General features: G+C 68.8%; 59 protein-coding genes and 1 tRNA gene (2 of these 60 only partly in view). 32 read left to right on the forward strand and 28 right to left on the reverse strand.

Annotated elements, in window-relative coordinates:
• Positions 1 to 696, forward strand: the 3' portion of a protein-coding gene (locus tag AC1DVU_RS03015) for a glycosyltransferase family 4 protein (RefSeq protein ID WP_476920942.1). The gene continues 522 nt to the left of window position 1, outside the view; only the last 696 of its 1,218 coding nucleotides appear in the window; its start codon lies beyond the left edge, outside the window; the stop codon is at positions 694 to 696.
• Here the strand turns inward: AC1DVU_RS03015 and AC1DVU_RS03020 are convergent.
• Positions 684 to 1,721 carry a GDP-mannose 4,6-dehydratase gene (locus AC1DVU_RS03020; RefSeq protein WP_476920943.1) on the reverse strand — a complete coding sequence of 346 codons (1,038 nt, stop codon included), beginning with the start codon at positions 1,719 to 1,721 and terminating at the stop codon, positions 684 to 686. The genes AC1DVU_RS03015 and AC1DVU_RS03020 overlap by 13 nt on opposite strands.
• A 110-nt stretch (positions 1,722 to 1,831) precedes the next feature.
• On the opposite strand from AC1DVU_RS03020, the gene AC1DVU_RS03025 reads away from it, so the two are divergent.
• Complete coding sequence (locus tag AC1DVU_RS03025; protein WP_476920944.1) at positions 1,832 to 2,716, forward strand: SGNH/GDSL hydrolase family protein; 885 nt, start codon at positions 1,832 to 1,834, stop codon at positions 2,714 to 2,716.
• Between the two features lie 5 nt (positions 2,717 to 2,721).
• Here AC1DVU_RS03025 and AC1DVU_RS03030 read toward each other — a convergent pair whose 3' ends face one another.
• On the reverse strand, positions 2,722 to 3,438 hold the full coding sequence (locus tag AC1DVU_RS03030) for a Fic family protein (RefSeq protein ID WP_476920945.1): 717 nt from the start codon (positions 3,436 to 3,438) through the stop codon (positions 2,722 to 2,724).
• Between the two features lie 50 nt (positions 3,439 to 3,488).
• Between AC1DVU_RS03030 and AC1DVU_RS03035 the strand changes: the two genes are divergently transcribed.
• The 3 genes from AC1DVU_RS03035 to AC1DVU_RS03045 all read left to right on the forward strand — a co-directional run bounded on the left by AC1DVU_RS03035 (position 3,489) and on the right by AC1DVU_RS03045 (position 5,898).
• The gene (locus AC1DVU_RS03035; protein ID WP_476920946.1) at positions 3,489 to 4,169 is read left to right on the forward strand and encodes a class I SAM-dependent methyltransferase; all 681 of its coding nucleotides are present in this window, start codon (positions 3,489 to 3,491) and stop codon (positions 4,167 to 4,169) included.
• A gap of 70 nt (positions 4,170 to 4,239) precedes the next feature.
• The gene (locus tag AC1DVU_RS03040; RefSeq protein ID WP_476920947.1) at positions 4,240 to 4,413 is read left to right on the forward strand and encodes a hypothetical protein; all 174 of its coding nucleotides are present in this window, start codon (positions 4,240 to 4,242) and stop codon (positions 4,411 to 4,413) included.
• A 27-nt stretch (positions 4,414 to 4,440) separates the two neighbouring features.
• On the forward strand, positions 4,441 to 5,898 hold the full coding sequence (locus AC1DVU_RS03045) for a GuaB1 family IMP dehydrogenase-related protein (protein WP_476920948.1): 1,458 nt from the start codon (positions 4,441 to 4,443) through the stop codon (positions 5,896 to 5,898).
• Between the two features lies 1 nt (position 5,899).
• On the opposite strand, the gene AC1DVU_RS03050 is transcribed toward AC1DVU_RS03045, so the two are convergent.
• The 3 genes from AC1DVU_RS03050 to AC1DVU_RS03060 form a co-directional block, all read right to left on the reverse strand.
• Positions 5,900 to 6,898: a GDP-mannose 4,6-dehydratase gene (locus AC1DVU_RS03050; RefSeq protein WP_476920949.1), complete on the reverse strand. Its 999-nt coding sequence runs from the start codon at positions 6,896 to 6,898 to the stop codon at positions 5,900 to 5,902.
• On the reverse strand, positions 6,895 to 7,884 hold the full coding sequence (gene gmd / locus AC1DVU_RS03055) for a GDP-mannose 4,6-dehydratase (protein WP_476920950.1): 990 nt from the start codon (positions 7,882 to 7,884) through the stop codon (positions 6,895 to 6,897). The genes AC1DVU_RS03050 and gmd overlap by 4 nt, the downstream gene beginning before the upstream one ends.
• Before the next feature lie 124 nt (positions 7,885 to 8,008).
• A complete protein-coding gene (locus AC1DVU_RS03060; protein WP_476920951.1) occupies positions 8,009 to 8,587 on the reverse strand; it encodes a TetR/AcrR family transcriptional regulator C-terminal domain-containing protein in 579 nt (192 codons plus the stop codon).
• Positions 8,588 to 8,683: 96 nt separating this feature from the next.
• Between AC1DVU_RS03060 and AC1DVU_RS03065 the strand changes: the two genes are divergently transcribed.
• From AC1DVU_RS03065 to AC1DVU_RS03080, 4 genes are all read left to right on the forward strand, one after another.
• Positions 8,684 to 9,274, forward strand: a complete 591-nt coding sequence (locus tag AC1DVU_RS03065; RefSeq protein WP_476920952.1) for a biotin transporter BioY — start codon at positions 8,684 to 8,686, stop codon at positions 9,272 to 9,274.
• A gap of 2 nt (positions 9,275 to 9,276) precedes the next feature.
• Positions 9,277 to 9,966, forward strand: a complete 690-nt coding sequence (locus AC1DVU_RS03070) for an energy-coupling factor ABC transporter ATP-binding protein (protein WP_476920953.1) — start codon at positions 9,277 to 9,279, stop codon at positions 9,964 to 9,966.
• Positions 9,963 to 10,574: an energy-coupling factor transporter transmembrane component T family protein gene (locus tag AC1DVU_RS03075; protein ID WP_476920954.1), complete on the forward strand. Its 612-nt coding sequence runs from the start codon at positions 9,963 to 9,965 to the stop codon at positions 10,572 to 10,574. The genes AC1DVU_RS03070 and AC1DVU_RS03075 overlap by 4 nt, the downstream gene beginning before the upstream one ends.
• A gap of 61 nt (positions 10,575 to 10,635) precedes the next feature.
• The gene (locus AC1DVU_RS03080) at positions 10,636 to 11,088 is read left to right on the forward strand and encodes a carboxymuconolactone decarboxylase family protein (RefSeq protein WP_476920955.1); all 453 of its coding nucleotides are present in this window, start codon (positions 10,636 to 10,638) and stop codon (positions 11,086 to 11,088) included.
• Here the strand turns inward: AC1DVU_RS03080 and bsaP are convergent.
• Both bsaP and bioB read right to left on the reverse strand, forming a co-directional pair.
• Complete coding sequence (bsaP, locus tag AC1DVU_RS03085) at positions 11,085 to 11,264, reverse strand: biotin synthase auxiliary protein BsaP (RefSeq protein ID WP_476920956.1); 180 nt, start codon at positions 11,262 to 11,264, stop codon at positions 11,085 to 11,087. The two genes, AC1DVU_RS03080 and bsaP, sit on opposite strands and share 4 nt — an antisense overlap.
• A gap of 1 nt (position 11,265) precedes the next feature.
• On the reverse strand, positions 11,266 to 12,261 hold the full coding sequence (gene bioB / locus AC1DVU_RS03090) for a biotin synthase BioB (RefSeq protein WP_476920957.1): 996 nt from the start codon (positions 12,259 to 12,261) through the stop codon (positions 11,266 to 11,268).
• Positions 12,262 to 12,327: 66 nt separating this feature from the next.
• Here bioB and AC1DVU_RS03095 point away from each other — a divergent pair, with 66 nt between their 5' ends.
• From AC1DVU_RS03095 to bioD, 3 genes are read left to right on the forward strand one after another with little or no spacing between them, the layout of a single operon-like run.
• Positions 12,328 to 13,602 carry an adenosylmethionine--8-amino-7-oxononanoate transaminase gene (locus AC1DVU_RS03095; RefSeq protein ID WP_476920958.1) on the forward strand — a complete coding sequence of 425 codons (1,275 nt, stop codon included), beginning with the start codon at positions 12,328 to 12,330 and terminating at the stop codon, positions 13,600 to 13,602.
• The gene (locus AC1DVU_RS03100; RefSeq protein ID WP_476920959.1) at positions 13,599 to 14,714 is read left to right on the forward strand and encodes an 8-amino-7-oxononanoate synthase; all 1,116 of its coding nucleotides are present in this window, start codon (positions 13,599 to 13,601) and stop codon (positions 14,712 to 14,714) included. Before AC1DVU_RS03095 ends, AC1DVU_RS03100 begins: the two co-directional genes overlap by 4 nt.
• Positions 14,711 to 15,382 (forward strand): dethiobiotin synthase, encoded by a 672-nt coding sequence (gene bioD, locus AC1DVU_RS03105; protein WP_476920960.1) that lies wholly within the window; start codon positions 14,711 to 14,713, stop codon positions 15,380 to 15,382. Before AC1DVU_RS03100 ends, bioD begins: the two co-directional genes overlap by 4 nt.
• Positions 15,383 to 15,384: 2 nt before the next feature.
• Here bioD and AC1DVU_RS03110 read toward each other — a convergent pair whose 3' ends face one another.
• Positions 15,385 to 16,041 (reverse strand): response regulator, encoded by a 657-nt coding sequence (locus tag AC1DVU_RS03110; RefSeq protein ID WP_476920961.1) that lies wholly within the window; start codon positions 16,039 to 16,041, stop codon positions 15,385 to 15,387.
• Complete coding sequence (locus tag AC1DVU_RS03115) at positions 16,029 to 18,032, reverse strand: sensor histidine kinase (protein ID WP_476920962.1); 2,004 nt, start codon at positions 18,030 to 18,032, stop codon at positions 16,029 to 16,031. Before AC1DVU_RS03115 ends, AC1DVU_RS03110 begins: the two co-directional genes overlap by 13 nt.
• A 147-nt stretch (positions 18,033 to 18,179) precedes the next feature.
• Here AC1DVU_RS03115 and AC1DVU_RS03120 point away from each other — a divergent pair, with 147 nt between their 5' ends.
• From AC1DVU_RS03120 to AC1DVU_RS03165, 10 genes are all read left to right on the forward strand, one after another.
• Positions 18,180 to 18,824: a hypothetical protein gene (locus tag AC1DVU_RS03120; protein WP_476920963.1), complete on the forward strand. Its 645-nt coding sequence runs from the start codon at positions 18,180 to 18,182 to the stop codon at positions 18,822 to 18,824.
• A gap of 67 nt (positions 18,825 to 18,891) precedes the next feature.
• Complete coding sequence (locus AC1DVU_RS03125) at positions 18,892 to 20,016, forward strand: sensor histidine kinase (protein WP_476920964.1); 1,125 nt, start codon at positions 18,892 to 18,894, stop codon at positions 20,014 to 20,016.
• Between the two features lie 47 nt (positions 20,017 to 20,063).
• Complete coding sequence (locus tag AC1DVU_RS03130; RefSeq protein WP_476920965.1) at positions 20,064 to 20,798, forward strand: LytR/AlgR family response regulator transcription factor; 735 nt, start codon at positions 20,064 to 20,066, stop codon at positions 20,796 to 20,798.
• Positions 20,795 to 21,184, forward strand: a complete 390-nt coding sequence (locus tag AC1DVU_RS03135; RefSeq protein WP_476920966.1) for a hypothetical protein — start codon at positions 20,795 to 20,797, stop codon at positions 21,182 to 21,184. The genes AC1DVU_RS03130 and AC1DVU_RS03135 overlap by 4 nt, the downstream gene beginning before the upstream one ends.
• Positions 21,181 to 22,662, forward strand: a complete 1,482-nt coding sequence (locus AC1DVU_RS03140) for a sodium/solute symporter (protein ID WP_476920967.1) — start codon at positions 21,181 to 21,183, stop codon at positions 22,660 to 22,662. The genes AC1DVU_RS03135 and AC1DVU_RS03140 overlap by 4 nt, the downstream gene beginning before the upstream one ends.
• Positions 22,663 to 22,844: 182 nt before the next feature.
• Positions 22,845 to 23,183, forward strand: a complete 339-nt coding sequence (locus tag AC1DVU_RS03145) for a DUF485 domain-containing protein (RefSeq protein WP_476920968.1) — start codon at positions 22,845 to 22,847, stop codon at positions 23,181 to 23,183.
• Positions 23,180 to 24,838 (forward strand): solute symporter family protein, encoded by a 1,659-nt coding sequence (locus tag AC1DVU_RS03150; protein ID WP_476920969.1) that lies wholly within the window; start codon positions 23,180 to 23,182, stop codon positions 24,836 to 24,838. The genes AC1DVU_RS03145 and AC1DVU_RS03150 overlap by 4 nt, the downstream gene beginning before the upstream one ends.
• A gap of 226 nt (positions 24,839 to 25,064) precedes the next feature.
• Entirely contained in the window at positions 25,065 to 27,023 is a 1,959-nt protein-coding gene (gene acs, locus AC1DVU_RS03155) for an acetate--CoA ligase (RefSeq protein ID WP_476920970.1), read from the forward strand.
• A gap of 90 nt (positions 27,024 to 27,113) precedes the next feature.
• Positions 27,114 to 27,281 carry a hypothetical protein gene (locus AC1DVU_RS03160; protein ID WP_476920971.1) on the forward strand — a complete coding sequence of 56 codons (168 nt, stop codon included), beginning with the start codon at positions 27,114 to 27,116 and terminating at the stop codon, positions 27,279 to 27,281.
• A gap of 38 nt (positions 27,282 to 27,319) precedes the next feature.
• Positions 27,320 to 27,709 carry a phage holin family protein gene (locus AC1DVU_RS03165; protein WP_476920972.1) on the forward strand — a complete coding sequence of 130 codons (390 nt, stop codon included), beginning with the start codon at positions 27,320 to 27,322 and terminating at the stop codon, positions 27,707 to 27,709.
• A gap of 7 nt (positions 27,710 to 27,716) precedes the next feature.
• Here the strand turns inward: AC1DVU_RS03165 and AC1DVU_RS03170 are convergent, their stop codons facing one another.
• Entirely contained in the window at positions 27,717 to 28,097 is a 381-nt protein-coding gene (locus tag AC1DVU_RS03170; protein ID WP_476920973.1) for a winged helix-turn-helix transcriptional regulator, read from the reverse strand.
• Positions 28,098 to 28,217: 120 nt separating this feature from the next.
• Between AC1DVU_RS03170 and AC1DVU_RS03175 the strand changes: the two genes are divergently transcribed.
• Positions 28,218 to 28,625, forward strand: coding sequence for a RidA family protein (locus AC1DVU_RS03175; protein WP_476920974.1), 408 nt, complete (start codon positions 28,218 to 28,220; stop codon positions 28,623 to 28,625).
• Positions 28,626 to 28,631: 6 nt separating this feature from the next.
• Here AC1DVU_RS03175 and AC1DVU_RS03180 read toward each other — a convergent pair whose 3' ends face one another.
• From AC1DVU_RS03180 to nth, 5 genes are all read right to left on the reverse strand, one after another.
• Entirely contained in the window at positions 28,632 to 29,459 is an 828-nt protein-coding gene (locus AC1DVU_RS03180; RefSeq protein WP_476920975.1) for a hypothetical protein, read from the reverse strand.
• Complete coding sequence (locus AC1DVU_RS03185) at positions 29,459 to 30,631, reverse strand: MarP family serine protease (protein WP_476920976.1); 1,173 nt, start codon at positions 30,629 to 30,631, stop codon at positions 29,459 to 29,461. Before AC1DVU_RS03185 ends, AC1DVU_RS03180 begins: the two co-directional genes overlap by 1 nt.
• On the reverse strand, positions 30,628 to 31,272 hold the full coding sequence (locus tag AC1DVU_RS03190; RefSeq protein WP_476920977.1) for an NUDIX hydrolase: 645 nt from the start codon (positions 31,270 to 31,272) through the stop codon (positions 30,628 to 30,630). The genes AC1DVU_RS03185 and AC1DVU_RS03190 overlap by 4 nt, the downstream gene beginning before the upstream one ends.
• A 79-nt stretch (positions 31,273 to 31,351) precedes the next feature.
• Positions 31,352 to 31,966 carry a TlpA family protein disulfide reductase gene (locus AC1DVU_RS03195; RefSeq protein ID WP_476920978.1) on the reverse strand — a complete coding sequence of 205 codons (615 nt, stop codon included), beginning with the start codon at positions 31,964 to 31,966 and terminating at the stop codon, positions 31,352 to 31,354.
• Positions 31,963 to 32,682: an endonuclease III gene (nth, locus tag AC1DVU_RS03200; protein ID WP_476920979.1), complete on the reverse strand. Its 720-nt coding sequence runs from the start codon at positions 32,680 to 32,682 to the stop codon at positions 31,963 to 31,965. The genes AC1DVU_RS03195 and nth overlap by 4 nt, the downstream gene beginning before the upstream one ends.
• Before the next feature lie 179 nt (positions 32,683 to 32,861).
• Here nth and AC1DVU_RS03205 point away from each other — a divergent pair, with 179 nt between their 5' ends.
• A complete protein-coding gene (locus AC1DVU_RS03205) occupies positions 32,862 to 33,539 on the forward strand; it encodes a Crp/Fnr family transcriptional regulator (protein ID WP_476920980.1) in 678 nt (225 codons plus the stop codon).
• Between the two features lie 70 nt (positions 33,540 to 33,609).
• Here the strand turns inward: AC1DVU_RS03205 and AC1DVU_RS03210 are convergent, their stop codons facing one another.
• The 5 genes from AC1DVU_RS03210 to AC1DVU_RS03230 form a co-directional block, all read right to left on the reverse strand.
• Complete coding sequence (locus AC1DVU_RS03210; protein ID WP_476920981.1) at positions 33,610 to 34,428, reverse strand: DUF559 domain-containing protein; 819 nt, start codon at positions 34,426 to 34,428, stop codon at positions 33,610 to 33,612.
• Between the two features lie 264 nt (positions 34,429 to 34,692).
• Positions 34,693 to 35,460, reverse strand: coding sequence for an MBL fold metallo-hydrolase (locus AC1DVU_RS03215; RefSeq protein ID WP_476920982.1), 768 nt, complete (start codon positions 35,458 to 35,460; stop codon positions 34,693 to 34,695).
• A complete protein-coding gene (locus tag AC1DVU_RS03220; protein ID WP_476920983.1) occupies positions 35,457 to 36,275 on the reverse strand; it encodes an NUDIX hydrolase in 819 nt (272 codons plus the stop codon). Before AC1DVU_RS03220 ends, AC1DVU_RS03215 begins: the two co-directional genes overlap by 4 nt.
• 5 nt (positions 36,276 to 36,280) lie before the next feature.
• The gene (locus AC1DVU_RS03225) at positions 36,281 to 36,739 is read right to left on the reverse strand and encodes a RidA family protein (RefSeq protein WP_476920984.1); all 459 of its coding nucleotides are present in this window, start codon (positions 36,737 to 36,739) and stop codon (positions 36,281 to 36,283) included.
• A gap of 79 nt (positions 36,740 to 36,818) precedes the next feature.
• Entirely contained in the window at positions 36,819 to 36,974 is a 156-nt protein-coding gene (locus AC1DVU_RS03230; protein ID WP_118397113.1) for a DUF4177 domain-containing protein, read from the reverse strand.
• A gap of 55 nt (positions 36,975 to 37,029) precedes the next feature.
• Between AC1DVU_RS03230 and bagA the strand changes: the two genes are divergently transcribed.
• Positions 37,030 to 37,989, forward strand: coding sequence for an ATPase BagA (gene bagA, locus AC1DVU_RS03235; protein WP_476920985.1), 960 nt, complete (start codon positions 37,030 to 37,032; stop codon positions 37,987 to 37,989).
• A complete protein-coding gene (gene bagB / locus AC1DVU_RS03240; RefSeq protein ID WP_476920986.1) occupies positions 37,986 to 39,206 on the forward strand; it encodes an ATPase BagB in 1,221 nt (406 codons plus the stop codon). Before bagA ends, bagB begins: the two co-directional genes overlap by 4 nt.
• Here bagB and AC1DVU_RS03245 read toward each other — a convergent pair.
• Positions 39,203 to 39,460 carry a WhiB family transcriptional regulator gene (locus AC1DVU_RS03245; RefSeq protein ID WP_056210166.1) on the reverse strand — a complete coding sequence of 86 codons (258 nt, stop codon included), beginning with the start codon at positions 39,458 to 39,460 and terminating at the stop codon, positions 39,203 to 39,205. The genes bagB and AC1DVU_RS03245 overlap by 4 nt on opposite strands.
• Before the next feature lie 175 nt (positions 39,461 to 39,635).
• On the opposite strand from AC1DVU_RS03245, the gene AC1DVU_RS03250 reads away from it, so the two are divergent.
• Entirely contained in the window at positions 39,636 to 41,828 is a 2,193-nt protein-coding gene (locus AC1DVU_RS03250; protein WP_476920987.1) for a transglycosylase domain-containing protein, read from the forward strand.
• 3 nt (positions 41,829 to 41,831) lie between these two features.
• On the opposite strand, the gene AC1DVU_RS03255 is transcribed toward AC1DVU_RS03250, so the two are convergent.
• Entirely contained in the window at positions 41,832 to 42,293 is a 462-nt protein-coding gene (locus AC1DVU_RS03255) for a GatB/YqeY domain-containing protein (protein WP_476920988.1), read from the reverse strand.
• Positions 42,294 to 42,332: 39 nt separating this feature from the next.
• Here AC1DVU_RS03255 and AC1DVU_RS03260 point away from each other — a divergent pair, with 39 nt between their 5' ends.
• Entirely contained in the window at positions 42,333 to 43,238 is a 906-nt protein-coding gene (locus AC1DVU_RS03260; protein WP_476920989.1) for a metallophosphoesterase, read from the forward strand.
• An 8-nt stretch (positions 43,239 to 43,246) separates the two neighbouring features.
• Positions 43,247 to 43,320: transfer RNA gene (locus AC1DVU_RS03265), tRNA-Pro, on the forward strand.
• A 107-nt stretch (positions 43,321 to 43,427) separates the two neighbouring features.
• Here the strand turns inward: AC1DVU_RS03265 and AC1DVU_RS03270 are convergent.
• On the reverse strand, positions 43,428 to 44,804 hold the full coding sequence (locus AC1DVU_RS03270; RefSeq protein WP_476920990.1) for an MFS transporter: 1,377 nt from the start codon (positions 44,802 to 44,804) through the stop codon (positions 43,428 to 43,430).
• A 497-nt stretch (positions 44,805 to 45,301) separates the two neighbouring features.
• On the opposite strand from AC1DVU_RS03270, the gene AC1DVU_RS03275 reads away from it, so the two are divergent.
• The 3 genes from AC1DVU_RS03275 to AC1DVU_RS03285 are packed head-to-tail and all read left to right on the forward strand — an operon-like array spanning position 45,302 to position 49,109.
• Positions 45,302 to 46,039, forward strand: a complete 738-nt coding sequence (locus tag AC1DVU_RS03275) for a hypothetical protein (RefSeq protein WP_476920991.1) — start codon at positions 45,302 to 45,304, stop codon at positions 46,037 to 46,039.
• A gap of 4 nt (positions 46,040 to 46,043) precedes the next feature.
• A complete protein-coding gene (locus tag AC1DVU_RS03280; protein ID WP_476920992.1) occupies positions 46,044 to 47,984 on the forward strand; it encodes an acetoacetate--CoA ligase in 1,941 nt (646 codons plus the stop codon).
• A 57-nt stretch (positions 47,985 to 48,041) separates the two neighbouring features.
• A complete protein-coding gene (locus AC1DVU_RS03285) occupies positions 48,042 to 49,109 on the forward strand; it encodes a hypothetical protein (protein WP_476920993.1) in 1,068 nt (355 codons plus the stop codon).
• Here AC1DVU_RS03285 and AC1DVU_RS03290 read toward each other — a convergent pair.
• The 5 genes from AC1DVU_RS03290 to AC1DVU_RS03310 all read right to left on the reverse strand — a co-directional run.
• Complete coding sequence (locus AC1DVU_RS03290; protein ID WP_476920994.1) at positions 49,096 to 51,096, reverse strand: hypothetical protein; 2,001 nt, start codon at positions 51,094 to 51,096, stop codon at positions 49,096 to 49,098. The two genes, AC1DVU_RS03285 and AC1DVU_RS03290, sit on opposite strands and share 14 nt — an antisense overlap.
• Before the next feature lie 140 nt (positions 51,097 to 51,236).
• Positions 51,237 to 52,259, reverse strand: a complete 1,023-nt coding sequence (locus AC1DVU_RS03295) for an aspartate-semialdehyde dehydrogenase (RefSeq protein ID WP_476920995.1) — start codon at positions 52,257 to 52,259, stop codon at positions 51,237 to 51,239.
• Positions 52,256 to 53,536: an aspartate kinase gene (locus AC1DVU_RS03300; protein ID WP_476920996.1), complete on the reverse strand. Its 1,281-nt coding sequence runs from the start codon at positions 53,534 to 53,536 to the stop codon at positions 52,256 to 52,258. The genes AC1DVU_RS03295 and AC1DVU_RS03300 overlap by 4 nt, the downstream gene beginning before the upstream one ends.
• Positions 53,537 to 53,734: 198 nt before the next feature.
• Positions 53,735 to 54,352: a recombination mediator RecR gene (gene recR / locus AC1DVU_RS03305; RefSeq protein ID WP_476920997.1), complete on the reverse strand. Its 618-nt coding sequence runs from the start codon at positions 54,350 to 54,352 to the stop codon at positions 53,735 to 53,737.
• 6 nt (positions 54,353 to 54,358) lie between these two features.
• A protein-coding gene (locus tag AC1DVU_RS03310; RefSeq protein WP_476920998.1) for an aminodeoxychorismate synthase component I crosses the window boundary here: on the reverse strand, positions 54,359 to 55,165 show its 3' end. Its footprint extends 1,920 nt past the window's final position; the window shows 807 of its 2,727 coding nt (coding positions 1,921–2,727); the start codon falls outside the window, past its right edge; the stop codon is at positions 54,359 to 54,361.

Consider the following 55,165-nt stretch of genomic DNA (forward strand, 5'->3'; position numbering starts at 1 on the left):
GTCTACCCGGGCTGGAAGGTCGCACCGGAGAACGTCTCGGTGATTCCCAACTGGGCACCGCTCGACAAGGTCTTCCCCGTCGACCGCACCAACCGTCGCTCGGGCGAGCTGTTCCCCGACGAGGCCTCACTGCGCCTGGTCTATGCCGGCACGATCGGTCGCAAGCACAACCCCAAGCTGCTCGTCGACCTGGTGCGCAACGCACTCGACAACGACATCGCGGCGTCGATGGTCGTGATCTCGCAGGGCGAAGCTGCCGATGACCTGACCGAGATCGCCGCGACGCAGCAGATCCCGGTCACGGTCCTGCCGTTCCAGCCTGCCGACGACCTCCCGTACGTCCTCGGCTCGGCCGACGTGCTCGTCGCGCTGCTCGAGCCGGACGCGACGAAGTTCTCGATCCCCAGCAAGGTGCTCTCCTACATGGCGGCCGGACGTCCGATCCTGGGCCTCATGCCAGGTGACAACCCCGCCGCGATCGACATCAAGGACAGTGGCGGCTTCGTCGCCGACCCGAGCGACGTGGGCGCCAAGTCGGCGACGGCGTGGCTGTCCGAGCTCGCGGCTGACCGGGCACTCGTCGAGCAGATCGGCCACCGCACCCGCGCGATCGCTGAGCAGAAGTTCGACGTCGACGGAGTCGCGCGCCAGTTCGACGCGATCCTCAACGACGCCGTGACGGCTCAGCGCACGTAGTCGGCGGACTCGTCGACGCCGGACTTGATCCGGCGGACATCGACGTCGACCATGTCGGCGATCAGCGCCTCGAACGACGTCGCCGCCGTCCACCCGAGCTGCTTGTTGGCCCGCGACGCGTCACCCCGCAATGCGGAGGCCTGCGTGGAGCTCCACAGGTGACGGTCGAGCTCGACGTACGGCAAGGGGTCGCCGAGGCCCACCGACTCGAACGCGGTGACGAGCATCTCCCGCAGCGTGTGGCTCGTGCCCGTGGCGATGACGTAGTCGTCCGCGTCGTCGTGCTGCAGCGCCGCCATCATCGCGACGACGTAGTCGGCGGCAGCGCCCCAGTCGCGCTCGATGTCGATGTCACCGAGATGGACGCGTGCCCGGTTGCCACACGCGACCTCAGCGGCAGCACGGGTGATCTTGCCAGCGACGAACTGCTGGCCGCGGAACGGGCTCTCGTGATTGAACAGCACGCCGTTGCAGGCGAACAGGTCGTACTTCTCCCGGAAGCTGATGACCGAGTGGTGCGCGGCGCTCTTGGCGATCGCGTAGGGCGTGCGCGGCCGGTGCGGCGTCTCCTCGTCGAGGGAGCCCTCGACCTCACCCCCGAAGACCTCCGCACTGGAGGCCTGGAAGAAGCGCACGTCGCGCGCGTTCTTGTCGCGATAGCGCAGCAGGCTCTGGAGCATCTCGACGACCGCGGTGGCGTTGGTACGAGTGACCAGCTCGGGATCCGCCCAGCTCCGGCCGACCGAGCTGAACGCCGCGAGGTTGTAGACCGCCTCCGGCGCGTACCGGCTCAGCAGGTCGTCGAACCGCAGGCTGTCGGTGAGCTCGTGGTCGACGATCTCGACACCCTCGAGGTAGGGCGCCATCCGCGCGATCGAGGAGATGCCGGGCCGGACGGTGCCGACGACGCGCCAGCCGTTCGCTCGCAGGAGTCGAGCGAGATACATCCCGTCCTGTCCGGCGACTCCCGTGATCAACGCGGTCGGCGTGGGCAGCGCGTGGTTCGCCCCGGGCGTCGAGCTCATGCGGGTTCCTCCACGGTCATGACGAGTAGCGGCGCGGTCGACCGCAGGCGGGACACAGCATATCCGCGGCGACGCGACGGGGTCGCCAATCTCCTCAGTACGCTGGCCGGATGACGTCCCTCCAACGCGCCGTCGGCGCGCTGCTGGCCACTGTCCTCTCCTTCGCCACTTTGTCCGCCTGCTCCAGCTCGACACCGGACCCCCGCCCGTCAGAGCCGAGCGGTCCTCGCTATGTCGCGCTGGGCGACTCGATGACCGCAGGCGCCGGCATCGGCAGTACGTCCGCCCCGTGCTATCGCTCGCGAGCCAACTTCCCCTCGTTGATCGCCGACGAGCTCGGCGTGAAGAACTTCGTCGACGCGAGCTGCATCGGCGCGACGACCGCAGACGTACGCGAAGGGCACGTGGCCGACGACGGAGAGTTCGTGCCTGCCCAGATGGAGGACCTCACGGCCGACACCGACGTCGTCTCGATCACGATCGGCGGCAACGACAGCGAGTTTCTCGCCTCGTTGTACGTCGCTTGCTACGTCCCGCCGGGAAGCTCGGCGAAGGCGTGCAGCTCAGCCGTGGAGCGCTTGCCTGCCCAGCTGGACAAAATTCAGCAGAACATCGCCGCGACGCTCGCGGCGATCCGCAAGAAGGCACCGCGCGCACTCGTGGTGCTGGTGGGCTATCCGCGCATCATGCCCGACTCGGGCAGTTGCGATCCCAGCGTCGTGCCGATCTCGGAACCTCACCTCGGCGCCGCTGCGAAGGTCGAGGGACAGCTCGAGGCCACGATGCGCGCGGCCGCCAAGCAGGGCGGGGCCGAGTACGTCGACATGCGCAAGCGCTCGGTGGGACACGATGCCTGTGCGGGCAAGGACGACGCCTGGGTCAGCGGCAACTCTCCCGAACCGGGTGACGGAACCTTCCTGCACCCACGGGCCAAGGGCGCCAAGGCCATGGCGCGTGCGGTCCTGCCGGTCGTGAAGGCGCGGCTCGGCGAGTGAGCCGGTCAGCGTGCGAGAGGTGAGACCTCCGCGCCACGGGTGAACGCCTGGGAGGCGTACATCAGCCACTGGCGCACACCCGTCGCCTCGCCGCCGGCGTATGCCCCGAGGGCCGCGCGATAGCCGTCGGGCTCGGCGGCGTGGCCGGCCTCCGGCACCGTGACCGATGCGGGGTCGACGCCCTTCGCGACGAGCACGAGGCGCTCAGCGGCCCGACCCACCACGGCGTTGTGCGTGGCGAACGCTCCGGCAGCGGCGATCTCGGCATGCACCAGCGCTGCCACGACGAGCCCCGGCGCCTCGGTCGGCTGGCTCAGCATCGCGGCGAGCGCAGTCAGGCGGGCGACACCGTCAGGGTTGACCGGACGGCCGAGGTCCGCGTCGTCGACCGAGCCCGCGGCGGCCAGCGCGTGCATCCGGGCGAGCACCTGGACGGGCGAGTGCTGCCACACCGGGAGCAGGCCGAGCAGCTCCGTGGACAGCCGGACGGCTCCGCGGGCCACCTCGTCGCCGCCTCCTGACGCGAGCACCTCCACGTCATACGCGCTGCCCTCGAGCGACGCGGTCGCCGCGGCGCCGAGCAGCAGGGACCGTGCGGTGTCGTCAGGGGTGCTGCGACGCAGGCCGCGGTCGCGGAGCATCGAGTCGATGCCGTCGCGGGTGCCGGCGTACGTCGAAGGTATGCCCTCGAGCAGGGCGGCCGAGATGAACGGATCGGACACGCCCCGAAGCGTACCGGCCGCCCCTCGCACCGACCGGTAGCCTGAGGAAGATGAACGACTCCCCCGAAGATCGCACGGCCAAGTGGCTGGTCGGGGACCGTTTGGCATGCGTCCTGCACCTCGGCGACACGTCGCTGGCCTATCAGCTCGCCGAGCAGGGCCACGAGGTCGTCATCGCGGGCGACGACGTCACCGCGAGCCGGCACGAGGACATCCAGTACGTCCGCAGCCGCGGCGAGCGCCTGCCGTTCCTGGCCGACGCGTTCGACGTCGTGATCGCGCCCGAGATGCGCGAGGCACCGACCGCCCTGGCCGAGTACGCCCGCGTGCTGCGGCCCGACGGCCTGCTCTCGACGATCTCGCAGCGCTACGACGACTCGATCCCCTGGATGCGCAAGCTCCGGGAGATCACCGGCGATCGCGGCGGGCCGGCGACTCCGGTCGACACGTTCACTGCCTCTGGCCTGTTCCACGAGCCCGAGACCCACGAGCTCGGCACGTGGGAGAAGCTCGACCTGCCCGGCCTGATGCGCTTCGCGGAGGCGACGCGTCACCCGTCGGTCGCCGAGTCCGCGCTGTCACAGGTGCGGGACCTCTTCATGAGCTACGGCGCGCAGACCGGTTTCCTACGCCTGCGCCACGAGACGTTCTGCGTACGAGCGAAAGTCGACAAGTCCGGCATGGAGCACGACACCCCGCCGCCCGACACGCTGCTGCTCGACTTCCGCTGACGAAACGCCCGTAGGTCACCGGATTTGTCCGCCCTGCTTCTTATCGTGGAAGTGAGGGAAGGAGATCGGCATGAGACATTCACTGGCGCTCATCGGGCTCGCGATGGTGTGCGAGACCTGCGAGGGCGAGATCGACCTGCCCGAGGACCTCGAGTCGGGCACCGGCATCTGCCGCCAGTGCGGCATCGCCTTCCTGGTCGACGCTCCCTACGAGACCGAGCGCGGTTCCCGACGCAGCGCCTGACTGGGCCAGCGGGCCTAGACTTGTGCGGTGAAGTTCCTCAACGACCTGCAGCCCTCGTACGACCTGACCTACAACGACGTCTTCATGGTCCCGGGGCGTTCCGACGTGACGAGCCGGTTCGACGTCGACCTGTCGACGGCTGACGGCATCGGCACGACGTTGCCACTCGTTGTCGCCAACATGACCGCGATCTCCGGCAAGCGCATGGCCGAGACCATCGCGCGCCGCGGCGGCATCGCGATCATCCCGCAGGACATCCCGCTCGACATCGTTGCCGCGACGGTGCAGCGCGTGAAAGCCGCGCACACGGTCTACGACACCCCCGTGACGGTCAGCTCGTCGACGACGGTCGGCGAGGCCATGAGCCTGATCCCCAAGCGTGCCCACGGGGCGGTCGTCGTGGTCGAGGACGGCAAGGTGCTCGGCATCGTCACCGAGCGCGACGGAGCCGAGATCGACCGCTTCGCGCAGGTCCGCGAGGTCATGTCGACCGACATCCTGACGTTCGACGCCGGCACCGACCCCAAGACCTGCTTCAACGAGATGTCGGCCCGCCACCTCGACTTCGCGCCGGTGCTCGACGGCGGGCAGCTCGTCGGCGTGCTGACCCGCAAGGGCGCACTCCGTTCGACGATCTACCAGCCCGCGGTCGATGCCGCCGGCTCCCTCGTGGTTGGCGCCGCGGTCGGCATCAACGGTGACGTCGCCGGCAAGGCAGCCGACCTGCTCGGCATGGGCCTCGACGTGCTCGTGGTCGACACGGCACACGGTCACCAGGAGAAGATGCTCGAGGCGCTGCCCGTCGTCGTCGCGGCCCGCGATGCGTACGAGGCGAGCTCGGGCCATCGCGTCCCGATCGCGGCCGGCAACGTCGTGTCGGCCGACGGCGTACGCGACCTGGTCGCCGCCGGCGCCGACATCGTCAAGGTCGGGGTGGGCCCCGGTGCGATGTGCACGACCCGCATGATGACCGGCGTCGGCCGGCCGCAATTCTCCGCCGTCCTCGAGTGCGCCACGGCCGCCGGCGAGCTCGGTGCGCACGTGTGGGCTGACGGCGGCGTCCGCTATCCCCGTGACGTCGCGCTGGCCCTGGCAGCCGGTGCGGCGAGCGTCATGATCGGCTCGTGGTTCGCCGGCACGCTCGAGAGCCCCGGCGACCTCAAGGTCGGCCCCGACGGACGGCCCTACAAGGAGTCGTTCGGCATGGCGTCAGCTCGCGCGGTGTCCAACCGTACGCGCGACGCCGCCGGGTTCGAGCGGGCCCGCATGGCGCTGTTCGAGGAGGGCATCTCGTCGTCGCGCATGTTCCTCGACCCCGATCGTCCCGGCGTCGAGGACCTCGTCGACGCGATCACCGCGGGCGTACGCTCGAGCGCGACCTATGCCGGAGCGCGCTCGCTCGCGGAGTTTCACGAGCGCGCGATCGTCGGCCTGCAGAGCTCGGCCGGCTACGACGAGGGCCGCCCGCTGCACGCCTCCTGGTGAGCTACACGTAGTCCGGGGACTCCTCGACGCCTGAGCTCAGGCGCTCACGGTCGACCCGGACCATCTCGGCGACCAGGTCCTCGAACGAGGTGACCGCGGTCCAGCCCAGCTCGCGCTGCGCCTTGCCGGCGTCGCCGATCAACCCCGGCGCGTCGGCTGCCCGAAGCAGTGACTCGTCCTGCTGGACGTACGTCCACGGGTCGGGCACGCCTGCTGCCGCGAAGGCCAGCTCCAGCAGCTCCTTGAGGGAGTGCAGCCGGCCGGTGGCGATGATGAAGTCGCCCGGCTCGTGGTGCTGCAGCACTGCCTGCATCGCCACGACGTAGTCCTGGGCCGCACCCCAGTCCCGGGAGACATCGAGGTTGCCGAGCGTGAGCGAATCGCGCCGGCCCGCGGCGATCTCCGCTGCCGCCCTGGTGATCTTGCGCGTCACGAAGCGGCTCTCACGCAGCGGGCTCTCGTGGTTGTAGAGGATGCCGACGGATGCGAACAGCCCGTGCTGCTCGCGGGCCCGGACCGTCAGCGCATGGGCTCTGCTCTTGGACTCGGCATAGGGGTTCTGCGGGGCGTGCGCAGTGTCCTCGCGCTGCGGGTTCACCGCGGCTGGTCCGAAGACCTCAGAGCTCGACGCCTGGAAGAAGCGCGGCTCCCGCCCAGTGCGGTCGCGCCAGGCAATCAAGGCGTCCAGCATCTGCTCGACGGCTGTGGCGTTCACCTGCTCGACGAGCTCCCGGTTGTCCCAGCTCGCGCCCACCGAGGTGAATCCGGCGAGGTTGTAGATCTCGTCGGGCTCCTCGGCGACCAGCAGGCGTTCGAAGCCCGCGGCGTCGCGGATGTCGTGCTCACGCAGCTCGACGCCCTCGATGTAGGGCGCCAGCTGTGGGAGGGGACCCGGCAGCCTGGTGCCGACGACGCGATGGCCGGCGGCGAGCAGACGCCGTGCCAACAGCACGCCGTCCTGGCCCGCCACACCAGTGACGAGCGCCGTCGTGCTGGTCACTGTTCGCGCGAACCCTCGAAGAGCGCGATGTCGGCGTCGACCATGAGCTGGGCCAGCTCCTGGGTCCCGGTCTCCGCCTTCCAACCGAGCAGCCGGTTGGCCTTGGACGGATCTCCGAGCAGGGCGTCGACCTCGGTGGGCCGCTCGTAGCGCTCGTCGTGAGTGACGTAGTCCTGCCAGTCGAGGCCCACGTGCGAGAACGCCATCTCGCAGAACTCCCGCACCGTCGTGCCGGTGCCGGTCGCGAGGACGAAGTCGGTCGGCTCATCGTGCTGGAGCATCCGCCACATGCCTTCGACGTACTCCTTGGCGTAGCCCCAGTCGCGGACGGAGTCGATGTTGCCCAGCACCAGCTCGTTCTGGACGCCGGCCTTGATGCGCGCGACGGCCCGGGTGATCTTGCGCGTCACGAACGTCTCGCCACGACGCGGCGACTCGTGGTTGAACAAGATGCCCGAGACCGTGAACATGTCATAGGCCTCGCGGTAGTTGACCGTGACCCAGTGGGCGTAGAGCTTGGCCGCACCGTAGGGCGAACGCGGGTAGAACGCCGTGCCCTCGTCCTGCGGCGGCGGGGTGGCGCCGAACATCTCGGACGTGGACGCCTGGTAGAAGCGCGTCTCGAGGCGCGCCGACCGAATGGCCTCGAGGAGCCGGATCGTGCCGATGCCGTCGGCCGACGCGGTGTACTCCGGCATCTCGAACGACACCTTGACGTGGCTCTGTGCGGCCAGGTTGTAGACCTCGTCGGGGCGGATCTCGCGGATCAGGTTGACCAGGCTGACGCCGTCGGTCATGTCGCCGTAGTGCAGGTGCAGCCGCTTGCTCGCCTCGGGATCGTTGTCCCGGATCGGGTCGATGCGGCCACGGTTGAACGAGGAGGAACGTCGGACGAGTCCATGGACCTCGTATCCCTTCGAGAGCAGGAGCTCAGCGAGATAGGAGCCGTCCTGGCCGGTGATCCCGGTGACGAATGCGCGCTTCATGACCTGCCTTTGTCGAAGTTCGGGCCGCGGGCCTCTTCAGGCGTGCCGGCGGTCCCCGCACAGCGTAACGAGACGCCGGCACAGAGGTGACGGAACGGACCGGAGCCAGTCAGGCTCAGACCCGTCAGCCTGCAGCTCGGGCCGGGTGGTGGAGGCGGATGCCGTCCAGGATCAGGGTGAGGCCGAGCTCGAACGACTCGGCGCCGGCCCGGTCGAGTGGCTCGTCGTCGATCGCGCCGACGCTGTTGGCCTGCAGGTGCGTCTGCTCGTCCGAGACGTGCCCGAACACGAAGTAGAGGATCGTCGTGGCGGCCGATCGGGCGAACGCGTCGTCGAAACCGCCGGTCGCGATCGCGCCCGCGAGCCGGCTGTTGAGCGACACCGCACCGAGGCCGAATGCGTGGACCGTCGCGATCAGCTCGGCACCGTCGCGGTACGCGAGCATCGCGTCGCGCAGCTCGCGGCTCACCGCGACGACCTGCACGTCCCAGGGCTCACCCGTCGGCAACGGACGCGCGCCACGCTCGAGCAGCTCGTCGGCGACGGCGGCGAGCAGGACCTGCTTGTTGGCGAAGTGGTGATAAAGCGCGCTCGGCTGGAGCCCCAACTCAGAGGCGATCCGGCGCATCGACATGTCCGGCAGTCCGTACATGTCGAGGATCCCCACGGCTCGCTCGACGATGTCGGAACGGTGGTAACGCACGCGGGCCTCCGGCTCGAATTGACGGTCCGTCCAGCCTATAGGCTAGCCTGAACGCCGTTCACCTGAGCACCGTTCAGGTACGTCCTCAGGAGTCCCATGCCCAGCACTGTCTCGTCGCGCAGCAAGTCGCTGTCCACGACCGATCTCGCCCTCGTCGCCACGTTCGCCGCCCTCATCGCCGTGTGCTCGATCATCAGCGGTTTCCACGTCAGCGGCATCGGCGTGCCGTTCACGCTCCAGATGTTCGCGGTCTTCTTGGCCGGGGCGGTCCTCGGTGCAACGCGAGGATTCCTCGCGGTCCTGCTCTACCTCGCCGTCGGCACAGCAGGCGTGCCGGTCTTCGCCGAGGGACACGGCGGCCCGTCTGTATGGGTCGGTGTCACCGGTGGCTACCTGCTCGCCTTCCCCATCGCGGCATTCATCGTCGGCCTCGCCGCGAGCCGCGTGGCCCGGACCAAGCCGGCTTCCTTCGCCGTCGTGGTCTCGATTGTCGCGGCGATCGTGACGGTTGCCGTCGTCGGCACGCTCGGCACGATCGGCATGGCCCTCAAGCTCGACGTCAGCCTCAGCGTGGCCTGGGGCTACGCGACCCCGTTCTTCGTCGCTGACATCATCAAGGGCGTCCTCGCCGCGATCGTCGCTGCGGCGGTGCACCGCGCGTTCCCGCAGCTGGTAGCCAAGCGCTGAACGTGATCCGCCTCGACGAGGTCGCCGTCTCGGTATCCACACCGGGCGGCGACCTCGCGCTGCTCCGCCCGACGACCCTCACTCTCGACGAGGATCGCATCGCCCTGATCGGCAGCAACGGCTCGGGAAAGTCGACGTTCGCGCGGCTCCTCAACGGGCTGGTCGAACCGAGCAGCGGCAGCGTCACCGTCAACGGCCTCGACACGATGCGTGACGGCGCGGCCGTACGTCGACGGGTCGGCTTCGTCTTCACCGACCCGGGCGCGCAGCTGGTGATGCCGACGTGCGTCGAGGACATCGCCCTCTCGCTGCGCCGGACGATCAAGGACAAGAAGCAGCGGCTCACCAAGGCGCGGGAGATCCTCGCGGAGATCGACCTTGCCGACAAGGCCGACAGCAGCGTGCACACGCTGTCCGGCGGCCAGAAGCAGCTGCTCGCACTGGCCGGCGTCCTCGCTACTGATCCCGACGTCCTCGTGGCGGACGAGCCGACGACACTGCTCGACCTGCGGAACACCCGCGTGATCGCCGACCGGTTGTTCGCCCTGCGCCAGCAGCTCGTCCTCGTGACGCACGACCTCGACCTGGCACTGCGATGCGAGCGTGCACTCGTCATCGACGACGCCCGCGTCGCTTTCGACGGCCCGCCCTCCGACGCCGTCGCCTTCTATCGCGACCAGGTGGTTCGGTGAGCCAGTTCCTTGTCGGCAACTATCGGCCTGGCACGACTCTTCTTCACCGCATCCCGGCCGGTCCGAAGCTCGGCCTTCTTGCGCTGTTCAGCATCGCCACGGTCATCGTGCCTGGCGTGTGGACGGCACTGGGATTCCTCGCCGCTGCCAGCGGACTGGCGGTGTGGGCACGCATGCCGCTGCGCAGCACCGTTCGTGCCCTGCGGCCACTGCTGCTCGTGATCGTGCTGGTCACCGCCTTCCAGGTCTGGCAGCGCGGCTGGCCGACCGCGATCCACGTCGTCGCCGGCCTGCTGGCTGTCGTCATCGCCGCCCTGGTCTTCACCGCTACGACGTCGATCGACACGATGCTCGATGCCATCACGCGAGGACTCGGGCCGTTCCGCCGCGTCGGCGTGAACCCGGAGAAGGTCGCGCTCGCGTTCTCGCTCATGATTCGCGCGATCCCCGGGATCCTCGAGATCGCGCACGAGACGAGGGCAGCGGCCAAGGCTCGGGGCCTCGAGCGCAATCCGCGTGCACTCCTGACACCGATGGTGATCCGAACCGTCGCGCATGCGTACGACACGGGTGCCGCCCTGCATGCCCGCGGCATCGGCGATGACTAGCTGTTGCTGGCCGCGACGCACGGGTTGACTTGGAGCGCGCTCCAACTTCTAGCCTTCTTGCATGGCAGAGGACGAGGCGCGGCTGACGGTCGCGCAGATGACTGAGACGACCGAACGACAGCAGCGATTCGAGCACGGCAGGGCGGTGCTCGAGGCGGTCGACGGGGAGGCCGGCACGAACGTCATCAACGCGCTCGGGGACATCTCCCCGGAACTCGCTCATCAGGTCGTCGCCTGGGGCTTCGGCGAGATCTACTCGCGCCCTGATCTGGAACCCCGCGATCGTCAGCTCGTCACCCTCGGAATGCTCACTGCGCTTGGCGGATGTGAGCCGCAGCTCGATGTCCACATCAACGCGGCGCTGAACGTCGGCCTCACCCCACAGCAGATCATCGAGGCCTTCCTGCACTCGGCCGTCTACTGCGGGTTCCCGCGAGCCCTGAACGCGACCTTCACGGCGAAGAAGGTCTTCGCCGAGCGTGGGCTGCTGCCAGTCCCCACCTCCGACAGCTAGCTTCTGAGCTCGCCGTGCTCGACGCAACGGGCCGACCAGCCCGCCGGCGTCACCTGCACGACCATGCGCCGACGACACTCGGCACAGAAGCGCGGCGGCTCCATCTGCAGGAGCTCGTTGCACCGCGAGTGGTCGCGCACGTCGACCGCCTCCCCGCAGTGGCCGCAGTACGTCATGTCAGAGCGTCTTCTGGAGTTCCTTGATCGGCATGCCGAGCTCGGCCAGCAGGTCGATGTCCTCGTTGGCGTCGCGGCCCAGCGTCGTCAGGTAGTTGCCGACGATGACGGCATTGACGCCGCCGAGCAGGCCCTCGCGGGTGCCGAGGTCACCGAGGGTCAGCTCGCGCCCACCGGCGTACCGCAGGATCGTGTGCGGCATCGCGAGCCGGAACGCGGCGATCGTACGCAGGGCGTCCTGCGAGCTCATGAGCTCCTGGTCGCCGAACGGCGTGCCGGGACGCGGGTTGAGGAAGTTGAGCGGCACCTCGTGCGGCCGCAGCTCTGCCAGCTGGACCGCAAGCTCCGCGCGCTGCTCGAGCGTCTCCCCCATCCCGACGAGACCGCCGCAGCACAGCTCCATGCCGGCCTCGCGGACCATGAGGCAGGTGTCCCAGCGCTCTTCGTACGAGTGCGTCGAGACGACCTGCGGGAAGTACGACTTCGCGGCCTCGAGGTTGTGGTTGTAGCGGTGGACGCCCATCTCGACGAACTCGTCGACCTGCGCCTGGGTCAGCATGCCGAGCGAGCAGGCGATGTTGATGTCGACCTCGGCCTGGATCGCCTTGATGCCCTCGCGGACCTGGTCCATGAGGCGCTGGTCCGGGCCGCGGACGGCGGCGACGATGCAGAACTCGGACGCGCCGGTCTTGGCAGTCTCCTTGGCGGCCTCGACGAGCTCGGGGATGTTGAGCCAGACCGCGCGAACGGGCGACTGGAACTGGCCCGACTGGCTGCAGAAGTGGCAGTCCTCGGGACAACCGCCGGTCTTGAGCGACACGATCCCCTCGACCTCGACCTCGGGGCCGCACCACGTCATGCGCACCTCGTGCGCCAGCTCGAGCAGCTCCGGGATGCGCTCGTCCGGAAGGCGCAACACCTCGACGAGCAGCTCCTCGGAGAGGCCGAGACCCTGCTCGAGGACGTGGGCGCGGGCAACCTGCAGTACGTCATCCATGGAGAGGAATGTATCCTGAACACCGTTCAGGTCAAACCCCGGCCACTGGGATCCTGATCACTCGCCATGGATGACCTCATCGATTTCGACCGCGCCCACGTCTGGCACCCGTATGCCCCGATGGACTCCCCCGCGACGCCCTTGCTGGTCACCTCGGCCCAGGGCAACCGGCTGACCCTCGCCGACGGGCGCCAGCCGATCGACGCGATGTCGTCGTGGTGGGCCGCGATCCACGGCTACCGCCACCCGCGCCTCGACGCCGCCCTGCACCGCCAGGCCGACACGATGTCCCACGTCATGTTCGGCGGCCTGACCCACGAGCCGGCGATCGAGCTCGCCCGGCGGCTGCTCGACCTGGCTCCGACCGGGCTCGACAAGGTCTTCTTCGCGGACTCCGGCTCGGTCTCGGTCGAGGTCGCCATCAAGATGGCGCTGCAGCTCCAGCGCGGCACCGGCCACCCCCGTCGTACGCAGCTCCTCACGCTTCGCGGCGGCTATCACGGCGACACGTTCGGCGCGATGAGCGTGTGCGACCCCGTCGGCGGGATGCACCAGATGTTCACCGACGTGCTCGCCGAGCAGGTCTTCCTGCCCCGGCCACCGGCTGGTCTCGCCGCCGATGCCGACGCGTGGATCGCCGAGGCCCAAGGCGTCGTCGACGCACTCGACGACACGATCGCGGCCGTCATCGTCGAGCCGATCCTGCAGGGTGCCGGCGGCATGCGGGTCTACCCGCCCGAGGTCCTGCGCTGGCTGCGCGAGCTCTGCGACGCGCACGGCTGGCTCCTGATCCTCGACGAGATCGCGACCGGCTTCGCGCGAACCGGCGAGATGTTCGGAGCCGATCATGCCGGTATCACCCCCGACATCATGTGCGTCGGCAAGGCGCTCACGGGCGGCTACCTCACGCTCGCCGCCGTCCTGTGCACCCCGGACGTCGCCGCCGGCATCGACGCCTCGGAGTCCGGCGCGCTGATGCACGGGCCGACCTACATGGCCAACCCGCTCGCGTGTGCGGTCGCCGCCGCGTCCCTCGACGTGCTGACCGAGTCCGAGTGGCGACGCGACATCGCCCGCATCAATGCCGCCCTCGAGGCCGGGCTCGCACCGGCGCGCGAGGTCGACGGTGTTGCCGACGTACGCACGCTCGGCGCCGTCGGCGTGATCCAGCTCGACCACCCGGTCGACGTCGCTGCTGTCAGCGCCGTGGCGCTCGACCACGGCGTCTGGATCCGCCCCTTCCGCGACCTGATCTACACGATGCCGCCCTACATCAGCACCGACGAGGACCTCTCCGTCATCACTGGCGCGCTGGTGGCCGCCGCCGGGAGCTCCCGATGACGTTGCACACGTGGCTCGACGAGCAGGCCCGACAGCGAGAGCGCGACGGACTGGTCCGCTCGCTGACGACCCGCTCGGGCGAACACGACCTGATCGACCTCGCCGGCAACGACTACCTCGGGCTGTGTCGCGACGAACGAGTCACCGCCGCAGCCGCCGAAGCCGCCCAGCGATGGGGCGCGGGCGCCAGCGCATCGCGCCTGGTCACGGGCACCCTGCCGGTGCACACGGTGCTCGAGTCGACGCTCGCCGATCGGCTCGGCCACCAAGCTGCCCTGGTGCACTCCACCGGCTATCACGCGAACCTCTCCGCGGTGACCGCCCTTTCCGACCGCGACACACTCCTCGTCTCGGACGCCCACGTGCACGCCTCGCTCGTCGACGCCTGCCGGCTGTCCCGCGGGACACTCGCGATCGTCGACCACAACGACCTGGCCCAGGTCGAGGCCCGGCTCGCGGAGCGTACGCAGGCCCGGGCGCTGGTCCTCGTCGAGTCGATCTACTCGGTGCTCGGCGACGCCGCACCGCTGGTCGAGCTCGTCGAGCTGTGCGAACGGCATGACGCGACGCTCGTCGTCGACGAGGCTCACGGCATCGGCGTGGCCGGCGACGGTGGCGGTCTCGTGCACGAGCTGGGGCTGGCGGGCCGGCCCTCGGTCATCGTCACCATGACGCTCTCCAAGGCGCTCGGCAGTCAGGGCGGCGCGGTCCTCGGCAGCCAGGCCGTCGTCGACCACCTCGTCAACCGCTCACGACCCTTCATCTACGACACGGGTCTCGCACCCGCCGCCGCAGCAGCCGCGTCCGAAGCCCTGCGGATCATGGATGCCGAGCCCGAGCGCGTCGCTCGTCTCCACCACGTCGCTGCCTCACTCGCCGACGCAGCGGGTGTCCCCCGCGTGGCCGGAGCGGTCCTCTCCGTGCAGATGCCCGGCCCGACCGAAGCGCTCGCGGCGCAGGCCGACTGCGCACGTGACGGCGTACGCGTCGGCTGCTTCCGTCCGCCATCGACGCCCGACGGGATCAGCCGGCTCCGGCTGACCGCATCGGCCGGCATCGCGGATGACGACCTCGCGCTCTCCTGCAAGCTCATCGGCACCGTGGTCCCATGACCCGCTACGTCGCCGTCACCGGCACCGACACCGAGGTCGGCAAGACCATCACGACAGCCGCGCTCGCGGTCGCCCTGCAGGACGCCGGGCACCAGGTCGCCGTGGTCAAACCGGTCCAGACCGGCGTCGTCGAAGGCGAGCCCGGTGACGTCGCCGATGTCGTACGCCTCACCGGCCTGGCGGCAGTCGCGGAGATCACGCGGCTGCTCAACCCGCTGGCCCCGGAGAGCGCCGCCCGGCTCGAAGGTGTGTGGCTGCCGACCGTTCACGACGTGGCCGTCCGGATCCGCCGCGTCGAGGCCGACATCGTCCTGGTCGAGGGCGCCGGAGGGCTGCTCGTCCGCCTCGACGTCGAGGGCGGCACCATGATCGACCTCGCCCGTGCCCTCGAGGCCGAGGTCGTCGTGGTCACGCGCGAGGGCCTCGGGACGCTCAATCACACCGAGCTGACGGTCGATCGCCTGCGAGCCGAAGGGTTCACCCCCCGACTCGTGCTCGGCTCCTGCGCTGCGGACCCGGGCCTTGCCGAGCGCAGCAACCGCGTCGACCTGCCCCGACTGACCGGTCTGCCGATCGACGGGTTCATCCCCGCCGGCGCCGGCGCGCTCGACCGTGCGGAGTTCTGCAGGCAGGCGCCCGGCTGGTTCACCGCCCTGCCGACCGGCTGACCTCAGTCCGGTGCAGCACCCCGCAGCCAGGTCAGCACCGCGAGCACGCGGCGGTGGTCATCTCCGGCCGGTGGAAGGTCGAGCTTGGTGAGGATGCTGGCGATGTGGCTCTCGACGGTCTTCGCGTCGATGACCAGCTGATGGCTGATCCCCCGGTTGGAACGCCCTTCGGCCATCAGCGCGAGCACGTCGCGCTCGCGGATGCTGAGCCGGTCGAGCTGGGCCGAGACGTCGTTCTGGCCCAGCAGCGCCGCCACCACATCCGGGTCGAGCACCATCTCGCCTGCGGCCACGCGTTCGAGCGCGTCCAGCAGGACAGCGACCTCCACGACCCGGTCCTTCAGGAGGTAGCCGATGCGTCGCGGATGCGCGCGTACGAGGTCGGTGACGTAGCGCGTCTCCATCGACTGCGACAGCAACAGGATGCCGAGGTCGTCGTACGTCTCCCGGAGCTCCACGGCTGCACGGGCGCCCTCGTGCGTGTGCGTGGGCGGCATCCGGATGTCGACGATCGCAACGTCAGGTCGGTGCTCGTCCACCGCAGCGACAAGGGCCGCCGCGTCCGCGGCCCTCGCAACGACATCGACGCCCGCCTCGACGAGCAGCCGCGCCACGCCCTCGCGCAACAAGGCTGAGTCGTCGGCGATCACGACCCGCACGGGAGGTCCACCTCGATCGTCGTGCCTCTGCCGACCGGTGACCGAAGGCGCAACACGCCACCGGCGGTCGCCACGCGATCTCGCAGGCCCTGGAGCCCGTGGCCGTCTGGCTGGGCGCCGCCCTTGCCGTCGTCCACGACCGCGAGGTGGAGCACATCGTGATCGGCTCGCGCGCAGATGTGGATGTGCTCGGCACCGGCATGCTTCTGCACGTTCACCACGGCCTCCGACACGAGCAGCCAGGCGGTGAACTCGAGGCCCGCGCCGAGGCGCGGCACGCGTACGTCGAGGTCGATCGGGACCTGCGAGCGGTGTGACAGCTCCTCGAACGCGGCCTGGAGTCCACCGTCGGTCAACGTCGTGGGGTGCAGGCCATTCGCCAGGTCCCGCAGCTGACGGACCGCGGACCGCGCGGCATCGACGCCCTCGCTCAGTGCCCGGCCGGCGCGTTCGTCGTCGGTCGCGAGCTGCGCGGCTTGCAGGTCCAGCGCCAGTGCCAGCAGCGACTGCTGGGCGCCGTCGTGCAGGTCGCGCTCGATACGACGGCGCTCGTCCCGCTGCGCCGACGCCATGCGGCGGCGCGACTCGGTGACCTCGGTGACCTGCCGCGCCAGCGCAGCACGCAGGCGTACGTTGTCGAGCTCCGACGCGGCGAGACGCGCTGCAATCCGCACGGTCTGGGGCTCGACCCGCGCCGGGTCGAACCACACGCGCGCGATGACCCGCCCCTTGCGCACGACGTCGACGTGATCGCCCTCGGCGGCGATCCTGCGGCCGGCGGCGCCGAACCAGCCTCCGGTCAGCTCGTCGGCATACCCGATGCGCACCGAGTCGTCGTCGAGCGCGCGGCGGAACAGCTCCTCGAGGTCTGCACCCGCGTCGGGAGAGCTGACCGCCTCACGGATGACCGACTCGGCCCGGAACCGGCGGCGGTTGAACCGGTGGTCGACGGCATCCTGCAACCTCACCCGCAGCGGCTCAGCCAGCACGGCAGCGGTCACGGCGCCGAGTGTCGCCGCCACGCCCGATGACGGAGCAAGCGCACCGCTGGCCCTGGTGGCCAGCAGCACGATCGTGGCGAATACCGCGACGAGGACGAGCGACAACAGGCTGTACGACAGTGCCCGGCCCACGACCCGTTCGACGCTGTAGAGCTGGAAGCGCAGCACCGACAGGCCGGCTGCGATGGGCACCAGGACGACGAAGCCGGCCGTCGCCCAGATCGTGGCCGAATCGTTGCCCGAGGAGGCGGCCACGAACGCTGCCACGACGAATACCGGCATCGGCACGACCACCAGCGCCAGCCAGAGCAACCGGCGACGATCGTCTCCTGTCGCCCTCCGGAACCGGAGGATGACGGACGCGGCGCCCGCGACGAGCGCCAGCCCGACCATCAGCAAGGCGAGATATCCGATCGGGTCCGTCACCCGCGCGAGGTCGGGGACTGCCCACGGGTTGGTCACTGCGTCGTACGGCGGGGACAACGTCCGCGGTGACACGAATGCCGCGGCAAACGCAATCGCGCCGGCGACGACCGTGACGCGTGGCAGACGGGACCACCGCCCCGGCAGCGGATGACCGTCCGGAGTGAGCTGGAGGACCAGTGCCACCAGCACCAGCCACGGCACGAAGCTGATGTCCCCGAGCACCGCCATGAGACGCGGCAACGCGTCGCGTCGGTCGTCCGCGAGGAGGGCGTACGTCGTGTACTCGTCGACGACTCCGGAGAGGACCATCACGACGGAGAGGCTCAGGAAGAGCCAGCCGACCGGATGCCGGGGCTGCGCGATGGCCACGGTCCCACCGGTGACGGCGGCGCTCACGATCGCGGCGAGGAAGACCCAGGTCTCGCCATGGAAGCCGACAAGGTCGCCGAGGCCGCGGTCGCGCAACCGCTCGTCGGCCACGAACAACCCGGTCAGGAGCGTCAGGTTCGTGACGCAGACCAGCGCCACGAGCAGGGCAGCTTGCGACGTGCGTCGCCGGGTCATCTCTCCATGCTGACACCAGTGGAGCGGTTCCACGTCAGGGTTTGCCCCGAAAGGCAAACCCCCGCCTGCACGGATGACCACAGGCGTGCAGGCGGGGACCGTGGAGACAGCCGCACGATCCGCGGCCTCCGAGAAAGGGACGTCACCATGACCACTTCACACAGCACCCGTACGCCAGCCACCGAGGGCGCGGCGCCGGACCGGCGTACGACCATCGCGCTGGCCGTGGTCTTCAGCCTGATGATGGTCGGGCTCATCCTCACCGGAGGCGAGGAGATCGCATCCGACTCCTCCGGCCAGAAGGTCATCAAGGACTTCACGGACAGCTCAGCGACCGTGCAGATCGGCGGCTTCGGCCTCGTCATCACGGCCGTCCTGATCGTGTTCTGGGGCGTCGCGATCCGCGCCCGATTGACGGCGGTTCGCCGCTCATGGACGGCCGACGCCGTCATCGGCGGCGCCGTCGCGGTGGGGCTCACCCTTGCCGGCTGGGCCGTCACGCTGTTCGCCCTGAAGGACGCCGTCGACTCCGACGTGCCGGAGGTCGCCCAGGCGGTCAACATCATGAACAACGCGAACTTCCCACCGGTGATGCTCGGGCTGTCGTGCATGATGATCGGTGTGGGCCTGACGGCGTGGCGCGAAGGCTCATTGCCCCGCTGGCTCGCCGGGGTGTCGATCGTCCTCGGCGCCATCGCCCCGCTGGGTCCCGCCGGCTTCGCACCGTTCGTGCTGTTCCCGATCTGGGCGATCGCTATCTCCGCGATCGTGAGGACCCCGCAGGACTCCTGACCTGGTCCAGCCCCCGGCCCGCGTCCTCCCGGCGCGGGCCGGGTCTGCGTCGCGGTAGCGTCCCCGGGTGGACAACATCCGGACGGCAGCGCTGGTGATCGCCGCGCTGGTGGCGGCAGCTCTGTTCGTCCGGTGGCGGCTGTTGACCCGGCGCCGCGTGCTCGGCTCGCCGGCGGACCGGGCAACGTACGAGACGCTGCACACAGCATCGCTAGCCGCTCCGGCGCTGCGCCGCGGCCTCGATGCCGCGAGCGCGGCGCTCGCGCTGCCCCACGTGCGTACGCTCCTGGGCCGGCACACCGTGGCGATCACGGACCTGCACGGCCGCCTCGCCGGCGATGCGCCCGACGTCGCCAAGCTCACCGCGGACGCCTTGGCGAGCGGCACGACGCAGGCCTCCGACCGCGCGATCGTCGCCCCGCTGTCCGTCGAGGGCCGCGTGGTCGGCAGCATCGCCGTCGTCACGGAGGAGGCGTCGGCCGGCCTGGCGCGCGCGACCACGGAGGTCGCCCGGTGGATGTCGAGCCAGCTCGAGCTCGCCGAGCTGTCGGAGTCCCGCACCGCCCTGATGGAGGCCGAGCTGAGGGCGCTCCGGGCGCAGATCTCGCCACATTTCATCTACAACTCCCTCGGCGCGATCGCCTCGTTCGTGCGTACGGACCCGGAGCGGGCCCGCGAGCTGCTGCTGGAGTTCGCCGACTTCACTCGCTACTCGTTCCGCGAGCACGGCGAGTTCACGACGCTGGCCGAGGAACTGCGCTCGATCGAGCGCTACCTCGTGCTGGAGAAGGCGCGCTTCGGTGACCGGCTTCGCGTCGTCACCCGCGTCGCTCCGGAGGTGCTGAGCGTGACGCTGCCGTTCCTCGCGATCCAGCCACTCGTCGAGAACGCCGTGCGCCACGGGCTCGAGGCCAAGGACGGCGACGGGACCGTCACGGTCGTGGCGCTCGACGAGGGCGTCGAGTGCGTCATCACGATCGAGGACGACGGGATCGGCGTCGAGCCCGACATCGTCCGCGACGCGCTCTCCGGTCACACCACGAGCGCCTCCGTCGGGCTCGCGAACGTCGACGAGCGGCTTCGCACGGTCTATGGCGACGCCTACGGAATCGTCGTCGAGACCGCTCCCGGTCACGGCACCAAGGTCACGGTCAGGCTGCCGAAGTTCCACCCCGGCACCGAGTCGTCATGAGGTCGCCGGGTGTTGTGGTGCCGCCTCGGCATCGGCATGATCAGCCCATGACTGCAGCGTTGCGCGCCCTCGTGGTGGACGACGAGCAGCCCGTGCTGGACGAGCTCGTGTGGATGCTGGGCCGCGACGACCGCATCGCATCCGTACGAGCGGCCCGGTCCGGCGCGGAAGCCCTCCGCGTGCTCGACGAGGGTGACATCGACCTGGTGTTCCTCGACGTCGCGATGCCGGGGTTGAGCGGCCTGGAGATCGCCCGGCTGCTCGGCCGGTTCCGTACGCCACCGCGCATCGTGTTCGTCACGGCCCACGACGCGCACGCCGTCGAGGCGTTCGAGATGAACGCCGTCGACTACCTGCTCAAGCCGATACGTGAGGAGCGGCTCAGAGAGAGCGTGCGCCGGGCCTGCGCGGATGCCGACTCGACCCCGACGACGAGCGACGACCGGATCGCGGTCGAGCTCGGCGGGGTCACCAGGTTCGTGTCGCGCGCCTCCGTGTCATACGTCGAGGCCCAGGGCGACTACGTACGCCTCCATGTCGTCGATGGCGGCAGCCACCTGATCCGCACCCCGCTCACGACGCTCGCCGACGAGTGGCAGGAGGCCGGGTTCGCCCGGGTCCACCGCAGCCACGTGGTCAACCTTGCGCACCTGCGCGAGCTGCGGGTGCAGGCCGGCCGCTCGAGCGTGCTCGTCCCGGTCGGTGACGAGCTCGTCGAGATCCAGGTCGCCCGCCGTCACGCCCGGGCGCTGCGCGAGCTGATCCACGAGCGGGCGCTGTGACGGAGAAATACACCGGCCGGGTGCGGGTCACCAGCCCGCTGACCACCGCGCCGGCACACGTACGTCGCAGCGTCCGGCAGGAGATCGACGAGTCGACCGGCATCGGCGAGGTCTACATGCGCTCCCTGATCCGGGCGCAGCTCCGGGCCGCATTGACCGTCGCAGCGACCCTCGCGCTGTCGATCGGCGCACTGCCGCTGTTGTTCCTCGCGTTCGACAGCGTCACCGCGATGCACGTGCTGGGCATGCCCGTCCCGTGGCTGATCCTCGGGGTCCTGGTCTATCCCGGACTGTTCGCGCTGGGCTGGGTCTACATCCGCCAGGTCGAACGCGCCGAGCGTGACTTCACCGATCTCGTCGAGCCTCACCGCCCGGACCACGAATGAACGCGACGTATGGCGTCGTCGCGGTTGCTCTTGTGGCGATCGCGACGCTCGGCATCGGTGCCTTCGGCCTGCGCATGAGCCGCACGACGAGCGACTTCTACGTCGCCTCGCGCTCGGTCAGCCCGGTGTGGAACAGCTCGGCTATCGGCGGCGAATACCTGTCGGCCGCCTCCTTCCTCGGCGTCGCCGGGCTCGTCCTGGCGCACGGCGCCGACATGCTCTGGTATCCCATCGGCTGGACCACGGGCTACCTCCTGCTGCTGGTGTTCGTCGCGGCGCCGCTGCGACGCTCCGGGGCGTACACGATCCCGGACTTCGCCCAGGTGCGGCTGCAGTCGAGGGGCGTGCGCACGGTCGCCAGCGCCCTCGTCGTCGCCGTGGGCTGGCTCTACCTCATGCCGCAGTTCCAGGGTGCCGGGCTCACGCTGCGCACGGTCACGGGCGCCCCGAACTGGGTCGGCACCGTCGTCGTCGCGGTGATCGTGGTGGTCAACGTCGTGTCCGGAGGCATGCGCAGCATCACGTTCGTCCAGGCGTTCCAGTACTGGCTCAAGCTCACCGCGCTGCTGATCCCGGTGTTCTTCCTGCTGCAGGCGTGGACGGGAGATGGCCCCGTCGCACCCGAGGAGTGGTTCCAGCCGTTCAGCCAGGCTGACGGACCCGGGCTCTACCTGACGTACTCGGTGATGATCGCGACGTTCCTCGGCACGATGGGCCTGCCGCACGTCGTCGTGCGGTTCTACACCAATCCCGACGGTCACGCCGCCCGCCGGACGACGCTCATCGTGCTGGCCCTGCTCGGCACGTTCTACCTGTTGCCGACGATCTACGGCGTGCTGGGCCGGATTTATGCCCGCGACCTGCTCGACTCCGGTCGCGCGGACACCGTCGTGCTGGAGCTGCCATCACGCGTGATCGGCGGCAGCACAGGTGAGCTGCTGGCCGCGTTGCTCACGGCGGGCGCGTTCGCGGCGTTCCTCTCGACGTCGTCCGGCCTGACGATGTCGGTCGCCGGGGTGGTGGGCCAGGGGCTCGCGCGGGGCCGCATCTCGACCATCACAGCCCTGCGCATCGCGGCGGCGGCCTGTGTCGTGGTCCCGCTCGTCCTCGCGCTGTCGGCCGAGCGGATCGCGGTCGCGAGCTCCGTGACGTTCGCGTTCGCGCTGGCCGCCTCCACGTTCTGCCCGCTGCTGGTGCTTGGCATCTGGTGGCGCGGCCTGACGGCTCGCGGCGCCATCGTCGGGCTGGTCGGCGGCGGGTTGAGCGCCGGCGTCGCGGCGATCGTCACGATCGCCGCACGCCCCGACGGCTGGTTCGGGGTCGTCATGAGCCAGCCCGCCGCGTGGTCCGTGCCGATCGGGTTCGCCCTCATGATCGGCGTGTCCCTGGCCACCCGGTCCGACGTACCCGCCAACGTCTCGCGGACCATGGTGCGGTTGCACACCCCCGAGCGTCTCGACGTCGATCGCCGATTCTAGGCCGACCACTCATCCGCTCAACCCGACCGTTCGTCGTACGCGGGCGACCGCCGATCGCACGCTCGTCGGCCTCCAACGCACACTCCGTGAAGTGATCTGGTTCACACGAAACGGGGTACTTAGGTTCAGGAACGGCGACACGCACCCGTGCCGTCCTGCCTTCACGGAAGAGGTGATCCACGGTGGCCGAGAGAATTTCGCCCGAGGCCCACGCGGCCTATCAACGCATTCATGCGACGGACGAGTTCAAGGAGCTCAAGCGCACGTACTTTCGCTTCGTCGTGCCGCTGACCGTCGCCTTCATGGCCTGGTACCTGCTGTACGTGCTGATGTCGAACTACGCAGGTGGCTTCATGGACACGAAGGTCGTCGGCAACATCAACGTCGCCCTGATCTTCGGCCTGCTGCAGTTCGTGTCGACGTTCGCCATCGCCATCTGGTACGCCCGGTTCGCCGCGCGCCGCATGGACCCCATCGCGGATCAGCTTGGCGAAGAATTCGACAAGGAGGTCGCCCGATGAGCAACACCGCCACCATCCTGCGGGCCGCCACCGACGACGACCACCAGGCGCTCACTGGGTCGCTGTTCGTGGTGGTCGTCCTGATCACGGTCGCCATCACGTTCTGGGCCAGCCGGCACAACAAGACCGCCGCTGACTACTACGCCGGCGGTCGCGAGTTCACCGGCGTGCAGAACGGGTTCGCAGTCGCCGGCGACTACATGTCCGCTGCGTCGTTCCTCGGCATCTCCGGCGCGATCGCGCTGTCGGGCTACGACGGGTTCCTCTACTCGATCGGGTTCCTCGTCGCCTGGCTCGTCGCCCTGCTGCTGGTCGCGGAGCTGCTGCGCAACTCGGGCCGCTTCACGATGGCCGACCAGCTGGCGTTCCGTATGCGCCAGCGGCCGGTCCGGACAGCCGCGGCGACGTCGACGGTCGTCGTGTCGATCTTCTACCTGCTGGCGCAGATGGTCGGCGCCGGCGCGCTCGTGGCGCTGCTGCTGGGTGTCGAGAACGAGGGTCTGACCAAGAACCTCACGATCGTCGGCGTCGGCGCGCTCATGATCTTCTACGTCACGGTCGGCGGCATGAAGGGCACGACCTGGGTGCAGATCGTCAAGGCGGTCCTGCTGATGGGCGGCACGATCCTCATCACGATCCTGGTGCTGGCGAAGTTCGACTTCAACATCAGCGACATGCTCGGCACCGCCGCAGACAACAGCGGCAAGGGATCGGCGTTCCTCGAGCCCGGCCTCAAGTACGGCGTCTCGACGACCAGCAAGATCGACTTCATCTCGCTGGGCCTGGCCCTCGTGCTCGGCACCGCCGGACTGCCACACATCCTGATCCGCTTCTACACCGTTCCGACGGCCCGACAGGCCCGCAAGTCGGTTCTCTGGGCGATCGGCCTCATCGGGTCCTTCTACCTGATGACGCTTGTGCTCGGCTTCGGTGCGGCGGCTCTGGTCAAGGGTGACGAGAAGGAGCAGATCGCAGCCTCCGGCGGCAACCTCGCCTCGCCGTTGCTGGCTGAGTCGGTAGGCGGCGGTCCCGGGTCAACGGGAGGCGCGGTACTACTTGCGGTGATCTCGGCGGTCGCCTTCGCGACGATCCTCGCCGTGGTGGCCGGGCTGACGCTGACCTCGGCATCGTCCGTCGCGCATGATCTCTACGCCAACGTGTGGAAGCGCGGAGAGGTCACCGAGAAGGAAGAGGTCCACACCGCACGGATCGCAGCGTTCGTGATCGGCGGCGTGGCGATCCTGTTGGCCATACCGGCTCAGAAGCTCAACATCGCCTTCCTGGTGGCGTTGGCCTTCGCGGTCGCCGCGTCGGCCAACCTGCCGGCGCTGCTCTACAACCTGTTCTGGAAGCGGTTCAACACCAGCGGAGCGGTGTGGAGCATCTACGGCGGCCTGATCTCGTCGGTGGCCCTGGTGATCTTCTCGCCGGTCGTCTCCGGCAAGGGTCTCGACCCGGCGGGCAAGAACCTCTCGCTGTTGCCGACCGACATCGACATCAGCTGGTTCCCGCTCGAGAACCCGGGCATCGTGTCGATCCCGATCGGCTTCCTGTGCGGCTTCATCGGCACGATGTTGGCCAAGGATCGCGATGCGGAGGAGCACTACGTCGAGCTCGACGTCCGCGCCATGACCGGCGCCGGCGCCGTCCGTTAGGACGCGCGGCTGTGCTCGCCGAGTCCCCAGCGTGGGTCTCGGCGAGCACCGCTCGCAACCATGGGCCGAGCGAAGCGAGGCAGGCGCCCGGGCGGAGCCCGGCCCGCTGCGAGGCACGAGCAGCGGGAGCGGCGAAGCCGCGCGCCGCAACTCCTGCGCAACCCCCTGCGCGGCATCCTGTGGGCTGCGCCACAATCGAAGAAGAACCCCCGGACGAGGAGCAACCGTGACCGAGCAGAACATCAGCAACCTGTCCCACGAAGACCGCGTGTTCGAGCCGCCGGCGGATCTGGCGGCGAGCGCCAACGTCAAGGCCGAGGTCTATGAGCAGGCTGCGGCTGACCGGGTGAAGTTCTGGGGCGAGCAGGCTGACCGGCTCGACTGGGGCACGCCGTTCACCGAGGTGCTGGACTGGTCCAACGCGCCGTTCGCGAAGTGGTTCGTCGGCGGCACGCTCAACGCTTCGTACAACTGCGTCGACCGGCACGTCGAGGCCGGCAACGGTGACAAGGTCGCGTTGCACTTCGTCGGCGAGCCCGACGACGACACCCGCGACATCACGTACGCCGAGCTCAAGGACCTGGTGTCCCAGGCGGCCAACGCGCTGATCGACCTTGGCGTCCAGACCGGCGACCGGGTCGCGATCTACATGCCGATGATCCCCGAGGCCGTCGTCGCGATGCTGGCGTGCGCCCGCCTCGGTGCGCCGCACACCGTGGTGTTCGGCGGGTTCAGTGCCGACGCGTTGTCGTCGCGCATCCTCGACTGCGAGGCCAAGGTCGTCATCACTGCCGACGGCGGCTACCGCCGCGGTGCCGCGTCGGCCCTCAAGCCCGCCGTCGACGAAGCGCTGCAGAAGTGCCCCGACGTAACCGGTGTGCTGGTCGTACGCCGCACGGGCCAGGACGTCGAGTGGACCGAGGGCCGTGACGCGTGGTGGCACGACGTCGTCGATGGCGCGTCGAAGGACCACACGCCGGAGATGTTCGACGCCGAGCACCCGCTCTACGTCATGTACACCTCGGGCACGACCGGCAAGCCCAAGGGCATCCTGCACACCACCGGCGGCTACCTGGTGCAGTCGGCGTGGACGTTCTGGGCCGTGTTCGACTACAAGCCCGACGACGTCTACTGGTGCACCGCCGACGTGGGCTGGGTCACCGGGCACTCCTACATCGTCTACGGGCCGCTGGCCAACGGCGCGACCCAGGTGCTCTACGAAGGCACCCCCGACACCCCGCACAAGGGTCGCTGGTGGGAGATCATCGCCAAGCACAAGGTGACGCTGTTCTACACCGCACCGACAGCAATCCGTACGTTCATGAAGTGGGGCGAGCAGATCCCCGCCGAGCACGACTTGTCGTCGCTGCGCATCCTCGGCTCGGTCGGTGAGTCGATCAACCCCGAGGCGTACGTCTGGTACCGCGAGAACATCGGCGGCGACCGCACCCCCATCGTCGACACCTGGTGGCAGACCGAGACCGGCGCGCACATGATCAGCCCGTTGCCCGGTGTCACCAAGGGCAAGCCGGGTTCGGCGATGACCGCGATCCCCGGCATCGCCGCCGAGGTCGTCGACGACGCCGGCAAGCCGGTCGAGGACGGTGAGGGCGGCTACCTCGTCATCACCGAGCCGTGGCCGTCGATGCTGCGCACGATCTGGGGCGACGACGACCGCTACAAGGAGACCTACTGGTCGCGCTGGCCCGGGTTCTACTTCGCCGGTGACGGCGCCCGCAAGGACGAGGACGGCGCGATCTGGCTGCTCGGCCGCGTCGACGACGTCATGAACGTCTCGGGCCACCGACTCTCGACGACCGAGATCGAGTCCGCGCTCGTGTCGCACCCCAAGGTCGCCGAAGCCGCAGTCGTCGGCGCGACCGACGAGACCACCGGCCAGGCCGTCGTCGCGTTCGTGATCCTGCGCGAGTCCGCCGGCGACGGTGGCGAGGAGATCGTCCAGGAGCTGCGCAACCACGTCGGCAAGGAGATCGGCGCGATCGCCAAGCCGCGGCAGATCATGATCGTCCCCGAGCTGCCCAAGACCCGCTCCGGCAAGATCATGCGCCGGCTGCTGCGAGACGTCGCCGAGAACCGCGAGGTCGGCGACGCCACGACCCTGGCCGACAGCGGCATCATGGACAAGATCACCGCCGGCATGAAGACCGCCAAGGACGAGGACTGACGCTCGTACGATGTGGGTTTCGCCACACTGACAGGCTCAGGACGGGTTCCGTTCAGTTTGATCTCATCTTCGCGGGGAACTGTCGTAGGCATGCCTTCCACGACGATGACCAGGAACGACAAGCAGCCGACTCCGGTGACCCGGCGGGTGAGCGCCGATCTGGCCATCGGCCTGACTCTCCTCGGAGTCGTCATCGTCGGCAGGCTGCTCTGGGCGATCACAGACGGCAGCATCCTCACCGCGCTGGGCGCACGCTGACCTGCGCGATCCCGTGAGTCACTTGTAGGCTCGCCGGTATGAACAACGCTGATGATCCGACCATTGGCCGGCTGGTCGCCGACGCCAGCCGCGACCTCTCGGCTCTGGTGCAGTCGGAGATCAGGCTCGCCAAGAGTGAGCTGAAGTTCAGCGTCAAGGCCGGCGGCATCGGAGCGGGCCTGCTGGCAGTCGCGGCCTTCTTCGGCCTGCTGATCGTCATCATGCTGTCGATCTCCGGCGCGTACTTCCTCACCATGGCGGGTCTCGACCCGGCATGGGCTTTCCTCGTCGTCGCCGGCATCTACCTCGTGCTGACGGTCCTGGCCATCATCCTGGGCATCGTCCTGCTCAAGAAGATCCGCGCGCCCGAGCGCACGATCGCCACCGCCAAGGAGATCCCGGCTGCCCTCAAGGGCCGCACGAGCTAGTTCGCCGTCAGGCGTCGAAGCTGCGGCGGGCAGCCTCGATGTCACCGAGGAACCGGCGCGTCCAGCCACACATTCCGTCGACCGTCGCGCGCAAAGCCTGACCCGGCTCCGTGAGGGTGTACTCGACGCGAGGTGGGACGGTCGGATAGACCGTGCGCTCGACCAGGCCGTTGCGCTCCAGCATGCGCAGGTTCTGCGTGAGCATCTTGTGACTGATCCCCTCGATCTCGTTGCGCACCTCGCTGAAGCGCAGGGTGCGATCACCGAGTCCCTCGACGATGAGGAACGCCCACTTGTTGGCGACGTCGGAGAAGATCTCCCGCGCCAAGGAGTCCGCGCGCGCCAGGTCTGCATCGTCAGGCGAGCCCGTGAACTGCTTGGTCACCATGAGGTTCTCCAGTCACCGAAAAGTGCGTTCTTCCGCGTCAGCGACAAGTCTCCTACGGTTACTGAGTAACCACAAGAGAGTGAGTGTCGTCAGGCGCTCAGAACCAGGAGGAACAGCATCATGACCATCACGTTCGCGAACCCCACCGGCCTACCCGCGATCGACGTCTACAAGCAGGTATCGGTCGCATCGGGTTCGAGGCTCGTCTTTGTCGCCGGGCAGGTCGCCTGGGACGCCGACGGAGTGACGATCGGCGAGGGCGACCTTGCCGCCCAGGTCGAGCAGAGCTATCTCAACGTCGGCACCGCGCTGGCCGAGGTCGGTGGCTCCTTCGACGATGTGGCGAAGCTGACCTTCTACGTCGTCGACTGGACCCCCGACAAGCTGCCCTCGCTTCTGGAAGGCATATCCCGGGCAGCCGTCAAGCTGGGAACCACCCCGGCCCCGCCGACCACGCTGATCGGCGTTGCCGCACTGGACGTCCCAGAACATCTGGTCGAGATCGAAGCCACCGCGGTCCTCGACTGAGCAGGACTAAGCCGTACGCCTGCCCGTCACTGCTCGGCCTACGAATCCAGCCACGGCCGCGATGGCGCCGCCGATCGCGAGGATGACCAGCCACGCGTCGAGGGAATCGGCTGCCCGGTCGACCAGGAGCTTCTGCAGGGTCCGGGCGAACTCCGAGGGCGCTTCGGTGTGGTCGAGGATCTTCTGTGTCACGGGACCGCTCGACAGCCACAGGATGCCGGCGACGCCGAGCACCCCGGCGCCGAGCCATGCCACGGCGGCGGACGTACGCCGTGCGAGCGCGATGCACGCGGCGGCCGCGAGCAACGCGACGATGCCGGCAATCCGGCCCAGGCGGCTCGACTCCTTGACGCGGTCGACCACTTCGCGGTCACCCGCATCGGTCACGACCGGCACGACGAGGTGGTCCGGCACGGTGAGGGCGACCGGCAGGTCACCACCGACCTGCTTGGCGACGAACGTGGCCATCGGGCTGACGTCGACACCCAGCACCTTGGGCATGGGGTCGGCGAACGCTTCGCGGTGGGAGTTACGCTGCGTCTCCTCCCACGCCTCGACGAACCCGGCCTCATTGGTCGTACGCGCCATGGTCCCCGAGAGTGCGGCCGACGCCGGCGCCTTGAGCGCAGCCGGAAGGACACCGCGGGCCGACAGCTCGTCAGTGAGGTAGGCCGAGAATGCCCGCTGCAGCTCGGTGTCCTTGGCGAGCGTGCTGCTGAAATTCACGTAGCCGTCCTCGTTGACGACATGCGTCGACAGCCACAGCAGCGGGACCGCCGCCAGGAGCGCGAGCAGCGCGATGGCGCCACTGACGAACGACAACAACGTACGCATCAGGCACATCCTCCGGTCGAGACCGTCGAGCTCGCCGCGATGCCGGCGCGCGCGTCGTCGGCCACCTGCGATGCCGTCAGGGCGTAGCCCGTCGACTTGTCCGTGATCGACGCCGCGAAGATCACGCCGAGGACGTCACCGTCCTTGGACACGAGCGGCCCGCCGGAGTTGCCGGAGCGTACGAGTCCGCGAACCGAGTAGGTCTCGCGGACGACCTGGCCCTGGTCGTAAATGTCGGGGCTGCGCAGCCGCATCTCGCTGCGGATGCGGGCCGCGCGCGCGTCGAACGGTCCGTTCTCGGGGAAGCCGAGGATCGCCGCGTCGTCTCCCGCCTCACCCGTCGTGTCGAAGTCGAGCGGCGCCACGCCCGAGCCGTCGACGGCCAGCACCGCGACGTCGAGCTTGCGGTCGAACAGGACGACGCGGGCGCTCATGCGCTGGCCGTTGATGATGACCGACGGGTCCTCGACACCTGCGACGACGTGCGCGTTCGTCATGATGCGACCCTCGGAGTACGCGAAGCCGGACCCCTCGATGCCGCGCTGGCACTTGGCCTGGCCGAGGATCTTGACGACGCTTCCGGACGCCTTGCGCACACCGTCACTCGCAAGGGTCGCGGTGTCGGGCGGCCCCACCGGCTTGATGTTCTCGCTCTCGAACGGGTCGATGTAGCGCGGGAACAGGTTGGCGTCGAGCACCTCGTTGAACGACCGCAGGACCGAGGTCGCGCGCGGCGGCATGACCGAGTCGACGCGGTCGAGGATCACCGAGTCCCGCGAGGCGGTCGACAGGTAGGGGATCGTGGTGCCGCTGACCGAGTAGCCGAGCGCCCAACCGGCGCACAGCACCGCGACCATGCTCAGCACGCTGCCGCCGACGGCGTCGACCCACCGCAAGGGCTTCCACTTGAGGCCATTGCGCAGGTCGGTGCCGACGTACGTCCCGATGCCCTGCCCGATCGCCGCTGCACCGACGACGAGACCGAGCGCCAAGAGGGACGAGCTCAACGTCGCGGTGTTGCCGGACAGGAACTTCGGCACGATCGCGAGCGCCAGCAGGCCGCCGACCAGCAGGCCCACGGTCGCGATCAGGTTGACGACGAAGCCCTGGACGTAGCCCGAGACGGCATACGCCAGCAGGATCAGGACGAGGATGACGTCGAGTGAGTTCATGAGAAATCGGGGAGGGGTCGGGTGATGCTGTCGTCCCAGGGCTGCTCCCAGCCGAGGCGCTCGAACAGTCGTGACACGACGCCCGCGGTGAAGCCCCACAGCGGCACACCGGAGCCGATCTCGAACGCCGGCCCACGCCAGCCCGAGGGGTGCTCGACGCTGAACCGGTTGGCCGGGTCGAGCAGCCGCCGTATGGGCTGGTGGATGATCGCGCCGACCTCTTCAGCACTGACCGGCATGAGCGGCTTGGGCTCTCGCCAGTAGCCGAGGACAGGGGTCACGGCGAAGTTGCTGGGCGGCAGCCACAGCGTCGGGAGGGTCCCGAAGACGTCGACCTCGTCGGGGTTGAGCCCGACCTCCTCGTTGGCCTCGCGCAGCGCTGTTGCGACGGCGTCGGCGTCCTCGGGGTCGGTGGCACCGCCGGGGAACGAGATCTGCCCGGCGTGGTTGCGCATCTTGGCCGCGCGCTCGGTGAGCAGCAGCTCGGGGCCGTTGTCACCGTCGGCGAACAGCATCAGGACCGCCGCAGGACGGGCATTGGCCGGGGGGTGCGGGAACCGCGGCGCCAGCTGCTCCGCGTCGACGGAGCCGGCGAGCTCGGCGAGGGGCCGCAGCCACTCCGGGAGGTGCTCCCAGCTCATGCCGCCACCCCCGAGAAAAACCCACGATACGGAGCCGGCGGCATGAACCCAGCCACATGGTTCGCTCGCTGGCGCTCGCTCATGGCGACACCCCCAAGTGCTTCTCGATCGCGGCCGTCAGGTCGGCATACGAACGGAACGCGATGCGCTCCGTGGCGACCATTGTTCCTTGTGCATCCACGAACACGGTCTGCGGCAGACCAATGACCTTGAACGGTGCCTTGGCGTCGGCGTCACGGTCGGCCAGCAACGGGTAGGTCACGCCGGACTGCCCGGCGAGCTCGAGCGCCGCATCGGGAGCCGGGTCGTCGAAGTCCACACCGATCACCTGGAGTTTGTCGCCGTACGCCCGGTGCGCCTTGGCGAGCAGCGGCAGCTCCTCACGGCACGGCGCACACCAGCTGGCCCAGAAGTTGATGACCGTCGGCGTACCCGCCAGGCCCGACAGGCGTACGGGCTGGCCGCCACCGAGGCAGTCGAGCGTCAGGTCCGGCAGCGGGCCTTCGGCGGGTGCGGGGGCATCGGACGTCGGACAGTCCTCGATGGCAGCCTGCTTCTTGGCCGCGGCAAGCTGGCCGGCATCGGTCGTCGGGGCCGCGCCGCCACCGAAGGTCGGCTCGTCGTCGTCCGAGCCGGGTCCGCCGCATCCCGTGAGTACGATCGCGAGTCCGGCCAGGATCAATCGCGCCCTCACGCAGGACCCTGCGTCGTGATGAGCGCCGCAGCCTCGACGGGATCGATCGGCCCGGTGCCGTACGACGGGCACCAATGGGCGATCGGGCAGGCCCCGCAGGCCGGCTTCTTGGCATGGCAGCAGCGCCGGCCGTGCCAGATCAGCCGATGGCTGAGCATCGTCCAGTCCTTGGGCGGGAAGATCGCGGCGACCGCGTGCTCGGTCTTGACCGCGTCCTTGACGATCTCGTCGGGCACCCACTGCAGCCGTCGTACGAGCCGGGCGAAGTGCGTGTCGACCGTCAGCCCCGGCACGTCGAACGCATTGCCGAGCACGACGTTGGCGGTCTTGCGGCCGACACCATGGAGCGTCACGAGGTCCTTGAGCCGGCCGGGCACCTCGCCGTCATACCGCTCGACCAGGTCCGCAGACAGACGCAACAGGCTCTCGGTCTTGGCGCGGAAGAACCCTGTGGGACGGATGAGCTCCTCGAGTGCGGCGCGGTCCGCGGCGGCCATCGCCCGGGCATCGGGGTAGGTGGCGAACAGCGCGGGCGTGATCGCGTTGACCCGGCGGTCGGTGGTCTGCGCCGAGAGGACCGTCGCGATGAGGAGCTCGAACGGCGTACGGAAGTCGAGCTCGCAGCCGGCATCGGGATAGGTCTCGGCGAGCACGCGATTGACCTTGCGCGCCCGGCGGACGAGCGTCGTTTCAGGTCGGGTCGCGTCGCTCGGCACGGGGTCCAGAGTACGTGTTCCCGCCCATTCTGCCTGTCCAGAGGTCACTATGGTGCAGGTCGAACCGGCTGTCCTGCGTACGTTCACCGGCGCGTATTCGGCATCGGCCGTCCCGATGTGGGAAACTGCGATCGGTGCACACAATGTGACCAGTGCAACATGAGTGATAGGGAAGACCCGTGACCGACGACGTTCTCCGCCAGGCTCCGCTGTTCTCCGGCCTCGATGATGAAGTAGCAGCCGCGCTCGAGTCATCGATGTCGTCGGCTTCGCTTCGCCGCGGAGAGATCCTCTTCAACGAGGGCGATGACGGCAACCAGCTCTATGTCGTCACCGAGGGCAAGATCAAGCTCGGCCGCACCTCCCCCGACGGGCGCGAGAACCTGCTGGCGATCCTCGGCCCCGGACAGATGTTCGGCGAGCTCTCGTTCTTCGATCCCGGGCCGCGCTCGGCGACGGCGACCGCGGTCACCGATGCCGAGCTCAAGAGCCTCGGTCACGAAGCGCTGAGCCCCGTGCTCAACGCCCACCCCGATGTCGCGCACGCACTGCTCAACCAGCTCGCGGGCCGCCTGCGCCGCACGAACGAGGTCGTCGGTGACCTGGTGTTCTCCGACGTTCCCGGCCGCGTCGCCAAGGCGCTCCTCGACCTGGCGTCCCGCTTCGGCCGCCGCGCCGACGATGGCGTGCACGTCAACCACGACCTGACGCAGGAAGAGCTGGCGCAGCTCGTCGGCGCCTCCCGCGAGACCGTCAACAAGGCGCTCGCCGACTTCGCATCGCGCGGCTGGCTGCGGCTCGAGCCCCGCAGCGTCGTCATCCTCGACCTCGAACGCCTCCAGCGCCGCGCCCGCTAGATCCGTCCGTCCTCCAAGATTTGGCGGGGGATCAACCGTTTCTGGCGGTTTCGAGCGCAATTTCGGTTGATCAGGCGCCAAATCTTGGTCGTGGTCCGGTGTAGCCGCGGAGCTTGAGTGCTTCATAGACCCGCCAGGCGATCGACTTCTCGTTGCGGAAGTCCTCGACCGTGATCACGATGACGAGCCATCCCTCGGCCTCGAGCCGTTCCCGACGCAGGTGATCCCGCTGCCGTTGCACGGCATCGCGTTCGTGGTGCCAGCCGTCGTGCTCCACGAGGACCTTGAAGCGTGGATACGCCAGGTCACCCTTCGCGATCTGCACGCCGTGCGCGTCGAGAATGGGCAGGTTGGGCACGGGATCTGGCAAGCATGCGTCGAAGATGATCCATCGGACGTCTGACTCGCGAACGGAGTCGACATGTTCGCGGACCAGAGGCGCGATGCGTCGTGCCCGCTGTACGCCATCGAGGTGTGATCCGAGGACGAACGCCTTCAGGTCGAGCAGGTCGACGTGCCCGTGTCGTACCAACCAGTCTCCAGCGGCCAAGAGCCTTCGGTCGTCCAGCTGCGTTGCGACGTCGACGAAGGTCCGCTCGGCGCTCAGCAGCGGGACCCCGCGTACGAACGTCGACCGCAACAGATCCTGGCGCCGGTGTACAACCAGTCCCCGACGCTGGACATGCAGCCGGCTGGCAGTGGAGAAGTGCAGCGGGGTCGACTCTCCCAGGTCGAGGCCCCGCCACCGCAGGTTGCTGACGTGGGACAGGGCGGCGTCGTCGGGCAGGATCTTCAGCGCCGCTCGAATCCTCAGCTCCTCGGTGTCGGCTGTCGCGCAGGTCCGCCACACTCCGTCGAACACCTGGATGAATCGCGACCCCTGGAGCATGCGCGGAGTGACACCGAACTGACGGGCCTCAACGGGAGTGAACGGTCGGTCCAGGAGCTGGGGTGGAAGTGGGCGCACCTGCCAAACGTGGCGCAGGGGAACCACCCACCGATGCGTCGCTCAGCGTCCTGTGGAGCGCCAAGGTCCCGGTCGATCCTGTGCACTCTCCAAGATTTGGCGGCACATCAACCGAAATCACGGGATTCGGCGCCCAAAACGGTTGATCTCCCGCCAAATCTTGGGGACCCGTCCAAATCTCGGGGGTTAGCCCTTGAGGTAGTCGAGCTGGGCGGCGACGCTGAGCTCGGCGGCGCCCCAGAGGGACTCGTCGACGTCCCGGTAGACCGCCTCGACGACCTCACGGGCCGTCGTCGCGCCGGAGTCGACCGCAGCGCGTACCTGGTCGAGCCGCTCGGCTCGGTGATCCAGGTAGTAGTCGACGACCCCACGAGGATCGTCGAGCACCGGACCGTGGCCCGGCAGGATGCGGGCGACCAGGCCTTCTTCGATGAGCTCACGGATGTGCGCGAGCGAGTCGAGGTAGGGGCCGAGGACGCCGTCGGGATGTGCGATCACGGTCGTGCCGCGCCCGAGGATCGTGTCGCCGCTGAGCAGCGAGCCATCCGCGACGAGGCGGAAGCAGGTCGAGTCGGTCGTGTGACCCGGCGTCGCGATGACCTCGATCTCGAGACCGTCGACGACGATCGTCTCGCCATCGACCAGCGGCTCCGCGTCGCGGGTGAACTCCGGGTCCGTCGACCGCGCCGGCGCACCCGTCAGCTCGGTGAAGCGCCCGAGCGCGTCGGTGTGGTCGAAGTGCCGATGCGTGAACAGGACGAGGCCCACGGATCCGGCTGCCGCGAGCACGGCCCGGAGATGGGTCTCGTCGGCCGGGCCCGGATCGATCACGACGGACCGCTCCGCACCGGGCTCGCGCAGGATCCAGGTGTTGGTGCCGTCGAGCGTCATGATGCCGGGATTGGCAGCCAGCACGTAGGTCGCTCGGTCGGTCACCGTCACAGCGTCGGTCATGCGGGATCTCCCAGGTCGGTCTCGAGGAACAGCTCTCCGTCGACCTCGATGAGGCGCGGCACGATCGTGCGGATCGTACGTTCGGCGGCCGCGGCAAGGATCGTGCCGGCCGTGTGCTCGGCGACCTCGCGGCAGGCGACCACTGTCGGTGGCATCATCGCGGCCTCACCGGCGTCGACACTGGCGAGCACCTCGCTCAGCGGCATCCAGCTCGCATGATCCGCCTCGCGGCTCAGCTCGCCGACTCGCTGACCCTCCGGCAGCGCAGCCACGAAGAACCTGGTGTCGTAGCGGCGTGGCTCGAACGTCGGGGTGATCCAGTGCGCCCACGCACCGATCAGGTCCGACCGCAGGACGAGCCCGTGATCGAGCAGGAAGTCACCGAACCCCAGCTCGCCGGCCTCCAACGTCACCCGCGCGGCCTGCATCTCCGGGCCGCTGGTGTCGGAGAGCACCGTCGACTCGTCGGGGCCGGCGAGCAGCACCCCGGTCTCCTCGAACGTCTCGCGCACCGCGGCGACCACGAGACCGCGCGCCAGCGGCTCGTCGCACTCCAGCCGGGTCGCCCACTCCGCCGGCGACGGTCCCGCCCACGGCACGTCATCCGTGACGTCACCGGGATGCATGCCGCCACCCGGGAAGACATACATGCCGGCGGCGAAGGCCATGCTGGTCTGCCGGCGCATCAAGAAGGCCTCGATGCCGTCCGTCCCGTCGCGCACCACGATGATCGTCGAGGCGTGGCGCGGCTCGACCACGCTGCCGTTGTAGCCCTGCGCGTGCTCACGTAGCCGCTCGGGCAGGGGGACGCGCATGTCGGTCAGCCGACCTCGACGATGAGGTCGACCTCGACGGGCGAGTCGAGGGGCAGGACGGGTACGCCAACGGCGCTGCGGGCGTGCGACCCGGCGTCACCGAAGGCCGCGCCGAACAGCTCGCTCGCGCCGTTGGCGACGCCGGGCTGCCCGGTGAAGTCCGGCGTGCTCGCGATGTAGACGGTCGCCTTGACGACGCGCACCACCGAGTCGAGCTCGACCTGCGACTTGACGGCGGCGATCGCGTTGAGCGCGCACTGGCGGGCGCAGTCGTACGCTTCCTCGGCCGAGACCTCGCCGCCGACCTTGCCGGTCAGGATGAGCTGGCCGTCGCGCAGGGGGAGCTGGCCGGACGTGTAGACGTACGAGCCGGAGCGCACCGCGGGCACGTAGACCGCGACGGGTGCGGGCACCGGCGGAACCGTCAGCCCGAGCTCCGCGAGCCGTTCGTCGACGGCGCTCATGCCGCCGTCTCCCTCAGAAGCCCACGATACGGAGACGCCGGCATGACTGCTGCCTCATGATTCACTCGCTGGCGCTCGCTCATGCGACCGGCCGCTTGAAGTAGGCGACGAGGTTCTCCGGGTTCATGCCGGGCACGATCTGCACGAGCTCCCAGCCGTCCTGGCCGAAGTTGTCGAGGATCTGCTTGGTGGCGTGCACCAGGACAGGGGCGGTGAGGTACTCCCATTTCGTCATGGCACGACTGTAACGGTCACCCTGCGCATCTGTCGGGGGCAAGTAGGCTCGACGCGTGGCTCTCTCGACGCAGCTCCATGTCGTCACTGGCAAGGGCGGCACCGGCAAGACGACGGTCGCCGCGGCGCTCGCGATGTCACTCGCCGACCAGGGCAAGCGCGTCCTGCTCTGCGAGGTCGAGGGCCGCCAGGGCATCGCCCAGCTGTTCGACGTCCCGCCGCTCCCCTACGAGGAGCGCAAGATCGCGGTCGGCCTCGGTGGCGGCGAGGTGTATGCCCTCGCGATCGACCCCGAGTCCGCACTGCTGGAATACCTCGCGATGTACTACCGCCTCGGCCGGGCCGGCAAGGCGCTCGACCGGTTCGGCATCATCGACTTCGCCACGACGATCGCCCCAGGCGTGCGCGACGTGCTGCTGACCGGCAAGGTGTATGAGGCGGCGCGACGGCGCAACGGCGACGGATTCGCCTACGACGCCGTCATCATGGACGCCCCGCCGACCGGTCGCATCACGCGCTTCCTCAACGTCAACGCCGAGGTCGCCGGACTGGCCAAGGTCGGCCCGATCCGCCGTCAGGCCGACTCGATCATGCAGATGATGCGCTCGAGCGAGACGCACGTGCACCTCGTCACGGTGCTCGAGGAGATGCCCGTGCAGGAGACGATCGACGGCATCGCCGAGCTGCAGTCCGAGCGCCTGCCGGTGGGCCGGGTCATCCTCAATCTCGTACGCCCTCCGATGCTGTCGGTCGGCACCCGCGTGGCGCTGGAGACCGGCAAGCTCACCGAGAACGCCGTGGCCCAGTCACTCGCCAAGACCTCGCTCGAGCCGGCCGCCGCCCCGGCGCTGATCGAGGAGGGTCACGCGCACCTCGAGCGCCAACGGCTGCAGGACGGCCAGCGCGACATCCTCGAGGACTGCGGTCAGCCGCTCGTCGAGCTGCCGGCCCTGACCGACGGCATCGACCTCGGCGCCCTGTTCGACCTCGCCGAGAAGCTGAGGGAGCTCGCATGACCGGCCGCGCACGTACGTCACCGTCGCCCCGCAAGGGCCGGACCTCCCTGCGGGGCGCCCCCGGTGGGCCGCCGGCCGGGTCTCTCGACATCGACCAGCTGCTCGCCGACCGTACGACCGAGATCATCGTCTGCTGCGGATCCGGTGGAGTCGGCAAGACCACGACTGCCGCCGCCCTGGCGCTCCGCGCCGCTGAGCAGGGCCGCAACGTCTGCGTGCTGACGATCGACCCGGCGCGACGCCTGGCACAGGCCATGGGGCTGACCGAGCTCGACAACACACCGCGCCCGGTCAAGGACGTCGGACTCGACGGCGGCTCGCTCGACGCCATGATGCTCGACATGAAGCGCACCTTCGACGAGGTCGTCGAGGCGCACGCGACGCCCGAGAAGGCGCAGCAGATCCTGGCCAACCCGTTCTACATCGCGCTGTCGAGCTCGTTCGCGGGCACGCAGGAATACATGGCCATGGAAAAGCTGGGACAGCTGCATGGTCAGGCGGTCGACGCGGAGCGCCGGTGGGACCTCATCGTCGTCGACACCCCGCCGTCACGGTCCGCGCTGGACTTCCTCGACGCACCTGACCGGCTCGCCTCGATGCTGGACGGTCGCTTCATCAAGCTGCTGCTCGCCCCCGCCAAGGGGCCTGCCCGCCTGCTCAGTGCCGGCTTCGGCATGGTCACCAGCGCCCTCAACAAGGTCCTGGGCGCGCAGGTCCTCACCGACATGCAGACGTTCGTCGCTGCGTTCGACACGCTCTTCGGCGGCTTCCGGCAGCGGGCCGAGGGCACGTACGCCCTGCTGCAGGCCCACGAGACCGCGTTCCTCGTCGTCGCCGCGCCCGAGCCGGCAGCGATGCGCGAGGCGTCCTACTTCGTCGAGCGGCTCGCCGGCGAGGAGATGCCGCTGGCCGGCCTCGTCGTCAACCGCGTGCACGAGAACGGCGCCGATGGCCTCTCCGGTGCCGATGCCGAGTCGGCCGGACGCAAGCTCGAGCAGGGCACCGAGAGCGACCGGATGACCGCCGACCTGTTGGCGATCCACGCCGAGCGCATGCGCGTGGCTGCCCGCGAGTCACGGTTGAAGCGCAGCTTCAGCGCCGCACACCCCGGCGTACCCACAGCATCGATCGCCGCGCTCGCCGGTGACGTGCATGACCTCGACGGGCTGCGCGAGATCGGTGAGCTGTTGGCCGGGCAGACCCAGCCGACGTCCTAGACCGCGACGGAGAGGATGCTGCGCCAGGCCGTGACGTTCGGCCGGCGACGCAACAGCGCACGACGCTCACGCTCGGTCATTCCGCCCCAGACGCCCCACTCGATGCGGTTGTCCAGCGCTTCGGCCAGGCACTCCGCACGTACATGGCAGGTCCCGCAGACCTGCTTGGCGCGGTTCTGCTCTGCACCCTTGACGAACAGTGCGTCAGACTTTCCGCGGCACGCGGCCTCAGCCGCCCAATTTTCGTTCCACATATCCAAAACCTCCCCGAGACCGGTCCCCTGTGGACCGAAGTTGGTTGTTAACTTCAATCTAGGAATTTGGCTGGGGAAGCGTCAGAGCGAATGTGACCATCTTTCTCTAGTCCTGATGGACTAGACACACTGTCGCGACTGGGAGTCCCTTCGCATCGTCACGTAACCTGACCCCATGTCTTGGGATGAGCTCCGCGCCTCGCTGCGCCAAACCGCACGGCGGGAAAAGCATCACGACGGACCCCTCTCGATCATCGGGACGATGGCGCTGCTGTCGGCCGTGGCCGGCGTCCTCGTGGCCGCGATCTTCATCCCGGGCACCGCGATGTTCGCCTCGACGGCCAACAAGCTGAGCAATGACATCGTGGACCTGCCGCTGAGGCTCGACGACCAGCCGAGCGCCCAGACGACCCGCCTGCTGGCATCCAACGGCGACCTCATCGCGTACTTCTACGAGGAGAACCGGCAGGACATCCCGCTGGCCAAGATCTCGCCGCTCATGCAGGACGCGATCCTGTCGATCGAGGACGCCCGGTTCTACGAGCACGGAGCTCTCGACCTCAAGGGCACGCTGCGCGCCCTCGTCAACAACGCGTCGGAGGGCCAGACGCAGGGCGGTTCGTCGATCACGCAGCAGCTCGTCAAGCTGACCCTCGTCTCCCAGGCCACGACCAAGAAGCAGCGGCTGGCGGCCATCAAGAAGTCGACGGCGCGCAAGATCCGCGAGCTCAAGCTCGCGATCGAGTACGAGGAGACGCACACCAAGAAGGAGATCCTCGAGCGCTATCTCAACCTCGCCTACTTCGGCGACAGCGCCTACGGCATCAGCGCCGCCTCCTACCACTACTTCTCCGTCAGCCCGGCCAAGCTCAACGTGCGCCAGGCCGCGACGCTCGCGGGACTCGTCAAGAACCCCGTCGAGTTCGACCCCCGCGTCTACCCCGAGAAGGCCCTGGCCCGCCGCAACACGGTTCTCGCCGTCATGGAGCGACTCGGCAAGATCTCCGCGGCCGACGCCAAGCGCTTCCAGGCAGCCCCGCTCGGCCTCAAGATCACCAAGTTCCCCAACGGCTGTGTCTCGACGGTCGCCGAGTTCTCGTGCGACTACGTCCGTCGCTACCTTCTCACGCAGACGGCGATCGGAGCGACGACCGAGGAGCGGCAGCGCGCGCTCGAGCGCGGCGGCCTCACGATCAAGTCCAACATCGACGTGCGGATGCAGAAGGCTGCCAACAAGGCGGTCGACGGCACCGTCAACGCCACCGACAGCGGTGCGATCGGCGCCATGGCGATGGTCGAGCCCGGCACCGGCAAGGTCAAGGGCCTGGCCCAGTCGCGCCCCATGGGCCGCGACAAGAAGAAGGGCCAGTCGTTCATCAACTTCGTCGTTCCCACCAAGTTCGGCGACTCCGGCGGCTTCCCGGCCGGCTCGACGTTCAAGATGTTCACGGTCGCGGCAGCACTCAAGCAGGGCATCGACGTCGGCCAGACGTTCAACTCCCCGGCCCGCATGACGGTGCCGGCTGGCAGCTACTTCGCCTGCAACGGTGGCGGGACCGCCGCGTGGCCGGTCAAGAACTCGACGTCGAGCGGCACCATGAACATGTATACCGGCACGCGCCTGTCGGTGAACACCTACTTTGCCCAGCTCGAGAAGAAGGCCGGGCTCTGCAACGTCGTCCGCGCCGCCGAGTCGATGGGCATCAAGGTGCCGGACCAGGACCAGGTCGGTCCATTCACCCTGGGCGTCACGAGCGTCAGCCCGCTCGACATGGCCGCGGCGTACGCCGTGCCGGCCTCCGGCGGCATGTACTGCAAGCCCCGGCCCATCAACTCGATCGTCGACTCGAACGGCAAGACCGTCGCGAAGTACCGCCCCAAGTGCGAGCGGGTCATGACCGAGGAACAGGCTGCGCAGATCAACGACATCCTCCGCGGTGTGCAGGAGCCCGGCGGATTCGGCTACAACAACGGCACCGGACTCAGCGTGCCTTCGGCGGCCAAGACCGGAACCACCCAGGACAACAAGGCGGTCTGGTACGCCGGCTACACCCCGAACCTGGTGACCACCGCGATGATCGCCGGTGTCAAGAAGAGCGGCGCGCCCAAGTCGCTCGCCGGCGTCACGATCAAGGGCGCGCCCATCAGCTTCGCGTCGGTCGGCGGCAGCTCGCTCGCCGGCCCGATGTGGGCCAAGGCGATGCACATCATCGACAACTTCCTGCCAGGGACCCAGTTCGATCCTCCGCCGAAGCGGCAGCCCGCAGCGCCGAAGAAGGACGCGAAGAAGCCTGCCGGCGATGCCGACACCGGTGGAGGTGGCGGAGGCGGAAACGGCCGAGGCAACGGAACGGACGGCCGAGGCTGAGGCTCAGGCGCCCAGCTGCCGCTTGACCTCGGCGGCGACGGCACCGCCGTCGGCCTTGCCCTTGACCTGGGGCGAGACGACGCCCATGACCTTGCCCATGGCCTTCATGCCCTCACCTGCGGCACCCGTCGACTCGACGGCGGCCGTGACGATCACGCTGATCTCCTCGGCGGAGAGCTGAGCCGGCAGGTACTCGGCGAGGATCTCCGCCTCGGCCCGCTCCTTCTCGGCGAGCTCGGGGCGGTCGCCCTCAGCGAAGGCAGTCGCGGCTTCGCGGCGCTTCTTGGCCTCCGACCCCAGCACGGTGATGACGTCCTCGTCGGTCAGCTCGCGGACCTCCTTGCCGGCGACCTCGGCGTTGGTGATGGCGGTCAGCACCATCCGCAGGGTCGACGTGCGCAACGCGTCACGTGCCTTCATCGAGGTGGTGAGATCGTCGTGAAGCTGGTCCTTGAGTCCTGACATGCGTCCAGTGTCCCACCACGGTTGTGACACGCTGGAGCCGTGCGCCCCTTCCTCTGGCCGATCGCGGCCGCCGCGGCCGGACTGGCGTACGCCTCGCTCTACGAGGTTCGCGCATTCACGCTCCGCCACGTCACGGTGCCCGTGCTCGCGGCCGGCTCCGAACCTCTGAGGGTCCTCCACCTGTCCGACGCGCACATGACGCCCGGGCAGCACAAGAAGCAGGAGTGGCTGCGAGGCCTGGCCGACCTGCAGCCAGACCTGGTCATCAACACCGGCGACAACCTCGCACACCTCGATGCCGTGCCGTCGGTCCTTCGGGCATACGGCGACCTGCTCGACCTGCCAGGCGCCTTCGTCTTCGGATCGAACGACTACTTCTCGCCCATCGCCAAGAACCCGGTCAACTACCTCAAGGGCGGCACCGGCGGCAACTGGAGGCGCGAACGGGACCTCCCGTTCGACCAGCTGCGCCACGCCTTCGAGCAGCGGGGCTGGGTCGACCTCAGCAACCGGCACGCCTCGTTCGTGGCCGGTGGCCGTCGCCTGGCGTTCGTGGGGGTCGACGATCCACACCTCAACTACGACGTGCTCGACGACGTACCCGCTGACGCGGCGGCGGACCTCGCGGTCGGGGTGGCCCACGCGCCCTACCTGCGCGTTCTCGACCGTTGGAACTCGCTGGGCTACCCGCTGATCATGGCCGGTCACACGCACGGCGGTCAGCTCCGCGTGCCGTTCTACGGCGCGCTGGTCACCAACTGCGACCTCGACCGGAGCAGGGCCCGTGGCCTGCACACGCACCAGGTCGACGGCCACGATCCGTCCTGGCTGCACGTCTCAGCAGGTCTCGGAACCTCCCCGTACACGCCCGTACGTTTTGCCTGCCGCCCCGAGGCGACGCTGCTCACCCTCACTGGGATAGACTCTTCCGGGTCCCTCAGCTAGGGGACTTTCGGGCTGTGGCGCAGCTTGGTAGCGCGCGTCGTTCGGGACGACGAGGCCGCAGGTTCAAATCCTGTCAGCCCGACACATGTGAAGTCTCAGGACATCACGGAAAGCCGGACCTGTAAGAGGGTTCGGCTTTCGTCATTTCCAGTTCTGGTGCCACGTCGGGCCAGATCTGGGGGATCTCGTCTAGCCGGTTCCGAATGGTGCCGCTTCCGTTGTCGCAGGCGAGCGCGTCGCCTGGCTCGGACGCCGTGGCAGGAACCAGGCCGCCGCGAGCCCGGCGAGCCCGGCGATGCCGAGCGAGGCCATGGCCGCGGCGTACGCCCCCGTGCTCAGGCCGGCGACGAGGATCGTGCCCGCGATAGCAGTGCCTAGTGACGAGCCCAGGTTCGAGACGGAGCGCGACAATCCCGAGATCTCGCCCTGTTGCTCTTCGCCGAAGCTTGACTGGACGACGTTGACGGACGGAGTAAGCATGCCGCCGAGCCCGAACCCGATGAGGAGCAGTCCGGGGACGAACGCCCAGGCGCTGTCGTATCCCCGCACGAGCGTGATCAGCACGGCGATGCCGACGATCGAGACGACGAAGCCGACGAGAATGAGCGTGCGCTGTGCCCGCCGCCTGGCGAACCGCTCGGCGCCGAGCGACGAGATGAGAAGTCCTGCGGTGGCTGCCGTGAAGATGACGCCGGTTCGGATCGAGTCGTAGCCGCGGACCACCTGCAGGTAGGAAGCCACCGTGAACGAGGTCCCAAGCAGGATCAGCCACTGGGTGTTCTGCGTGATCAGGCCCAGGTTTGACGTGCGGTTGCGGAACAGCGCCGTCGACAGCAACGGCTCCTGACCGGCGCGTTCCTTGCGGCGCACCGACAGGAAGAACGCGACGAGGACGAGGGCTCCGGACGCCATCAGCGCGAGAGTCAGCCAGATGTTTTGGTCGGACGCGAGGATGCCGGTCACCAGCAGGATCAGCCCGCCGGCGGACAGGATTGCTCCGCGCAGGTCGAACTGCCGGGTGGGATCCGCCGGCAGCGGGTCGACGATCCTGCGGCTGAGGAGCAGGATGGCGACAACGACCAGCGTCTGGAAGACGAAGGCGGCTCGCCAGCTGATGGCCGAGGTGATCAGTCCGCCGATGAGAGGGCCCGCTGCAGCGCCGACCCCGCCCATCGCGCTGATGACGCCGAACGCTCTAGCGCGCGAGGTGAGCTCCGTGAACAACAGCGTAGTGAGGATGTACACGGGCGGTATCAGCAGCGCGGTGCCCACGCCTTCGAGTATCGAGTTGCCGACGATGAGGAGGCCCAGCCCGGGCGAGATCGCACTGAGCAGCGCACCGACGGCGTACACAGCGAGTCCGAGCTTGAACAACCGCACTCGGCCGTAGCGGTCGGTGAGCTTGCCGCCGGGGATCATCAACGCCGCCATGACCAGCAGGAACAGGGTGATCGCGACCTGGATGCCCTGGACCGTGGTGTCCAGGTCCTCGCTCATGTCGTTGATCATCACGTTCATGTTGGAGCCGGCGAAGCTGCAGATGAACTGGGCAAGCGAAAGTGGCACCAGGACGCGTCGGAGCTCTGGCGCGGGCCTTCCAGTCGCAGGGGTCTCGGTCACGTCGGACCTCTCGTGAACGCGGGGCATGTGGAGCTGGTGCCGGCCCCACCTCGACCAACCCTGCCGCGCCTCGCGCATCCCCCGCCTCATCCGGACGGGGTGAGCCGCAACGGGGACGGCGGAGACACTGTCAGGTCCCTGCCCTCTGGAGCCACACGACCGGTCAGAAGCGCGGACTGAACGTCATCACCGGGACCTGCGCTGCTCCATCGACACTGTCTCGCGGCTGATCCCGGCTCATCAGGGAGACCAGCCACTTCGCCACATCCTTCAGTCTCATCGGTATGCCTTTCGCGTCGTCGTGCGCCGATGGGATGCGGCGTCACAGGTACGACGAACGGGCTCGCCCGGTTTCCGACAACACGGCTTTGAGAGCAGAACTCAACCTGATCGCAACGTGCGACGGGCGGCGGAGGCAGGACCCGTTGTGAAAGACTCGGCGCATGGTCGACGAGCAGCAGCCTCCCAAGAAGGTGGTCAAGCGCGTCGTCAAGAAGACCGTCATCCGTCCGGCATCATCGCCACCAGCCGCCAAGCGTGTCCGCTACGGCCGCCCGGTCGCCACCGCGAGCACCAAGCCCCAGGCCAAGGTCGCCAGCCGGCCCGGTGCAAGGCCGGCCGGCACGACCAGGACCCGTCCTCGTGTCAACGTCGGCGCGGCAGGCAAGGCCATCTCCTCGCGCGGCGCCAACGTCGCCTCCGGGATAGCCGGCGTCGTCGGCTCGGCCGGACGGACCACCGGGACCTTCGTCGCCGACCGTTACCGCGCCGTCATCGCCTGGCGCATCCCGCACATCGACCCGCGGCTGGCCTCGCTCATCACCGGGCTCTTCGTGGGGCTCGTGGCGGTGGGCCTCGGCCTGATCGCCCTCGCGATCTTCAACGACGTGCGCGGCGTCGCCTCGGGCGGCAAGCAGTGGGGCTCGCTGACCTTCGTCGTCGTCACGTTCATCGCGATCATCCTCGGCGACCTGCTCCTCACGGCCTTCGGCACGGCCCGAGCCGGACTCATCAGCTTCCTGGGCGTCGTCCTCGCGATCGTCGCGATCCTGGGCCTGTTCCTCGACATGGCCGATGACAACCGCGCACTGGTGCTGGTGCCGGTGCTCGGCGCCGTGACCTACTTCGCCTCGCAGTGGCTCATCTCAGTCGCCGAGAGCAGTCCTACACTTCCCGAGTGACCGAGTGACTGAGATCCTCTGGACTCCTCCGCTCGACGGCACGTCGCGGCTCGAGCACTTCATGCAGGGCCTTGATCGGACGTTCGCCGACTATGACGAGCTGTGGGCGTGGTCGGTCGAGCAGCCCGACGAGTTCTGGCGCTCACTGTGGCGCCACTTCGACATTCCCTCCGACGGCGATCCGACGACCGCTCTGGCCGACGCCTCCATGCCCGGCGCGGTGTGGTTCCCCGACGTACGGCTCAACTACGCCGAGGCCATGCTGCGCATGCCCGGCCGTGCCGATGACGACATCGTCGTGATCGCCGCGTCGCACAGTCGCGACGACGTACGCCTGACGGCTCGCGAGCTCCGCGACCAGGTCGCTCGCGCCCGCGCAGGACTGTTGCGCGCCGGGGTCGAGCCGGGCGACCGCGTTGCCGCCTACGCCCCCAACATCCCTGAGACCCTGGTCCTGCTGCTTGCCGCTGCGAGCCTCGGCGCGGTGTTCTCGTCGTGTGCGCCGGAGTTCGGCACGCAGAGCGTCGTCGACCGGTGGCAGCAGATCGAGCCGACCGTGGTCCTGGCGGTTGACGGCTACCAGTACGGCACGAAAGGCGTCGACCGTCGCGTGGAGGTCGAGTCGATCACCCGCAGCCTGACCAGCGTGCGCACCATCGTGTGGCTGCCCTATCTCGACCCTGCGTCACCGGCTCCTGACGGCGCGATCACCTGGTCGGAGCTCACCGCCGAGCCCGGCCCGCTGGAGTTCGTACGCCTGCCGTTCGCCGCCCCGCTCTACGTCCTGTTCTCGTCGGGCACGACGGGCCTGCCGAAGCCCATCGTCCACGGTCACGGCGGCATCACGATCGAGCACCTCAAGGCGCTCGCGCTCCACCACGACCTCGGGCCGGAGGATCGGTTCTTCTGGTTCTCGACGACCGGCTGGATGATGTGGAACCTGCTCATCTCAGGACTCGCGGTCGGGTCGACGATCGTGCTGTTCGACGGCAACCCTGCTCATCCTGACCTCGCGATGCTCTGGCAGCTCGCCGAGCGGCTCGAGATGACGTACTTCGGGACCAGCGCGCCCTTCCTGTTGCAGTGCCGCAAGGAGGGACTGGTCCCCCGTGAGGTCGCCGACCTGTCGCGGCTGCGTGGCGTCGGTTCGACCGGTGCGCCGCTGCCCGCGGAGGGGTTCCGCTGGGTCTACGACGCCGTGAGCTCCACGGCCCAGCTGGCCTCGGTCTCCGGCGGCACCGACGTGTGCTCGGCGTTCGTCGGCGCCGCACCGACCGTCCCCGTGTACGCCGGTGAGATCTCGTGCCGCATGCTCGGCTGCGCCGTCGAGGCGTACGACGACAATGCCCGGCCCGTGATCGGATCCCTCGGCGAGCTCGTCATCACGCAGCCCCTGCCGTCGATGCCAGTCGGCTTCTGGGGTGACACCGACGGCTCGCGCTACCGGGCGGCGTACTTCGAGGACATCCCCGGCGTCTGGCGCCACGGCGACTGGATCACGATCAGCGAGCGCGGCACGTGCACCATCACGGGTCGCAGCGACGCGACGCTCAACCGCGGTGGCGTACGCCTCGGCACCGCCGAGTTCTACACCGTCGTCGAGGCCTTGCCCGAGGTCGCGGACAGTCTCGTCGTGCACCTGGAGGACGACGAGGGTGGGGCGGGTCAGCTGTTGCTGTTCGTCGTGCTGGCCGAGGGACTCGCCCTCGATGAGGAGCTCCAGCGCCGCATCGCGACCGCCCTGCGTACCCAGCTCTCACCCCGGCACGTGCCCGATGCGATCCACCAGGTGGCCACGCTCCCCCGCACCCTGTCCGGCAAGAAGCTCGAGGTGCCGGTCAAGAAGATCCTTCAGGGTGCGTCGATCAACGACGCCGCGGCCAAGGGGGCGCTGACCGACCCGGACTCCCTCGACGCGTTCGTCAGGATCCGCGAGACGCTGTGATCAGGGCGTGGTCGCGAACCGATCACGTGGCGGCATCTCGAGGACTAGGGTTCGGGCATGGTGTGGGCTCGAGTCGTCGCCCTCATCGTGGCCGGCCTGTTCGTCGTCGGATGCGATGGCGAGAACCCGAGCCCGAAGCCATCGGCGACGATTCCTGCCGCCAAGCCGATACCCGAGGCGGGCCAGTGCCTGGCCAAGGAAGTGCCAGACCTCGACGACTTCGCACCTGACCTCGACTCCCGGGTCGACTGCACCACACCTCACGTCTACGAGGTCACCGCGGTCGTCGATGCACCCACCTGGCTCCTGAAGGCCAAGACACCCAAGGAGCTCGTCGCCCTGCGCGACAAGCTGGCCACCGTGGACAACGAGGACGAGCAAAAGCAGAGGTACGACGCATACGCAGGCACCGCGTGCAGCCTGGCGACCACGCGAGCGGCTGGACTGTCGAGGCTCGAGCTCCGCGGCAAGTCGATCACGGAGGCGAGCGTCGAGTTGGTCCTCAGCCAAGCCCAGGTCTGGCTCAACCTGCTAGATGCCGGGAACTGGGCGAAGGGGAACACCAAGATCCTGTGCACGATTCGCTACGACAAGGGCCGCTCGGACGGGAGTGACGTCGAAGTGCTTCCTGAACCCCGATCCATACGATCGCAGTCCCGCAAGCCGGCCGTGCAGTCGTTCCTCACGAAGGACTTCCCGCTCACGGATCGTCTCTGCGTGACCCTCAAGGACAGAGGAAGCGCGCAACCGCGCTCGTGCGAAACACCGCACCAGGGCGAGATCATCTTCGCCTTCGACGCCCTCCCCGTCCTCGGGAAGAAGTTCGTGGAGTCGATCGGGCTCGACGAGCCCTCGCATCAGGAGGCCAAGACCCTCAACCGACCGTGCCTCGACACATTGCCGATCTTCCTCGGCGCGGACCACGACGCCGACCTGACTGCGGTGGCCCAGATCGGCCAGGTCGGATGGCTCGGACGCGGTGACTACTACCCGACGCTGTGCGTCGTCGTGGCCCGCGACTCCGGGTTCGACCTGCCCGGCGGAAGTCGCATCGGCAGAGGCGCCGAGCCGGTGGACCTCGTGCCGGTCGGCCAGAGCCAGATCAGCTGGCTCAGAAGCCGGTGAAGACCAGACCCAGGATCGCGCCCAGGATCACGACGCCGATGGCCTGCCGTGGCCAGCTCCACTTGGGGTCGGGACCGTCGTGGCCGAACAGGCCGAGGGCCGACAGGACGAGGCCCGGGATGGTCATCAGGATGAACCCGTCGCGCAGCATCGTGTCGGGGTCGTCGAGGATCGAGTAGACGAGCCGGGCGAACAAGCTGCCGATGACCAGCATGAAGAGCACCTTGACGATGCCGGACGGCAGGAGACCGTGCAGCCGTACGGAGTTCGGGAACTTCCGCTCGTAGATCGCGAGCAGCTGCGGCACGACGAACAGCACAGCACCGACCCAGAGCTGCCAGCAGTTGCCGATGAAGGCGATGGACAGGAAGACGAACAGCCCAGTACGCAGACCCGTCGCGAAGATGCGCTGCCCCGACCCGGCGAACGGCAGCTTGGCCGACTCGACCGCCGACAGGCGCAGTGGGTAGCGCCAGGCTGCGTACTCCTCGACCAGCACGCGAGCGACGACCGCGATCATCGCGGTCAGGGCGATCTGGTCCGCATGGTCCGCGATCGGCAGGTCGAGGCCGGACAGCCCGGGCATGCCGCCGATGGTCTTCTGAACCGCCCAACCGGCGGTCAGCGTGCCGATGACGGTGTCGGCGAGCCGGTCCCAGGCGTACCGGCTCCCCGAGGTCGTCGTGCGCCGGAACGGCCTGGTCGCGGCCGCGATCAACGGGATCGCGAACCACAGCGCGGCAAGGCCGAGGAACGAGCGAATCGTCGTGGCGGCGCTGAGCTCGCCGGATCGCCAGATGAGCATGCCGGCAAGGAATCCGACCACACCGGCGGCGCCCGCGGTGGCGTCGAAGATCGCGATCACGAGCAAGGTCGTCGTGAGGGCCACCGATGGTGCGATCGGTATGCCGTTGGTCTGGTGGGCCGCCACCAGCCCGAGCGTCCCGCCGGCGAGGACCAGCAGTCCCCATGCGGTGCTGAAGATCGCGCGCAGGTACGACCCGTCGGCCAGTACCCGGGCGGTCAACGGCGATCGAGTCGCCAACCACAGCGGAAGGGCCAGGCTCCAGGCGTCCATCCGCTGCCAGCCCGGGAGCTGCCAGGTCCGGGACTCGTCGCCGCGGCCACCACCGGCACCCTTGAACTTGGTCATCTTGACCTTCGCGGCCTTGACGCTGCCGCCCTTGCCACCTCCCGATGCCGCGGCTGCCGCTGCTCCGGCCGCCACCGCCGCTCCGGTTGCTCCCGCGGCCCCGGTTGCTCCCGCGGCGCCGCGGCCGAGCGCGCTGCTGACCGCCAGCCCGGTGGGCCCGACCATGCTGAGCAGCGCGAACGCCGCCACGCCGATCGTGAGCACCTGGTGTGGGTGATCCGTGGGGTCCCATGCGCCCGGCAGGTCCGAGACAGGGGCGGCGATGGGCGCCGCGACCGGCTCCGGGGCTGGGGCCGGCTCGGGCGTGGGCTCAGGGCTGGGTTCTGGCTCCGGTGTCGGCTCGGGCGTCGGGCTCGGCTCAGGCGCGGGGGCCGGCGTCACGACGACCGGTGGGGCAGCAACGGGCTCGTCCTTGTGCGTCGGCTCGGGATCCGGTGTGGGTGTGGGATCCGGGTCCGGGACGGGTACGGGCGGCGGTGGGTCGGGCGTGTCCGCGACGACGGTGATCTCAAGGAAGACAGCCGGGGAGAATCCGTCGATGTTGGATTCCTGAATGACGACGTTGTAGACACCAATCGGCTGGGGAACCACTTCGCAAGTCCAGGCCTGGTCGACACCCACCGGGACCGATCCACACCCGAATGGACCTTCCACATGCACGTTGTCGCCGGAAATTCCCGTGCCGGTGATCACGATCGGGTCAGACGTCTCGAATGTGGACGGCGAGGTGACTACAGGCGCCGGAGGAGGCGCCGCCCAGGCGGCCGGCGCCAGCAGGAACCCGCACATGAGCACGCCGAGGAACGCCAAGAGGCGCGCGACGCTGCGATTCACGATGCAGTCCAGACCGCAACTGACGATCTCCCAGGACGCCGTGTCCCCACGCAGGTGCAATCAGCAAACCTACGTGGTCGCGGCGACTTGCGTCATAGGAACTGAGGGGCCTGGCCCTCGGTTCCTATGACGCAAGGTGGCTAGACCAGCAGCTCGGCGATCTGGATCGTGTTGAGCGCTGCGCCCTTGCGGAGGTTGTCGCCGCTGACGAACAGCACGAGGCCACGCTCGTCGTCGACGCTCTGGTCCTGGCGGATCCGGCCGACGAGGCTGGGGTCGGTGCCCGCAGCCTGCAACGGCGTCGGGACGTCGACGAGCTTGACGCCCGCCGCCGACGACAGCAGCTCGATCGCCCGCTCAGGGGTGATCGACCGGGCGAACTCGGCATTGATCGACAGCGAGTGACCGGTGAACACCGGAACGCGTACGCACGTGCCGGCGACCTTGAGGTCGGGAATGTGCAGGATCTTGCGGCTCTCGTTGCGGAGCTTCTGCTCCTCGTCGGTCTCGTACGATCCGTCGTCGACGATCGAGCCGGCCATCGGCAGCACGTTGAAGGCGATCGGGGCGACGTACTTGACCGGAGCCGGGAACGTGACGGCGTTGCCGTCGTAGGCCAGCTCGTTGGCCTTGTCGACCACCGCGAGCGCCTGACCGTGCAGCTCCTGGACGCCGGCGATGCCGGAGCCCGAGACGGCCTGGTAGCTGCTGACCACGAGGCGTACGAGCTGGGCCTCGTCGTGCAGCGGCTTGAGGACCGGCATCGCGGCCATCGTCGTGCAGTTGGGGTTGGCGATGATGTTCTGGGTCGCCTTGGCGACGTCCTCGGGGTTGACCTCGCTGACGATGAGCGGGATGTCGGGGTCCTTGCGGAACGCCGAGGAGTTGTCGATGACCATCGCGCCGGCTGCGGCGAAGCGCGGAGCCTGCGCCCGGGAGGTGGTGGCGCCGGCCGAGAACAGGGCGATGTCGAGGCCCGAGGGGTCTGCGGTCTCGGCGTCCTCGATCACGATCTCGCCGCCCTTCCACGGCAGCGTCTTGCCGGCCGAGCGCGACGATGCGAAGAAGCGCACCTCGTCGGCGGGGAAGTTGCGCTCCTCGAGGATGCTGCGCATGGCGACGCCGACCTGCCCGGTCGCGCCGACGATTCCGATGCTGGTCATCGTCCGGTACCTCCGTAGACCACGGCCTCGACCTCATCGGTGCCGAGGTCGAAGGCGGCGTGTGCGGCGTTGACGGCCGCGTCGATCTGGTTCTCGGTCACGACGACGGAGATGCGGATCTCCGAGGTCGAGATCATCTCGATGTTGACCCCGGCGTCGGCCAGAGCGCGGAAGAAGCGCGCCGTGATGCCCGGTGACGAGCGCATGCCGGCGCCGACGATCGACACCTTGCCGACGCTGTCGTCGTACTGCAGCCGCTCGAAGCCGACCTCGTCCTTGAGCCGCGCGAGCGCGGTCATGGCGGTCTGGCCGTCGGCGCGGGGCAGCGTGAACGAGATGTCGGTCAGCGACGTCGTGGCGGCCGAGACGTTCTGCACGATCATGTCGATGTTGATCTGTGCGTCGGCGAGTGCCTGCAGGATCGTGGCGGCCTCGCCGACCTTGTCGGGCACGCCGACGACGGTGATCTTGGCTTCGCTGCGGTCGTGCGCGACGCCGGAAATGATGGCTTGTTCCATGGAGTGCCCCTCTTGGATGACGTCCTCGGTCTTGACGACCCAGGTGCCGGTCTTGTCGGAGAACGACGAACGCACGTGAATCGGCATGTCGTTGCGGCGGGCGTACTCGACGCACCGCAGGTGCAGGATCTTGGCGCCGTTGGCCGCCATCTCGAGCATCTCCTCGTAGGAGATGCGCGGGATCTGGCGGGCGTTGGGCACGATGCGCGGGTCGGCGGTGAAGATGCCGTCGACATCGGTGTAGATCTCGCAGACGTCGGCGTCGAGCGCCGCAGCGAGCGCGACCGCCGTGGTGTCGGAGCCGCCGCGACCCAGCGTGGTGATGTCCTTGGTGGTCTGCGAGACGCCCTGGAAGCCGGCGACGATCGCGACCGCACCCTCAGCGAGGGCGGCCTCGATGCGGCCCGGCGTGACGTCGATGATCTTGGCCTTGCCATGCTCGGCGTCGGTGATGACGCCGGCCTGCGAGCCGGTGAACGACCGGGCCTCCTGGCCGAGCGTGCCGATCGCCATCGCGAGCACGGCCATGCTGATCCGCTCGCCAGCGGTCAGCAGCATGTCGAGCTCGCGGCCCGGGGGCAGCGGCGCGACCTGGTTGGCGAGGTCGATGAGCTCATCGGTCGTGTCGCCCATGGCGGAGACGACGACAACGACGTCGTGACCGGCCTTCTTGGTCGCGACGATGCGCTGGGCGACCCTCTTGATGCTGGTTGCGTCGGCAACCGAGGAGCCGCCGTACTTCTGGACGACAATGCCCACGGTGATTTCCTAGTGCTGGGAAACGTACGGATTGCGCGACGCTGCGCCCGACAAGTCTACCGGTTCGCCGGATGTGCCTGCAGTCGCGATCCTGCCGATGGACAGTGAGAAGCGGTCACGTGCCGATGGCGGCGTTGCCGATCGTCCAAGCTCCTCTGTGCTCGCCTGCTCTCACGACCAGCACGCGACGGGTAGGCGTCACCTGCCGACGGCTCCCGGCGTGGCAACGGAGGTCCGGCCCTCGAATGCGCGGCCGAGGGTCAGCTCATCGGCGTACTCGAGGTCGCCGCCGACGGGCAGGCCACTGGCGAGCTTGCTGACCCGCAGGCCGAGCGGCGTCAGCATGCGGATCAGGTAGGTCGCGGTCGCCTCGCCCTCGAGGTTGGGGTCGGTCGCGATGATGACCTCGGTGACGACGCCGTCCTGCAGCCGCTGGAGGAGCTCCTTGATGCGCAGCTGGTCGGGGCCGATGCCGGCGATCGGCGAGATCGCACCGCCCAGCACGTGATAGCGGCCGCGGAACTCCCGCGTACGTTCGATCGCGACGACGTCCTTGGACTCCTCGACGACGCAGATCACGCTGAGGTCGCGGCGCGGATCGGCGCACACCCGGCACTCGGTGTCGACCGTGACGTTGCCGCAGATCGAGCAGAAGTGGACCTTGGCCTTGACCTCGACGAGCGTCGCGGCGAACCGGCGTACGTCATCGGGATCGGCGTCGAGCAGGTGAAAAGCGATTCGTTGCGCGCTCTTGGGACCGATGCCGGGGAGTTGCCCGAGCTCATCGATCAGATCCTGGATCACGCCGTCATACATATGTCCTCAGCCTAGTCGGCCGAGGAAGGACTGGAGCATCTCGTGGCCGCGCGCCGTGAGGATGGATTCAGGGTGCATCTGCACACCCTCGACCGGGTGGGCGCGGTGGCGTACGCCCATGACGATGCCCGACGCGGTGCGCGCCGTGACCTCGAGCTCCTCGGGGAGCGTCGCGGGGTCGATCACGAGCGAGTGATAGCGGGCGCAGACCAGCGGCGTGCCGAGTCCAGCGAAGACCCCGAGGCCGTCGTGATGGATGAGAGACGGCTTGCCGTGCACGATCTCTGGCGCCCGCACGATCGTCCCGCCGTAGACCTCGCCGATCGCCTGGTGGCCGAGGCACACGCCGAGCGTCGGGGTGATCGGGCCGAGGCGGCGTATCGCCTCGACGCTGATGCCGGCGTCGGACGGCGTGCCGGGACCGGGCGACACGATGAGGTGGGTGAAGTCTCCGCGTTTGCGCGCTGCCACGAGATAGTCGACCGACACCGCGTCGTTGCGCACGACCTCGCTCCGCGCACCGAGCTCGCCGACGTACTGGACGAGGTTGTAGACGAACGAGTCGTAGTTGTCGATGAACAGGACCTTGGCCCCTTCGGTCGCAGAGCTCCCTCCCGGCGCACCGCGCCTGGGGTCCGAGACTGCAGCTTCTGCGGGAGCCATGCGCGACTCCGGTGTGGATTCCGGGTCATCGCCGTCCTGGACCGGGGGGCGCCAGAAGCGCCAGAGCTCGTCGCGAACCCACGCCGTCGTACGCCCGACCGGCCACCCGCCGACACCTTCGCACGCGACGACCGGCACGACGCCCCGCAG

This window comes from Aeromicrobium sp. P2_G6 (assembly GCF_056403535.1).

Excerpts from the sequence above, each read along its gene's own strand:
- AC1DVU_RS03020 (WP_476920943.1), bottom strand. The coding sequence starts at position 1,721 with ATGAGCTCGACGCCCGGGGCGAACCACGCGCTGCCCACGCCGACCGCG.
- AC1DVU_RS03025 (WP_476920944.1), top strand. The coding sequence starts at position 1,832 with ATGACGTCCCTCCAACGCGCCGTCGGCGCGCTGCTGGCCACTGTCCTC.
- AC1DVU_RS03035 (WP_476920946.1), top strand. The coding sequence starts at position 3,489 with ATGAACGACTCCCCCGAAGATCGCACGGCCAAGTGGCTGGTCGGGGAC.
- AC1DVU_RS03040 (WP_476920947.1), top strand. The coding sequence starts at position 4,240 with ATGAGACATTCACTGGCGCTCATCGGGCTCGCGATGGTGTGCGAGACC.
- gmd (WP_476920950.1), bottom strand. The coding sequence starts at position 7,884 with ATGAAGCGCGCATTCGTCACCGGGATCACCGGCCAGGACGGCTCCTAT.
- AC1DVU_RS03065 (WP_476920952.1), top strand. The coding sequence starts at position 8,684 with ATGCCCAGCACTGTCTCGTCGCGCAGCAAGTCGCTGTCCACGACCGAT.
- AC1DVU_RS03080 (WP_476920955.1), top strand. The coding sequence starts at position 10,636 with ATGGCAGAGGACGAGGCGCGGCTGACGGTCGCGCAGATGACTGAGACG.
- bsaP (WP_476920956.1), bottom strand. The coding sequence starts at position 11,264 with ATGACGTACTGCGGCCACTGCGGGGAGGCGGTCGACGTGCGCGACCAC.
- bioB (WP_476920957.1), bottom strand. The coding sequence starts at position 12,261 with ATGGATGACGTACTGCAGGTTGCCCGCGCCCACGTCCTCGAGCAGGGT.
- AC1DVU_RS03095 (WP_476920958.1), top strand. The coding sequence starts at position 12,328 with ATGGATGACCTCATCGATTTCGACCGCGCCCACGTCTGGCACCCGTAT.
- AC1DVU_RS03100 (WP_476920959.1), top strand. The coding sequence starts at position 13,599 with ATGACGTTGCACACGTGGCTCGACGAGCAGGCCCGACAGCGAGAGCGC.
- bioD (WP_476920960.1), top strand. The coding sequence starts at position 14,711 with ATGACCCGCTACGTCGCCGTCACCGGCACCGACACCGAGGTCGGCAAG.
- AC1DVU_RS03115 (WP_476920962.1), bottom strand. The coding sequence starts at position 18,032 with ATGACCCGGCGACGCACGTCGCAAGCTGCCCTGCTCGTGGCGCTGGTC.
- AC1DVU_RS03120 (WP_476920963.1), top strand. The coding sequence starts at position 18,180 with ATGACCACTTCACACAGCACCCGTACGCCAGCCACCGAGGGCGCGGCG.
- AC1DVU_RS03130 (WP_476920965.1), top strand. The coding sequence starts at position 20,064 with ATGACTGCAGCGTTGCGCGCCCTCGTGGTGGACGACGAGCAGCCCGTG.
- AC1DVU_RS03140 (WP_476920967.1), top strand. The coding sequence starts at position 21,181 with ATGAACGCGACGTATGGCGTCGTCGCGGTTGCTCTTGTGGCGATCGCG.
- AC1DVU_RS03150 (WP_476920969.1), top strand. The coding sequence starts at position 23,180 with ATGAGCAACACCGCCACCATCCTGCGGGCCGCCACCGACGACGACCAC.
- AC1DVU_RS03160 (WP_476920971.1), top strand. The coding sequence starts at position 27,114 with ATGCCTTCCACGACGATGACCAGGAACGACAAGCAGCCGACTCCGGTG.
- AC1DVU_RS03165 (WP_476920972.1), top strand. The coding sequence starts at position 27,320 with ATGAACAACGCTGATGATCCGACCATTGGCCGGCTGGTCGCCGACGCC.
- AC1DVU_RS03170 (WP_476920973.1), bottom strand. The coding sequence starts at position 28,097 with ATGGTGACCAAGCAGTTCACGGGCTCGCCTGACGATGCAGACCTGGCG.
- AC1DVU_RS03175 (WP_476920974.1), top strand. The coding sequence starts at position 28,218 with ATGACCATCACGTTCGCGAACCCCACCGGCCTACCCGCGATCGACGTC.
- AC1DVU_RS03180 (WP_476920975.1), bottom strand. The coding sequence starts at position 29,459 with ATGCGTACGTTGTTGTCGTTCGTCAGTGGCGCCATCGCGCTGCTCGCG.
- AC1DVU_RS03185 (WP_476920976.1), bottom strand. The coding sequence starts at position 30,631 with ATGAACTCACTCGACGTCATCCTCGTCCTGATCCTGCTGGCGTATGCC.
- AC1DVU_RS03190 (WP_476920977.1), bottom strand. The coding sequence starts at position 31,272 with ATGAGCTGGGAGCACCTCCCGGAGTGGCTGCGGCCCCTCGCCGAGCTC.
- AC1DVU_RS03210 (WP_476920981.1), bottom strand. The coding sequence starts at position 34,428 with ATGCTCCAGGGGTCGCGATTCATCCAGGTGTTCGACGGAGTGTGGCGG.
- AC1DVU_RS03215 (WP_476920982.1), bottom strand. The coding sequence starts at position 35,460 with ATGACCGACGCTGTGACGGTGACCGACCGAGCGACCTACGTGCTGGCT.
- AC1DVU_RS03220 (WP_476920983.1), bottom strand. The coding sequence starts at position 36,275 with ATGCGCGTCCCCCTGCCCGAGCGGCTACGTGAGCACGCGCAGGGCTAC.
- AC1DVU_RS03225 (WP_476920984.1), bottom strand. The coding sequence starts at position 36,739 with ATGAGCGCCGTCGACGAACGGCTCGCGGAGCTCGGGCTGACGGTTCCG.
- AC1DVU_RS03230 (WP_118397113.1), bottom strand. The coding sequence starts at position 36,974 with ATGACGAAATGGGAGTACCTCACCGCCCCTGTCCTGGTGCACGCCACC.
- bagB (WP_476920986.1), top strand. The coding sequence starts at position 37,986 with ATGACCGGCCGCGCACGTACGTCACCGTCGCCCCGCAAGGGCCGGACC.
- AC1DVU_RS03245 (WP_056210166.1), bottom strand. The coding sequence starts at position 39,460 with ATGTGGAACGAAAATTGGGCGGCTGAGGCCGCGTGCCGCGGAAAGTCT.
- AC1DVU_RS03250 (WP_476920987.1), top strand. The coding sequence starts at position 39,636 with ATGTCTTGGGATGAGCTCCGCGCCTCGCTGCGCCAAACCGCACGGCGG.
- AC1DVU_RS03255 (WP_476920988.1), bottom strand. The coding sequence starts at position 42,293 with ATGTCAGGACTCAAGGACCAGCTTCACGACGATCTCACCACCTCGATG.
- AC1DVU_RS03275 (WP_476920991.1), top strand. The coding sequence starts at position 45,302 with ATGGTCGACGAGCAGCAGCCTCCCAAGAAGGTGGTCAAGCGCGTCGTC.
- AC1DVU_RS03285 (WP_476920993.1), top strand. The coding sequence starts at position 48,042 with ATGGTGTGGGCTCGAGTCGTCGCCCTCATCGTGGCCGGCCTGTTCGTC.
- AC1DVU_RS03295 (WP_476920995.1), bottom strand. The coding sequence starts at position 52,259 with ATGACCAGCATCGGAATCGTCGGCGCGACCGGGCAGGTCGGCGTCGCC.
- recR (WP_476920997.1), bottom strand. The coding sequence starts at position 54,352 with ATGTATGACGGCGTGATCCAGGATCTGATCGATGAGCTCGGGCAACTC.